This window comes from Roseateles cavernae (assembly GCF_040187885.1).
Taxonomy (GTDB): Bacteria; Pseudomonadota; Gammaproteobacteria; order Burkholderiales; family Burkholderiaceae_C; genus Roseateles_E; species Roseateles_E cavernae.
In genome coordinates this window covers 1-42299 of the sequence record NZ_JBDPLH010000018.1, presented here as the reverse complement: position 1 = coordinate 42299, position 42299 = coordinate 1, and the positions used below count along the sequence as shown (strand labels likewise).

The following is a 42299-nucleotide window of genomic DNA, read 5'->3' as shown; positions in this document are numbered from 1 at the left end:
CCAGCCCTGGGCCTGGCTCATCGTGCACGGCTTCAAGCCCGTCGAAAACCGCACCTGGCCCACCAAGGTGCGCGGCCCCGTCGCCATCCACGCCGGCCAGCAGTTCGACCAGGCCGGCCTGGAGGCCCTGCTCGACTACATGCCCGCGCTGCGCGAGCACCTGCCGCAGCAGTACGAGCTCGGCGGCATCGTTGGCGTGGCCGAGCTGACCGACTGCGTCACCCAGCACCCCAGCCCCTTCTTCACTGGCCCTTACGGCCATGTGATGGAGANGGAGGCCCTGCTCGACTACATGCCCGCGCTGCGCGAGCACCTGCCGCAGCAGTACGAGCTCGGCGGCATCGTTGGCGTGGCCGAGCTGACCGACTGCGTCACCCAGCACCCCAGCCCCTTCTTCACTGGCCCTTACGGCCATGTGATGGAGAAGGCCCGCCCCGTGCCCTTCATCCGCTATCGCGGCGTGCTGGGCTACTTTGACATCCCCGACGAGCTGCTCGCCGGCACGCTGCAAGCCAGCGCGGCCGAGGCTGAAGAGGTCGGGCAGGAAAGGTTGTTCTGATGGATCAATTCGGAATCGGCGCAGCGATGCGTGGTGTTGCAAGCGTCTACTTTCGGAGCGCCCGGCAAACAGGCCGAACCATGGCGATGGTCGAATCCCTCAAGGATGGCGACCGTGTCTGCTTCACCAGCTCGAAGGAAGCCGAACATGTGCGGCGTCTCTGCCTAGAGCGCGGCGTCACGGTGGAGTGCATCGTGCTCGATCCCCGCACGCCTGAGAGGATCTTCGAGCGCGGCACTTCTGAGGGCCGGACAGTGCTTGATCACTCGTGGGTTGAGCAGTACTTCCTGCAGGCCATCGAACGGGCGAACGAGGACATTGCCCGCTTCGAGAGGGAGGCGTCTGGCTTTGGCGCGGCACACCGCGAGACTCGCCGCAAGGCACTGGAGATGGCGAAGTGGGAGCAGTTCTGATGAGCGCGCCAACCCGCATCCAGCTGCGCGGCACCAAAGGCTGGCGCAGGCCCTCCAACACCGTCAAGGTCTGCCGTGGCACACCCTGGGGCAATCCGTTCAACGCCACCCAGAGCATGATCGCCATGCTGCACGGCACTGCCGGCCCAGGTGTCCCGCTGGTGGCCCTGCATGAGCCCCCATCGCTCGGCCGCTGCCTCGATCTGTATGCCGCCTGGCTGCGCGGCCAGCTCGATCGCGATCACCTGTTCCTCGCGCCGCTGCGGGGCAAGCACCTTGCCTGCTGGTGCAAGCCGGGTGAGCTGTGTCATGCCGATGTGCTGCTGCGGCTGGCAAATCATCCCGCCTGAGCCCAGCCATGACCATGCTCACCGCCGCCCAGGTCGCCCAGCAGCTCGGCATCAGCCAGCGGCTGGTTTACGACCTGGCCAAGCGCCGGGAGCTGCCCTCACACAAGTTTGGCGGGGCTGTACGATTCGACCCAGCCGACCTGGAGGGCTATAAAAAATCATGTCGATCCGATGGGACACCCGCAACAAGCGCTGGCGCTACGAGTTCGACCGTGTCATTGAGGGTCGCCGGCACCGAGCTAGCCGATTGCTTCCGAAGGGCTGGAGTCAAGCCCAGGCCGATGCCTTCGACCGCAAAGAGTCGGGCCGCCTCTATGCCCTTGGCACTGGTGTCGAGCAGCAAGACGCCCTGATTGACACGGCCGTCGCCCACTACTTGCGCGACAAGACCGGCCTCAAGAGCTACAAGGGCGCCGCCGAGAATCTCGCTGCCATCGCCTGGGCCTACACCGGCAAGCCGCTCACCGAGCTGCCCGCCGTGGCCGCACTGATCACCAACACCCGCGAGGGCGTGCGCGAGGGCGTGGTGCTCTCGGCCGCCACCGTCCGCGTGCGCCTGGCCTTACTCAAGGCCGCCTGCCGCTGGGCGTGGCGCAAGCACGGCATCTGCGCCAGCGACCCCACCGTGCGCATGCAGCTGCCGCAGGTGCGCAACGAGCGCCACGTCTACGCAGACCGTCACCAGCTGGCCAAGCTGCTGCGCGGGGCTGACCGCCGCGATGTCCGCATGATGATCCTGGCCGCCTGGTACACCGGCATGCGCATGGGCGAGCTGCAGCGCGTCGAGGTGCAATCGGATTGCCTGGTGCTGGCCGACACCAAGAACGGCGAGCGCCGCGTGCTGCCCATCCATCCCAAGCTCAAGCGCCTGGGCGTGCTCGCGCAGCTCCCGCTGGCCAGCAATCGCAGCACGCTTCAGCGCGGCTTTCAGCGCGCCCGCAGTGCGGCCGGTCTGCAGCACATCCGCATCCACGATCTGCGCCACAGCGCAGCCAGCGAGATGATCAATGCCGAGGTCGACCTGTTCACCGTGGGGGCCGTGCTGGGCCACAAAGACCCCCGCAGCACCAAGCGATACGCCCACCTGACCCACGGCACGCTGGCCGCCGCCATGGGCAAGATTGGTCAAAAATCCCCGCACAAGCCTGCCACGAAGGCGGCCTAGAAACGACAAACCCCGCACTAGGCGGGGTCTGTAAGTGCTTGATTTACAAGCGCTTTCTTCTGGAGGAGAGGGGGGGATTCGAACCCCCGAGACGTTTCCGTCCGCCTGATTTCGAGTCAGGTACATTCAACCACTCTGCCACCTCTCCGAATTCTGGTGTCCCAGCAAGTTTTGCTTGCTGCGAGTTGAGCCCGCTAGTATAGCGGACTTTTTTCGGTTTCCAAGACTTTGCTGGCTTTTTAGCCGCGCAAGACCTCGGCACCACCCAGATAGGGGCGCAGCACCTCGGGCACCGTGATGCTGCCGTCGGCGTTCTGATAGTTCTCCAGCACGGCCACCAGGGTGCGGCCGACCGCCAGACCGGAGCCATTGAGTGTGTGCACCAGCTCGTTCTTGCCCTGGGCGTTCTTGAAGCGGGCCTGCATGCGGCGCGCCTGGAAGCCTTCGCAGTTCGAGCAGGAGCTGATCTCGCGGTAGGTGTTCTGCGCCGGCACCCAGACCTCGAGGTCATAGGTCTTGGTCGAACCGAAGCCCATATCGCCGGTGCACAGCGTCAGCACGCGATAGGGCAGGCCCAGCTTCTGCAGGATGGCCTCGGCGTGGCCGACCATCTCCTCCAGCGCCTCGTAGCTCTTGTCCGGATGGGTGATCTGCACCATCTCGACCTTGTCGAACTGATGCTGGCGGATCAGGCCGCGAGTGTCGCGGCCGGCACTGCCCGCCTCCGAGCGGAAGCAGGGGCTGTGGGCGGTCAGCTTGATCGGCAGCGCGGCCTCGTCCAGCACCTGCTCGCGCACGGTATTGGTCAGCGAGATTTCCGAGGTCGAGATCAGGTACTGCTCGGCCGCCTCTTCATCACCGCCACGCAGCACCCAGAACATGTCTTCCTTGAACTTGGGCAGCTGGCCCGTGCCTTCCAGCACTTCACGGTTGACGATATAGGGCGTGTAGCACTCGGTGTAGCCGTGCGCCTCGGTCTGCGTGTCTAGCATGAACTGCGCCAGCGCCCGGTGCAGCTTGGCGACCTTGCCGCGCATGAAGGTGAAGCGCGAGCCGCTGAGCTTGGCCCCTAGCTCGAAGTCCAGGCCCAGGGCCGCGCCCAGGTCCACATGGTCCTTGAGCTCGAAGTCGAAGGCCCGAGGGCTGCCCCAGCGGCGCACTTCCACATTGCCGCTCTCGTCAGCCCCGACCGGCACGCTCTCATGCGGCAGATTGGGCACGCTCATCAGCATGGTGTTGAGTTCCTGCTGGATCGCGTCCAGGCGCTCGGCGCCGGCCTTGAGCTCATCGCCGATACCGCCGACCTCGGCCATCACGGCCGAGGCATCTTCACCCTTGCCCTTGAGCATGCCGATCTGCTTGGACAGGCTGTTGCGACGCGCCTGCAGTTCCTCGGTGCGCATCTGCACGCTGCGGCGCGAGGTCTCCAGCGCCTGATAGCGCTCGACATCGAGAAAGGCTTGCGGGCTCTTGCGGGTGTTCAGGCGCGCGACCACGGCGTCGAGGTCTTTGCGCAGCAGGGTGATGTCCAGCATGGGGTGTCCTTGGTGTTCGTTCGATTCTATGAAAGCAAAACGGCGCCTCGTGCAGGCGCCGCGTCATGCGATAGGCGCCCGCTTCAAGATCGGGAGGAGCTGTGCTCGGCCATCGACTTGTCGCCCAGGCCCAGCGGCAGCGGGAAACGCACATGCTCCTCGACGCCGGGCAGGCTGCGCACCGCGGTGGCGCCGAGCGCACGCAGGCGCGTGATCACCGCCTGCACCAGCACATCGGGGGCCGAGGCGCCGGCCGTCAGGCCCACGCGCGAGCGGCCTTCCAGCCACTCGAGCCGCAGATCCTCGGCCGCATCGACCATATAGCCGGGCGTGCCCAGGCGCTCGGCCAGCTCGCGCAAGCGGTTGCTGTTGGAGCTGGTCGGGCTGCCGACCACGATCACCACATCGACCTGGGGCGCCAGCACCTTGACGGCATCCTGGCGGTTCTGGGTCGCGTAGCAGATGTCCTGCTGCTTGGGCTCGCGCACCTGCGGAAAGTGCCGCTTGACCGCCGCCAGAATCTCGGCGGCGTCATCGACGCTCAAGGTGGTCTGGGTCACGACCGCCAGCTTGGCTGGGTCCTTGACACGCACATGGGCCACGTCGCCGACTTCCTCGACCAGATAGATGCCATCGCTGAGTTGGCCCATCGTGCCCTCGACTTCGGGGTGTCCCTTGTGGCCGATCATGATGAACTCATAGCCCTCGCGATGCAGCTTGGCCACCTCGACATGGACCTTGGTCACCAGCGGACAGGTCGCGTCGAAGACCTGGAAGCCGCGCTGGGCCGCCTCCTGGCGCACCGCCTGGCTCACGCCATGGGCGCTGAACACCAGGGTGGCGCCGGGCGGCACCTCGGCCAGGTCCTCGATGAAGATCGCGCCGCGCGCCTTCAGGTCGTTGACCACATAGGTGTTGTGCACGATCTCATGGCGCACATAGATCGGCGAGCCGAACTTGACGAGCGCGCGCTCGACGATTTCGATGGCCCGGTCGACACCGGCACAGAAGCCGCGCGGTTCGGCCAGGAGCACTTCTTGGGGTTCGATCGAGCTCATCACAGCACTCCGATCACATGGACTTCAAAACTCACCGGCTGGCCGGCCAGCGGGTGGTTGAAATCAAACAGCAGCCAGTCCTCGCCCAGCTCGCGCACCACGCCGCCATAGCCCCCCCGGCCGTCGGGCGTCGGGAACTGCACCACGTCGCCGACGCTGTACTCCTCGTCCGGATCGCCGAGCTCGCGCATCAGGCTGCGCTTGATGCGCTGCAGCAGCTCCGGATTGCGCTCGCCAAAGGCCTCGCCCGGCGCCAGTTCGAACTGAGTGCGCGTGCCCTCGGGCAGGCCGATCAGGCGCGCCTCGATGGCGGGCGCCAGCTCGCCGGTCCCCAGCGACAAGGTGGCGGGCTTGTCGTCAAAGGTATTGATCAGGTCGCCGCCATCGGGCCCCGCCAAACGGTAATGCAGGGTCAGAAAGGATCCGGCTTGGATAAGGTTCATGGCACTTTGTTCGATAGACTCGCCGGATTTTAAGGCCCCGCGCCCCTGCCCTGCCCGCCATGCCGCTCAACCACCTGCCGCCCGACGCGCGCCCGCGCGAAAAGTTGCTCGCTCGCGGCCCCCAGGCGCTGGCCGATGCCGAGCTGCTGGCCCTGCTCTTGCGCACCGGCATCCAGGGCCTGCCGGTGCTGCAGCTGGCGCAGCAGCTGCTCGACGATTTCGGTGGCTTCAGCGGCCTCTTGCATGCCGGCGTGGCCGATCTGGCGCGCGTCAAGGGCCTGGGCCCGGCCAAGCGCGCCGAGATTGCTGCGGTGCTGGAGATCGCACGCCGTTCGCTGCTGCAGGAGCTGGCGCAGCGGCCGGTGTTCGACGCCCCCGAGGCCGTCAAGCAATACCTGAGGCTCAAGCTCGCAGCCCTGGGCCACGAGGTCTTCGCGGTGCTGTTTCTCGATGCCCAGCACCGCCTGATCGCGATGGAGGAAATGTTCCGGGGCAGCCTGACCCAGACCAGCGTCTACCCGCGCGAGGTCGTCAAGCGCGGCCTGGACCTGGGCGCGGCTGCCGTGATCCTGGCCCACAACCACCCCTCCGGCATGGCCGAGCCCTCGCGGGCCGACGAGCTGATGACCCAGGGACTGAAGTCGGCGCTGGCCCTGGTGGACATGCGGGTGCTGGACCATTTCGTGGTGGGCAGCGCCGAGGTGATCTCGATGGCCGAGCGGGGCCTGCTGTGATGAACGGCAAGTCGCTGCGCAGCCTGCAGGATCTCAAAACCCTGCAGCAAGAGCTGGCGCGGGCGCGCCGACTGGCCGAGGAGCGCGCCGAGCGGGCAGCGGCGCAGGCACGGCTGCTGGAGCAGGAACGGCGCATCTTCGAGCTGACGGTCGGCGATGTCATCGCGCTCAAGCCGACACAGCAGCGGGTGCTGCACGAGCGCCAGCCCCCTGCCCCGGAACCGCTGCAGCGCGAGGCCGACGAGCGGCTGGCGCTGCAGCAGGCGCTGTCGGACGATTTCGATGTCGACACCTTGCTGGAGACCGACGAGACCCTGTCCTTTCGCCGCCCCGAGATCAGTGCCGAGGTGGTGCGCAAGCTGCGCCGCGGCCATTGGGCGCTACAGGCGCAGATCGATCTGCATGGCCTGCGCCGCGATCAGGCACGCGAGGCCCTGGGTGGCTTTGTGCACGACAGCGCGCGGCGCGGCCTGCGCTGCGTACGCGTCGTCCACGGCAAGGGCAATGGCTCGCCAGGGCGCGAGCCGGTGCTGAAGGCCAAGGTCAGGCGCTGGCTGGTGCAGAAGCAGGAGGTGCTGGCCTTTGTGCAGGCCCGGGCCAGCGATGGCGGCAGCGGAGCACTGATGGTGCTGCTGCAGCAGGCCGGCTGATCAGATATTACGCATCCAGTCGGCCGTGCCCATGAAGGACTCGGTCAGGCGCTGCTGCAAGCCGGGATCGAGCTCGCACTCGGCCATCGCCTGCGCCATGCAGGCCACCCACTGGTCGCGCTCGGCGATGCCGATCTTGAAAGGCATGTGGCGGGCGCGCAGGCGCGGGTGACCGAAGCGCTCGATGTAGTGGTCGGGGCCACCCAGCCAGCCGCACAGAAACCAGAACAACTTGTCGCGTGCGTTGTCCAGGCCGCCCGGATGCGCGGCGCGCAGCTGCGTATAGCCGGGCTCCAGATCCATCAGGTCGTAGAAGCGGTCGACCAGGCGGCGCACCGCCGCCTCGCCGCCGACCCACGCGAAGGCCGTGGCCGGGGTGTTGTCGGAGTCCATCGCGCCCTCAGCCGAGCAATTTCAGCGCCAGCGCCTTGATGCCCTGGGCCGCCTCGCTGCCCGGGAAATGCTCGAGCAGCAGCTGGCGCTTGAGCACCGCCTGGCGCACCGAGACATCGTTCCTGACCTCGCCCTGCAGCTCGAGCCTGAAGCTCTGGCCGGGGATGGCGGCGACAAAGCGCTGCAGCACCTGCTGCAGCTGGCCGCAAATCATCTTGCCCTCGCCGGCGCGCGAGGCCTGGTTGACGACCAGGCCCACATGGCGGCGGTCCTGCTGGGTGGCCAGCACCTTGATGGTCGCGTAGGCGTCGGTCAGCGAGGTTGGTTCGGGCGTCGCCACCACCAGCACATCGCTGGCCAGCGAAACGGCGAACAGCACCACGTCCGAGATGCCGGCGCCGGTATCCAGAAGCACCCAGTCGAAGCGCGGCTTGACCAGCTCGACGATGTGCAAGAGCTTGTCGCGCACCTCGGGCGTCAGCCGCGAATACTCGACCATGCCCGAGCCGGCCAGCAGCACCGAGAAGCCGCCGGGCGCCGGCAGGATGGCCTGATCCAGCGTGGCCTTGTCGGTGAAGACATCGTGCAGGGTCAGCTTGGGATGCAGGTTCAGCACCACATCCAGATTGGCCAGACCCAGGTCGGCGTCCAGCACCAGCACCTTCTGGCCGCGGGCGGCCAGCGCGGCGGCCAGATTGGCCGTGACGAATGTCTTGCCCACGCCTCCCTTGCCGCTTGTGACGGCCAGCGTGCGGGCACCCGGGCGCAGCCTGGCGCCGGACGGGTTTGCAGCAGGTGTTGTTGTATTCATTCACTATCCTGTTGCGTTACAGCGAACAACATGCCTTTTTCCTCGGCACTGACCAGGGAGTCGGTTTGCGGCTCCAGGCAGGCACGGTTGCGGCCTTCGGCCTTGGCGCGGTAGAGCTGGCGATCGGCCCGCTCTATCCACAGCAGGGACGAGGAGCGCACCCATTGCGGTGCAAAAGCACCGCCCAGGCTGACCGTGACCTGCAGCATCTGGCCCGTTGCCACCTCGACTTTCTGCTCGGCCACGCGTTCGCGCAGCCGCTCGGCCACGGTTGCGCCATAGGTGCTGGGGCAGTTGGGCAGGATGATGGCGAATTCCTCGCCGCCGACCCGTGCCACCGTGTCCATCGGCCGCACCGTCTGCGCGATGCTGCGCGCCACCGCCTGTATCACCATGTCGCCGGCGACATGGCCGTAGCTGTCGTTGACGGCCTTGAAATGATCGATATCCACCATCAGCAGCAACGCCGGCTCGCCCGAGCGCGCGACCCGATCGACCTCGCGCGACAGCGACATCTCGAAGCTGCGGCGATTGACCAGGCCGGTCAGCGCGTCCTTGCTGGAGAGATCGCACAGCGCGTCCAGCAGGCCCTGCAGCCATACGGCGCTGTAGGGCTCGGCCTCGGGCAGCAAGGCACCAGCCTGCTGCAGCAGCTGCAAGGCCAGGTCCAGCTGCAGATCGCGAGCATCGATCAGCGAAGGGGGGTGTAGGCTTGAGTCCAAGAGGCTCCCGAAGGTGTGGCGGCAGTCTAGCAGGCGGGTTATCCCGAAGAGGGGCGGAAATAGTGAGGGGTTCACCCGGCTGTTCACACTATCTTGGGAGCAGGCCACCACAGACACTGGTGGCGGATGCAAAATCAATCCAGCGCGCGCGGTGCGCACAAATCCAATCACAACCATGGCCGCTTCACCCAATAACGCCTCAACCACCGAAGCCATCGACCATGAGTTCAATTTCAGCCGCGCTGACTTTGACCGGGTGCGCCAGCTGATCTACAAACACGCCGGCATCAGCCTGCACGACGGCAAGCATGCGATGGTCTACAGCCGGCTCTCGCGCCGGCTGCGCGATACCGGTCACCGCAGCTTCGCCAGCTATCTGCAATGGCTGGAGGCGGCCACCGGCCCGCAGGCGGATCAGGAATGGCAGGAGTTCGTCAACTGCCTGACCACCAACCTGACCTCCTTCTTCCGCGAGGACCACCACTTCCATGCGCTGGCCGAGGACCTGAAGCCGTTGGCCGGCAAGCCGCTGCGCATCTGGTGCTGCGCCGCCTCGACCGGCGAGGAGCCCTACTCGATCGCGATCAGCTGCAGCGAAGCGCTGGGCAGCAGTGCCTCGGTGCAGATCGTCGCCAGCGATATCGACACCAATGTGCTGAACACCGCGCGGCGCGGTGTCTACAACGCCGACGCGCGCGGCCTGTCGCCGCAGCGCCTGAAGAACTTCTTCATGCGCGGCACCGGCGCCAACGAGGGCCGCATCCGCGTCAAGCCCGAGCTGCAGAAATGGATCGAGTTCCGCAGCCTGAATCTGATGGACCAGCAATGGTCGCTGGGCGACCCTTTCCAGATCGTGTTCTGCCGCAATGTGATGATTTATTTCGACGCGCCCACCCAGCGCAAGGTGCTGGAGCGCATCCACCGGGTCATGAAACCCCATGGCCTGCTGTTCGTCGGCCATTCGGAGAATTTCACCGAATCGCGCGACCTGTTCCGGCTGCGCGGCAAGACGATCTACGAAAAGGTCTGAGCGCGCGCCGCTCAAGAACTCCCCACCCTGGCCGATAAAGAATGATGAGCACGCCCCAGACCCAAGCCGGCAACGCCGGTGTGATCTCCAGCGGTGCAGGCGCGGCGCGCGTGGCGCAACTGAAGGCGCAGACGCGCAAGCAGGGCGAAGCCTCGTTCTTCTTTTACGACGCCCACTTCAAGAACGCGGCCGTCAAGATCTTGCCCGGCGAGTATTTCGTCGACAACGAAGACATCCTGGTGATGACGACGCTGGGCTCCTGTATCGCCGCCTGTCTGTGGGACCGGCATGCGATGGTCGGCGGCATGAATCACTTCATGCTGCCCGAGGGTGCCGGCGACTCGGGCCGCTACGGATCGTTCGCGATGGAACTGCTGATCAACGAGATGATGAAGCGCGGCGCGGCCAAGAGCCGGATGGAAGCCAAGATCTTTGGCGGCGGCGCGGTGATTGCCGGCATGAACACCATCAATGTCGGCGAGCGCAACACCAATTTCGTGATCGACTATCTGAAGACCGAGCGCATCCCCATCGTCTCCAAGGACGTGATGGACGTCTACCCGCGCAAGGTCTGCTTCCTGCCGCACAGCGGCAAGGCCATGGTCAAGCGCCTGGCCCCCACCAATACCGATGCGCTGGTCCAGCAGGACCGCGCCGCCGCCCAGAAGGCTCAGCCGGTGGTCGCCACGGGCGGCTCCGTCGATCTGTTCTGAGCCCGCGACCCCGAGGAGAAGTAAATGGCCAAGACCAAAGTGGTGGTGGTGGATGATTCGGCGCTGGTGCGCTCCATCCTCACCGAAATCATCAATCGCCAGCCCGATATGGAGTGCATCGGCGCCGCCGCCGACCCGCTGGTGGCGCGCGAGATGATCCGCAACCTGAACCCGGACGTCATCACGCTCGATGTCGAGATGCCCAAGATGGACGGGCTCGACTTCCTGCAGCGGCTGATGCGTTTGCGGCCGATGCCGGTCGTGATGGTGTCGACGCTGACCGAGCGCGGCGCGGAGGTCACGATGAAGGCGCTGGAACTGGGGGCGGTGGACTTTGTCGCCAAGCCCAAGATCGGCGTGGCCGACGGCATCCGCCAGCTGGCCGACGACATCACCGACAAGATACGCATCGCGTCCAAGGCCCATATCCGCCGGGCACCGGCCGCAGCCGCGCCCACAGCCGGCGGCGCGCCAGCGGCGCCGGCCAAGCCGGTGACGATGGCCAGCCTGGGCCGCATGTCGACCGAGAAGATCATCTTCATCGGCGCCTCCACCGGTGGCACGGAGGCGACCAAGGACGTGCTGATCAATCTGCCGGCCGACTGCCCGGCCGTCGTGATCACCCAGCACATGCCGCCGGGCTTCACCAAGAGCTATGCGGCGCGGCTGGACGGCTTGTGCCGTATCCGCGTCAAGGAAGCGCAGGACGGCGAGCGCATCCTGCCCGGCCATGGCTATATCGCGCCGGGCGGCTTCCATCTGAGCGTCGAGCGCTCGGGCGCCAACTACATCGCCCGCGTTCAGGACGGCGAGCCGGTGAACCGCCACAAGCCCTCGGTCGAGGTGCTGTTCCACTCGGCGGCGCGTGTGGTCGGGCCGAATGCGCTGGGCGTGATGCTGACCGGCATGGGCGCCGACGGCGCCAAGGCCATGAAGGTCATGAAGGACGCCGGCTCCTACAACTTCGTGCAGGACGAGGCCACCTGCGTGGTCTTCGGCATGCCGCGCGAGGCCATCGCCGCCGGCGCGGCCGACGAGGTGCTGCCGCTGCAGCAGATCGCACCGCGCCTGATCGAGCGCCTGCGCAGCACCTCGGGCATGTCGCTGAACCGGGTTTGACCGGCGCGGCGCTCAGGCGTCGAGAAACAGCGACTGCAGGTCGCTCAAGAAGTCGAAGCCGCGTGCGGTCGGCGTCAGCCGTGCCGGATCGGCCTCGAGCAGGCCCTTGGCACGCGCCTGCTCCAGCGCCTTGGCGATGCTGGACGGCGGCAGGCCGGTGCGCTCCAGGTACTGCGTCAGCGGAACACCCTCGCGCAGGCGCAGCGCATTGAGCATGAACTCGAAGGGTAGCTCGCGGCGGCCGACCTCGTTTTCATTCGACACCGCCTGGCCCTCGGCGGCCTTGGCCATATAGCCGGCCGGCTCGCGCCAGCGCACCTGGCGCAACACCCGGTGCGGGAAGCTCAGCTTGCTGTGCGCGCCGGCGCCTATGCCCAGATAGTCGCCGAACTGCCAGTAGTTCAGGTTGTGGGCGCAGCGGTGCGTCGGCTTGGCATAGGCCGAGACCTCGTAGCGCTCCATGCCCAGCGCGCCGGTGCGCGCGGTGATCAGGTCCAGCATCTCGCTGGCCAGATCGGGGTCGGGCAGCTGCTCGGGCGGCCGCGTCGCGAACACCGTGTTCGGCTCTATCGTCAGGTGGTAGACCGACAGATGGGGCGGCGCATAGGCCAGCGCGGTATCGAGTTCGAGCGCCAGCTCATCCAGGCTCTGGCCCGGCAGCGCATACATCAGATCGATATTGAAGGTCTCGAAGCAGTCGGCCGCCTCGGCGATCGCGGCCTTGGCCTGGTCGGCGTTGTGCACCCGGCCCAAAGCCTTCAGCTTGGCATCGTCAAAGCTCTGCACGCCGATCGACAGCCGCGTCACGCCGGCCTCGCGAAAGCCCTTGAAGCGGTCACGCTCGAAGGTGCCCGGATTGGCCTCCAGCGTGATCTCGCAGCCGGGCTCCAGCGGCAGACGGGCGCGCAGGTCCGAGATCAACTCGGCGATCTGCTCGGGCGCGAACAGGCTGGGCGTGCCGCCGCCGATGAAGATGCTGACGACCGGGCGGCCCCAGATCAGCGGCAGCGCCACCTCGAGATCGGCGCGCAGGGCCGCCAGATACTCGCGTGCGGTCTCGGCCGGCAGCTCCCTGCCGCCCTGCCATTCATGCGAGTTGAAATCGCAGTAGGGGCATTTGCGCAGGCACCAGGGCAGGTGCACATAGAGCGACAGCGGCGGCAAGGCGGCAAGGCTCAGGGTGCCCGGGCGCATCAGCTTGATCACATCGGCCATCGCGTCAGCCCAGGTGCCAGGTCTCGCGCATCTGCGTCGCCAGATCGGCGGCGGCCAGGGCCCGGTGGCTCAGCGCATTCTTCTCCGCCGCGCTGAGCTGCGCGACGCTGCGGCCCAGCGAGGGGATGAAGAGCAGCGGGTCGTAGCCGAAACCGCCCTCGCCGCTCAGCGCCGGCAAGACCTGACCCTGCCAGCGCCCCATCGCGATCAGCGGCTCGGGGTCCTGCGCCGAGCGCACCGCCACCAGCGCGCAGACAAAGCGGGCCGCGCGCTGCTCGACGCCGGCCAGCTGCTCCAGCAGCACGGCGTTGTTCTCGGCATCGCTCTTGGGTCGTCCGAACAGCGTCGCATAGCGGGCCGACAGCACGCCCGGTGCGCCGCCCAGGGCCTCGACCGCCAGGCCCGAATCGTCGGCCAGCGCCGGCAGGCCGCTGAGCTGGGCCGCGTGGCGGGCCTTGGTCAGCGCATTTTCGACAAAGCTGTCGAAGGGCTCCTCGGCCTCGGGGATGCCGAGGCTGCCCTGCGTGACGAGTTCGACGCCCAGCGGGGAGAACAGCGCCTGCAGCTCGGCGAGCTTCTTGGCGTTATTGGACGCCAGCACGATCGTCTTCATGCCGACAGCGCCGCCTTCTGCGCGGCCAGCAGCTCGCGGATGCCCTTCTCGGCCAGGTCGAGCAAGGCATTCATCTCGGCGCGGGTGAAGGCCACGCCCTCGGCCGTGCCCTGCAGCTCGACAAAGCCGCCGGCTCCGGTCATCACGACATTCATATCGGTATCGCAGCTCGAATCCTCGGTGTACTCGAGGTCCAGCAGCGGCCGGCCCTCCAGCATGCCCACCGAGATCGCCGCCACCGCATCCTTGATCGGCGAGGCGCTGATCTTGCCCTGGGCGATCAGCCAGCTGACCGCGTCATGGGCGGCCACATAGGCGCCGGTGATCGCGGCCGTGCGGGTGCCGCCATCGGCCTGGATCACATCGCAGTCCAGCGAGATGGTGCGCTCGCCCAGCTGCTTCAGGTCGAACACGCAGCGCAGCGAGCGGCCGATCAGGCGCTGGATCTCCTGGGTGCGGCCGCTTTGCTTGCCGCGTGCGGCCTCGCGGTCGCCACGGGTATGGGTGGCGCGCGGCAGCATGCCGTACTCGGCCGTGACCCAGCCCTCGCCGGAGCCGCGCTTGTGCGGCGGCACTTTTTCCTCGACCGAGGCGGTGCACAGCACCTTGGTCTCGCCGAACTCGACCAGCACCGAGCCCTCGGCATAGCGGGTGTAGTGGCGCGTCAGGCGCACCGGGCGCAGCGCGTCGGCCGCGCGTCCGGCGGAACGCGGCGCGTCATTGATCTTGCTCATCGAAAATCCTTCAGGTTCTACTTTTGCTTGGAGGCGCTGCGCTGCCGGGCCTGGGCAATGGCCTCGTTGATCTCGCGCACCGATCGGTCGATCTCGGCCTCGTCCAGCTCGCCGTGCTTGCGCTCCTGCGCCTGGATGGCGGCGGCCGCGGCCTGTATCGTCGAGGCGAAGCCCTCGTCGCCGAGGTCCTGGGTGGAGATGGCGCCCTCGGGCTCATCCTCGCCCTCCCACTCGACGGCCAGCGCGGTGACATTGTCGCAGCGCGGCCCGCCATTGCGCAGCGCCTGCTCGACCAGCTCCGGCACCGCATCGGCAATCGGCAGTGCGGCCAGCTGCGTCACCAGCTCCGGGTCGCCCACCGTGCCCCACAGACCGTCGGAGCACAGCAGCAGCCTATCCCCCGGCTCCAGTGCCAGCGGCCCGCTGATGTCCACCATCGGCTTGCCCGGGCTGCCCAGGCAGGTAAACAGCACATTGCGATTGAAGCGCTCGGCCCCGCTCGCGCTGCGGCCCAGCGCCTCCTGCAGCTCGGAATAGGAGTGATCGCGGGTGCGGGCGATCAGATGACCGGCGCGCACCATATAGAGCCGCGAGTCGCCGCAATGCGCCCAGAACACATAGCCGCCCTGCAGCACGCAGGCGACCACGGTGGTGCGCGGCGTGTCGCCCAGATTCTTGTCGGCGCCATAGCGCAGCAGGGTCTGGTGCGCGATCAGCACCGCATCTTCCAGAAAGCGCGCCGGGTCGGCCAGGGTCGGTTTGGCATCGCGCTGGAACATCGCCGCCAGGGTCTGCAAGGTGATCTGCGCGGCCACCTCGCCCTCGGGGTGCCCCCCCATGCCGTCGGCCAGCGCGAACAGCCCGGCCTCCCGGGTGTAGCAGTAGCCCATGCGGTCTTCGTTCTTCTCCCGGCCACCGCGTCGGCTGACCTGGTAGATGCCGAATTTCACGCTTTTGCCCCGGTCTTGAGATTCTCGAGCTGCAGCTTCAGGCGCTCGCTGAAGCTCAGCTTGGTGTAGCGCCGCTCGGTCTCTCGGGCCAGTTCCTTTTGCAGCGCGAACACGCTTTGCGGCCGCGACAAGGGATCCAGCGACATGCACCACTCCGTCACCTCGATCAGGTTGTCGGAATAGACATTGCGCAGACGCGACAGGCTCAGCGCCAGCCGGTCCTTCTCCAGGCGCTGCGGCGCATCGTTGGGCGGATAGCCCTGCATGCCGGCGTAGATGCAGGCACCGATCGCGTAGATATCGGTCCACGGGCCCAAGGAGCCATCGCGGCGGTACATCTCGGGCGCGGCGAAGCCGGGCGTGTACATGGGCCGGATGAAATTGCCTTCCTTGCTCAGCACCTCGCGCGCAGCGCCGAAGTCCAAGAGCACGGCCTTGTTGTCGTTGGTGATGAAGATATTGGCCGGCTTGATGTCCAGGTGCAGCATCTTGTGCTGGTGGACGATGCGCAGGCCGCGCAGGATCTCGTCGTAGAGGCTGCGTATCGTCGACTCGCGAAACACCTTGTCGCGCTTGAGGTCGCGGGCGGTGACGATGAAGTCCTGCAAGGTGTCACCCTGCAGATAGTTCATCACCATGTAGACGGTTTCGTTCTCGCGCAGGAAGTTCAGCACCGAGACCACGCTGGGATGCGAGATCTGCGCCAGCGAACGGCCCTCCTCGAAGAAGCTGCGCAAGCCGAGCCGGTACAGCGGCTGCTTCTCGGGCTTGACGCGCGGCGTCAGCTCTCCGGGCGAGCGCTCGGCCAGGCTGGAAGGCAGGTATTCCTTCAGGGCAACGAGGTGGTGCTCGGGGTCTTCGGCCAGATAGACAACACCGAATCCGCCTGCTGCCAGCTTCTTGATGATCTGGTAGCCCCCTACCACCGTACCCGCAGGCAAGGGCGCCGGTTTCGGCTTTGACATAATCGCGTTTTGATTGCTACACCGATTGCGAGATGCCAGTCTACAGCATGACGGGTTATGCCAGCGCCAGCTCGCAGCCCTCTTCCCATAGTGAAACCGGCACTCAAACCGGCGCGAGCGTGACGGTTGAACTCCGATCGGTCAATGGGCGTTTTCTCGACCTTGGCTTCCGGATGCCCGAGGATTTGCGCGGCCTGGAACCGGCGCTGCGCGAGCTGCTGACCGCCGGCTTGAAGCGCGGCAAGGTCGAGATGCGCATCAACACCCAGCGCGAGGGTGACAACACCTGGCCCCAGCCCCAGCCCGAGCAGCTCAACCGGCTGGCCCGCCTGGAGTCCACCGTGCAGGGCTGGCTGCCCAAGGCCCAGGGACTGTCGGTGCACGAGATCATGCAATGGTGCAAGGGCGGCGGCGTCACCGAAAAACTGGACGAAGCCACCTTGGAGGCCGCACGCCGCTGCGTGTCAGGTCTTGCCGAGGCGCGCGAGCGCGAGGGCGAGAAGCTGGTCGCCATCCTGATGGAGCGCATCGGCCGGCTGCGCGAACTGGCCACCCAGGCCGAGCCGCTGGTGCCGGCCGTCGTGCAGCGCCAGCAGCAGCGCTTTCTGGAGCGCTGGCAGGAAGCCCTGGTCGCGACCGGCGCGGGCCAGAGCATTCCCGAGGATGCGCTGCGCGAGCGCGCCCTCAACGAGGCGGCCGCCTATGCGATCCGCATCGACGTGGCCGAGGAGCTGGCCCGCTTGCGCGCCCACCTGGAAGAGATCGCACGGCTGCTGAAAAAAGGCGGCGAGATCGGCAAGCGGCTTGACTTCCTGATACAGGAGTTACACCGCGAAGCCAATACGCTGGGCTCAAAGTCCGCCGCGCTGGAGCTGACCAATGTCTCGGTCGAGATGAAGGTGGCGATCGAGCAGATGCGCGAGCAGGTCCAAAACATTGAATAAGCAGGCTGATATGGAATACCCCGGCAATCTCTTCGTCGTCGCCGCCCCCAGCGGTGCCGGCAAATCCAGCCTGGTCAAGGCCTTGCTTGAACTCGATGCCAAGCTGGCGGTGTCGGTCTCGCACACCTCGCGCGCGCCGCGCGGTCAGGAGCAGCACGGCCGCGAGTACTGGTTCATCACGCCCGAGGAGTTCCGCGCCAAGGTCGAGCATGGCGACTTCTTCGAGTGGGCCGAGGTGCACGGCAATCTCTACGGCACCTCGCGCGCGGCGATCGAGGCACGCATGGCGGCCGGCGACGATGTGGTGCTGGAGATCGACTTCCAGGGTGCGCTGCAGATCAAGCAGTTGTTCCCCTATGCGGTGCTGGTCTTCATCCTGCCGCCCTCCTGGGAGGAGCTGCAGCAGCGCCTGAATCGCCGCGGCGACACCGAGGCCGCCGTGATCGAGCGGCGCATGGCCAATGCGCGCATCGAGGTCGCGCAGGCGCACCGCTTCGATTTCGTCGTCGTCAATGCGGTGTTTGATACCGCTGTTTTCGACCTGAAAGCGATCGTCCACGCACAAAGGTTAAAATACGCGGCTCAGCGCCGGAATCGCTCCGCCGTCTTCCGCGCTCTTGATCTTCCCTGAACCACCCGTACTGGAAACAAAATGGCCCGCATCACTGTCGAAGACTGTCTGACCAAGATCCCGAACCGCTTCCAGTTGGTGCTTGCCGCAACCTATCGCGCCCGCATGCTGAGCCAGGGCCACACGCCCAAGATCGAGAGCAAGAACAAGCCCGGCGTGACCGCGCTGCGCGAGATCGCCGCCGGCGAAGTGGGCATCGAGATGCTGCGCAAGGTGCCGGTCTAAGCAGCCCTCGCTGCACCCGCAAAAAGGCGCCTCAGGGCGCCTTTTCTTGTTTCTGGGTGGCCACCGCCAGCAATTGCTCAACCACCCGGACCGCCTCCTGCCGCGCCGCCTCGGTCCCCTGCTCAGCGCTCCAGCGCGCCAGCTGATTCATCGCGCCGTTGAGCGCCGCCGCCAGCGCGTCGGACTGCAGCAGGCCGGCCGCCGTATGCGCCTGACGCATCTCGCGCAGCCCCTGCTGCAGCGCTGCATAGCCATGGCGCGCATCCAGCGCTTGCCACTGCGCATCGCCCAGCACCGCCGGTGCATCGATCAGCAGCACCCGGCAGCGCCCCGGCTCACCAACGGCGGCCATCCAGGCCAGCGAGCCCAGGCGCAGGCCCTCGCTGTCGTCGGCCACATCGACCGTTGCCGCCTCGATGGCCTGGGCCAGTTCGCCATGCATCTGCTCACAGACCGCCTGGAACAAATCCTTCTTGTCGCGGAAGTGGTGATAGAGCGCGCCGCGCGTCAGCCCGGTGGCGGCCAGCAGGGTCTCGGTCGAGGTCGCGGCATAGCCCTGGGTCTGGAACAGCGCGCGCGCCTGCGCAATCAGGCGCGCGCGCGAATCCGCCGCCTGCTGGGCCTTTTTTCCCAAGGAGGCGGCCGATGCCGCGGGCTCCGGGGTCGGGGCGGGGGTGGTATTTTTCTTCGGCATCACCGTTGACATACAGACTGTCTGTATTTTAAAGTCAATTCACATACAGACAGTATGCATTTAAAACAGGTGGAAGCCATGCAGATTCTGGATCACTACCCCCTCGTCACGACCAGCCAGCTGCACGGCTGCGCCGAGTTCTATCAGCGCTATTTCGGCTTCGAGACGGTGTTCTCGTCCACCTGGTTCGTGATGGTGCAGCGCCCCGCCGCATCGGGCCATGCCATCACGCTGGCCTTCATGAGCGCCGACCACCCGTCGATGCCGCCCGGGCCCGAGTTGTTCAGCGGTCGGGGCCTGCTGCTGACCCTGCAGGTGGCCGATGCGATGGCGGCCCAGGCCGAGTTGCGCGCGGCCGGCGTCACGATCAGCTACGAGGCGCGGCGCGAACCCTGGGGCCAGATCCGTTTCCAATGCCTGGACCCTGCCGGCCTGGCGCTGGACATCTGCGAGCAGGTCGAGCCTGCCGCCGGTTTCTGGGACCCGTTCATGCAATGAGACGCCGGCTGAAGCCCATATCCGGCCCTGCTGGCCGAGAGCCTGGCGGCCTTGCGTTAAATTCGGGGCATGGGTTTCAGATCATTCGCCGTCGCTCGCCTGCCCGCCGCCCTCACCGGCTTGTCAGGCCTACGCCCCGCACCCGAGCCGACCGAGGCCGAGGCGGCGTCGTTTGACGCGCTGGTGCATCGCCTCGCCTATCTGCCGAAATCGGACATCAAGCGCATCCGCGAGGCCTATAAATTCGCCGACGAGGCCCATCTGGGCCAGTTTCGGGCCAGCGGCGAGCCCTACATCACCCATCCGATCGCGGTGGCCGGCATCTGTGCCGAATGGCGGCTCGATGCCCAGGCCATCATGGCCGCGCTGATGCACGACGCGATGGAGGATTGCGGCATCACCAAGACCGAGCTGATCGAGCGCTTCGAGGCCCCGACCGCCGAGCTGGTCGACGGTCTGACCAAGCTGGACAAGCTGCAGTTCTCGACCAAGGAAGAGTCGCAGGCCGAGAGCTTTCGCAAGATGCTGCTGGCGATGGCGCGCGATGTGCGGGTCATCCTGATCAAGCTGGCCGACCGTCTGCACAATATGCGCACGATGCAGGCGATGGCACCCGACAAGCGTCGCCGCATCGCCCGCGAGACGCTGGACATCTATGCCCCGATCGCCCATCGCCTGGGCCTGAACCAGATCTACCGCGAGCTGCAGGAGCTCTCCTTCAGCTTCATCAACCCCTGGCGCCATGCCGCGCTGTCCAAGGCCATCGGCAAGGCGCGCGGCAATCGACGCGATCTGGTCTCGCGCATCGAGCGCGATGTCGTCAAGTCCTTCGCCGAGGCCGGCATCAAGGTCGAGATCCAGGGCCGCGAGAAGACCCTGTTCTCGATCTACAAGAAGATGAAGGACAAACACCTGAGCTTTGCCCAGGTCAGCGACATCTTCGGCTTCCGCATCGTCGTCGACGAGCTGCCGACCTGTTACCTGAGCCTGGGCGTGCTGCACCAGCTCTACAAGCCCCAGCCCGGCCGCTTCAAGGACTACATCGCGATCCCGAAGCCCAATGGCTACCAGTCGCTGCACACCACGCTGGTGAGTCCGCTGGGTACGCCGGTGGAGTTCCAGGTGCGCACCGAGGCCATGCATCTGGTCGCCGAGAAGGGCGTGGCCGCGCATTGGATGTACAAGAGCCGCAGCGATGCCCAGGCCGCCCAGCAGCTGGGCGCGCACTGGCTGCAGTCGCTGATCGACATCCAGGACGAGACGCGCGACGCCAACGAGTTTCTCGAGCACGTCAAGATCGACCTGTTCCCCGATGCGGTCTATGTCTTCACGCCCAAGTCCAAGATCATGGCCCTGCCCAAGGGCGCGACGCCGGTGGATTTCGCCTATGCGATCCACTCCGATGTCGGTGACCACTGCGTGGCCGCCCAGATCAACGGCGAGCCGGTGCCGCTGCGCACCGAGCTGCGCAGCGGCGATGTGATCGAGATCGTCACCGCCGCCGGTGCCCGCCCCAATCCGGCCTGGCTGAGCTTTGTGCGCACCGGCCGGGCGCGCTCGAAGATCCGCCATTTCCTGAAGAACCTGGAGCAGGACGAATCGCGCGAGCTGGGCGAGAAGATGCTGGCCCAGGCCCTGCGCGCCGAGGGTCTGGCCCTGCCCAGCCTGGATGACGAGGACAACGAGGCCGCCCAGCTCTGGCAGCAGCTGGCCCGCTGGGCCGGCAACCGCCATGTCGACGAGCTGCTGGTCGAGGTCGGCCTGGGCCGCAAGATCGCCACCATCGTCGCCAAGAAACTGGCCCGCATGCTGGCCGAACAGGGCCAGCGGCCGGATGCGGTGATGCTGTCGATGGGCCGCTTTGCCAACGATGATGCGCCGGCCCAGGGTCAGGTCACGCTGGACGGCAGCGAAGGCGCCTCGGTGCGTCTGGCCCCCTGCTGCCGACCGATCCCTGGCGACGAGATCAAGGGCTATCTGGGCCGTGGCGAAGGCCTGATGGTGCACACGGCCGAATGCCAGGTCGGTCGCCGCCTGTTCCAGCGCGATGCCGAGCACTGGATCGCGGTCAACTGGGCCGACGAGCTGACCCGCTCCTTCGAGGCCGGCGTGGCCGTGCTGCTGAACAATGGCAAGGGCGTACTGGCCCAGGTGGCCCAGGCCGTCAGCAGCGCCGAGGCCGACATCACCCACATCTCGATGAGCGACGAATCGCAGGCGCGCGAGACCGCCGAGATGAGCTTGCTGCTGAGCGTGCGTGACCGCCTGCATCTGGCCGATGTGCTGCGCACCCTCAAACGCTCGCCCTCGGTGCTGCGGGCCTGGCGGATCAAGCCCTGATCAGGTGGCGGGCGGAGGGTAGCTGACCTCCAGCACCTCCAGCCGCTCGACGCCGCCTGGCGTCATCAGCTGCACCTCGTCGCCCTCGCGAGCCTTCAGCAGCGCGCGCGCGATCGGCGAGATCCACGACACCTCGCCGGCCAGGCTGTCGCTCTCGTCGATGCCCTTGATCGTGATCGTGCGCTCCTCGCCCTTGGCATTCGCATAGGTCACGGTGGCGCCGAAGAAGATTTGGTCGCTGCCATGGTGGGCGCTGGGATCGGCCACCTCGGCAATGTCCAGGCGCTTGGTCAGAAAGCGCAGGCGCCGGTCGATCTCACGCAAGCGCTTCTTGCCGTAGAGATAGTCACCATTCTCGGAGCGGTCGCCATTTTTGGCCGCCCAGGAGACGATCTCGACGATCTTGGGCCGCTCCACATCGAGCAGCGCCATGAACTCGGCGCGCAGCCGCGCATAGCCGGCCGGCGTCATGTAGTTGCGCGTGCCCTGCGGCAGCGAGGGCAGGGCCAACTCCTCGTCGTCCTCGTCCTGCGTGCTTTCCTTGGTGAATGCCTTGCTCATGGCGTGTATTGTGTCGCCAGTGCAAAAGAACATCAGGAGACGGGATGAGCCAGGGGTCACTGAGCGGCTTGCGTGTGATCGAGTTCGCCGGCATCGGCCCCGGCCCCTTTGCCGGCATGCTGCTGGCCGATATGGGCGCCGAGGTGATTGTGATCGAGCGGCCGGTGGCGCTGCGCACCCTGGGCGCCGGCGAGGCGATGAACCGCGGCAAGCGTTCGATCTGCCTCGACCTGAAAAATCCGCTGGGGCTGCAGGCGGTGCAAGCCCTGGTCAACAGCGCCGATGCGCTGATCGAGGGCTACCGGCCCGGCGTGATGGAGCGCCTGGGCCTGGGCCCGGCGACTTTCGAGCACAGCAACCCGCGCCTGGTCTACGGCCGCGTCACCGGCTGGGGCCAGACCGGTCCGCTGGCCCAGTCCGCCGGGCATGACATCAACTATGTGGCGCTGACCGGTGCGCTGTCGGTCGCGACGCGCGCCGGCGTGCCACCCAGCTTGCCCGCCACCTTGCTGGGCGATATGGCCGGCGGGGCGATGTTCCTGGCCTTCGGCCTGGTCTGCGCGCTGCTGGAGGCCAAGGCCTCGGGTCGCGGCCAGGTGGTCGATGCCGCGATGGTCGATGGCGTCGGCACCTTGACCGCGCTGATTCATTCGCTGCGCGGCAGCGGCCTGTGGAGCGAGCGGCCGGCCGAGAATTTCTTCCTGCACAGCTCGCCCTTCTACGACAGCTTCGAATGCGCCGATGGGCAATACCTGACCCTGGGCGCGATCGAGCCACCGTTCTATCGCGAGCTGCTGCAACGCATGGACTTGGCCGATGTCGACCCCGCGCAGCAGTACGACATACGCCAATGGCCGACGCTGCGCGAGCGTGTTGCCGAGCGCATCAGGAGCAAGACAAGGGACCAATGGGCGACGCTGCTGGAAGGCAGCGATGCCTGCGCGGCACCGGTGCTGAGCCTGGCCGAGGCCGCCGAGCATCCGCACAACCGGGCTCGCGGCAACTTTGCCGACATCAACGGGCAGCTGCAACCGGCCGCATCGCCGCGCTTCTCACGCACGCCGGGCCGCGCGCCGCAGGCCGGCCCCACACCCGGCGCGCATACGCGCGAGCTGCTGCGGGAACTGGGGCTGACGCCCGAACAGATCGAGTTGCTGACACGCTAGCTGGCGCGCTCGGACGTGTCGGTACGCGAATCGATATCAATCGATATCAATCGATGTCGATCTATGCCCTTCTTGATCGTCGTACCGATGCAAGCACCTCGACTTCATCGCGGACAGGATTCCCGATCTCGGAGATCTCCGGTCACACCAATGAAGCAGGCCTCATTCGTCACCATGGTTGAAGGAAACCTCCTCATGCGCCTTTCTTTGAAGACCCCTGCCGGCCTTGTCTGGCTGCTCGTCTGCATCGCCTGCATTGCCGCCGCGGCATTCGCGCCAATCCACGCCCAAGCGACGCCGGCCACACACGCCAGCAAGCGCCAGATCGCCAATAGCGGTCACCTCGCGGTCAACGGTCTCAACTACTACTACGAAATACACGGCAAGGGCGAGCCGCTGCTGCTGTTGCATGGCGGCCTCGGTTCGATCGAGATGTTCGGGCCGGTGCTGCCGATGCTGGCCAAGTCGCGGCGCGTCATCGCGGTGGACTTGCACGGCCATGGCCGTACCGCCCTGGGCGAACGAAAGATCGACCTGCCCGATATGGGCAACGACATGGCGGGCTTGATCAGCGCGCTCGGGCACAAGCAGGTGGATGTGCTCGGTTATTCGCTCGGCGCCGGCGTGGCCTTGCGGCTGGGAGCCCAGCATCCGGCGATGGTGCGCCGCCTCGTCCTGGTGTCGGGCGGCTATGCGCAGGACGGCTTCTATCCCGAGATGCTGCCTATGCAGGCGCAGGTGGGTGCCGCAATGGCCGAGGCGATGAAGGGGACGCCGATGTACCAGTCCTATGCCAAGCTTGCGCCCCGGCCCGAGGACTTTCCGAAACTGCTCGACCAGATGGGCGAGTGGATGCGCAAGCCTTACGACTGGTCCGATGACGTGAAGAAGCTGGCCATGCCGGTGATGCTGGTCTACGGCGACAGCGATATGTTCCGCCCCGAGCACATCGTTCGCTTCTACCAACTGCTCGGCGGCGGGCTCAAGGACGCCGGCTGGGGGCGCGAGCATATGTCCCGCAATCGGCTGGCGATCCTGCCGGACCTGACGCATTACGAGATCTTCTTCGCGCCGGAGATGGCCCGCACCGTGCTGCCCTTCCTCGAAGGCAAGAGCGGATCGAAGTCATGGTCGCAGCAGGTCCAGAAAGCCCGCTGAGCCTGCACAAGCGATAGCCGCTGCCGGGCGCGGCTATTCCCAGCAAAGAAAAACGGCCTAGAGGTTTGAGCCTCTAGGCCGTCGATTTGCTTCTTGTTTATGGTGCGGCTGGCAGGATTCGAACCCACGACCCCTTGGTTCGTAGTTCTGCAGTCGCTTTTAAGTTATTGATTTGATTGGGCTTGTGGCCGTCCGTTCCGCCGACCTCTGCCCTGTCGTGTACTGCTTCGCTCGGGCCACTCCCCCAAACGGCCCCAGGGACATCGGTCCCCCAAAGTCCCCCAGCTCGTCGAATACTGTATAAATACGCAGTATGTTGGTCGATGTAATTTTTCTGCGCCACGATGGCGCAAAGCTAACCCGCGAGGAAATCCTGGCGGCGTCGCCTCGCCGCGCCCTTCTGAGAGCGCACCGGCTTGGCTCAGCCCTCACCGTCCAACTCCTCCCCGTCACCGACGAGCTGATTGCGCCAGGGACGCCGATACCAGCACTGCACGACGCCCAGCTGCAGCGTCTCTCAGGGCAGGACATCGTGCTGGTCGGCCTGGAGTTTGTCGGCATGTATCACGAGCGCCGGCAGGTGCCGCAGGCCTGGTGGTGCAAGGTCTTGCCTGACCACGAGCGACCGACTTGAGCCCGCTGGCGTCAGAACAGTTCGTCCTGCCCGATATCGTCACCCGAGCCCATCATCGACTCCAGTTCCCGATCCATCGCCTGCGCTTGCGCCTGGTCGAACATCTCAACGGGCGGAGGCACGAGCAGGCGCCTGGCAGCCGCCTCGTCGCCATGAAGCCACGAATCCCAGTCGGCGGGCTCGATGTGAGCCTCGCCGCGCTTGTCCTGCTGGTCAGGCGGCAGCGGTTTCTTGGTTGCCGGGTCGAGCACCGGTCGGTGCAGGCGCCTCAGGAGCGGGTGAGAGTCGACGTTGAATGTCAGCATGGCGTAGTTAGGCACAAGCTCGCCAGACTCGGGGTCGACCCACTCCGACCAGATCCCGGCGACCATCCAGGGCAAGCCATCGGCCCGTTGCAAGCGCCACCAGACGCACCGGCCGGTTTCCCAGTTCGGCTCTTGCAGCCAGGTCGCCGGGATCAGGCAGCGCCTGCCCTGCTTCCAGGCATCTCGAAACGCCGGCGAGCTGTGCGTGGTTTCGCTGCGCGAGTTGTTCTTCAGCATGGGTCGCAGCAGCGGCTCGGCGCCAGGCCGGCTGGAGGGCACCTTCTTCATCTCGATGCGAGCCTTCTGACCAGGCCGGATCATGCCCCACTGCCCCATCACGCCCTGCAGCTCACCCTCGGCCCCCGGCCTGATGAACAGGCCCGTATCGAAGGGCTGAACATGGGTGGCTTGGTAGTCCGGCAGCGCCAGGCGCGCCTGGCGGCCGATGTAGCGCTCGACGTCGCCCTTCGGGCTCATGTGGTACAGATTGCACATGGCTCGACTGTACGATCAACCCACACCGAGGACCCGCCATGCCCTACACCCTGCAGCTCCTGAACGCACCCTTCGGGTACGAACGCACGGGTGACTACGAAGTGACCATGCGCGACGTGCTGGAGGCCGAGCTGGGCGGCGCAGATGGCGTTGACGAAGCGCTGCGGCGCGACGGCTGTCCAGCGGCGCCTGGTTCAGCGCTTGACCAGGCCGAAACGCTCGCATGGGATACCGCTTTTGCGCGGCTTGCAGATTGGGATAGCGACGCCCAGGCCGAGTACCTGGAGTCGACCGTGCTGCAGGTGCAGTACGTCTCACCCGAGGACCACGCCCGCTGGGTGGCCGCCTGCTACAACGAACTATTTCGCCTCGGCGCCCTGCCCTCGAATACACAGAACATCGCGGCCTTCGCGCGCGAGATGTTCATGCGCCGCGGCTATCTCGACCCCGTGGAGGTGGCGCGTGCCGAGTGGCTATCCTGGCCGCTGGATGAAGCCGGCAACCCATTGGAAGGCGCCCTGTTCCGCTCCACTCCGAAGCGGCTGGATTCTTGACGACTTCACACCCGCCCGGTCGGCCAGCTGACCCGCCGGCCGTGGCGCATGGCCTCGATGATCTCGACCTGGTGCTGGTCGACCAGCAGCCGGGCGACATCGCGCCAGTCAGTCGTGCTCAGGGGCCTACATCGCTGCGCAGGGCGCCCTCGATGTAGGCCACGCCCGCGCCGAGCAGCTTGACATGGGCCACGGCGCCGTAGGGCAGGCGCAGCTCATAGCCGCCGGATTGGTCATATCCGCGCAGCAGCAGGGTCGAGGGTTCGGCGTGCCAGTGCATGGCTCAGCGGCTCAGCGCGTCGCGCTTGGCTCGTAGCTCTTCAAGGTGTCGCGGGCCTTCTTCAACCAGGCTCGCGCTCTCTCGGAGTAGCTCAAGGACTCCTGCGAGTCTTGGGTCAGGACCACAGGCTGAGGCAGGGGCTGCGGCGGCAATGGCGTCGATACTGTGCTGCACGCCGACAAGGTCAGTGCGAGCGGCCAGCACACGAGGCTGGTTCTGCGCAGCGGTGACGCTGTAGCGGTCCATCTTGATGATGGTGGAGACGGCATTGTCATGCTCAACCTTTCGGGTGGCTTCGGACTGGTCCAGGGCGCGCTGCGTCACCTCGGCCAGCACCCAGCGGTAGTGGACGAAGGCGCCGGCCGCGAACGCCAGCGCGAGGCTGGCCAGCGCCACGAGGATGCGGGCGATCATTGGGCGGCCAGGCACTTCTCGTGCCGTGTGCGTTGACGCGTCCAGACTCCCTTGCATCCCTGGGGGCCCCAGTTGGCCGACAGCGAGCAATCGCGGCCAGCTTGTTTGCGCCACTGCAGCAGCGCATCGCAAGCCTGCCGGTACTCACCGGCCAGCAGGTGCTTGCGCATCGATGACTTGCGCCAGTTGCCGATCCCGAAGTTGCCGGTGAAGTCCATGTAGACATCGAACTCGGCCTGGTGCAGATCGACGTGGGGGATGGAGGCGCTGAAGCGCATCTCCTCCTCGCTGTTGAGGTTGCGGGCCAACTCCTCGGCGCGCTTGCGCGTGATGGGTGGGTCGGTCATGCGCACCGGCGTGCCATCCTCATAGCGCGTGGATCCGTGGCCGACGGTCGGCACGTCGCCCTGGGTCGGGATGACAGGCGATGCGGTCCAGCCCTCGTGCGCCTGCCAGGACGCAAAGCCCGCAGCGCTGAGCGTGAGCAGCCAGACCGAGATGCGGGCCTTACTCACTCTGTCACCTCGAAGTCTTCTTGCAAGGCCTCGCGGACGCGCTCGCGCCGGATGTCGCGCCGCCACTTCCAAAGCACATACAGCAACTGCACGAAGATGAAGAGCAGGCCGATGAACGCGGCCCACCAGTTCACATCCTTTTCAGTGAAGAACAGCAGGATGGCCCCGACGCTGGGGATTGCTTGAATGGACTGCGGCACTTCGGTTCGGTGGTCTGGCATCGTGGGATCTCTCTGGTTGCCGGGTTAGAAGTCGGTCTCCACGCTGAGGTGCAGCGCGGCGCTGCCGCCCTTACCGGGCGGGCGGGGAATGAGCGCCAGGCGCAGCGCAAGGCCTGAGGCGATGGGCTGGCGCAGGCTGGCAGTGAGCAGGGGCGAGACAGCGCCGCCGGCGTAGCCGTCGACCAGGCCGGCGGTGAGCGCATAGCGGCGGTCGGCGGTCTGCCAGGTGTGGGCGGCATAGACGCTGCTGCGGCCCAGGCTGTTGCGCAGCAGACCGAGGGTGGCGCCGCCGGGGGCGCGCAGGTAGAGGCCCATCGTGGCGGCCTGGTAGCCGCCGCGCTGGTGCAGGCTCAGAACATGGGCGCCGAGCTGCGAGGCAGGCTCCGCCCTCGCGCTGGCCGAGGTGGCGAGCGCGATGCACAGGATGAGGTGGTTCATGGGCTGGGGAGTTGGGGCCAGTCGATGGCCGTGGGGAAACCAGGCTGGCTGGGCACGTCGGCCAGGGCCTGCATGTAGGCTGCCCAATCGGCCGGCACGGGCTGGCCGAGGCGGTAGGCGCGCAGCGTGATGGGGGCGGTGGCGTCGAGCCGGCGGTCGCGCTCGGCGCGGGCGTCGCGGGCCAGCGCGGCTGTGCTGGGGGTGGACACATAGCGGCGGCGCTCGGCGTCCCAGGCCCAGGTGAGCCACTCAGTCTCTGGGGGCTGCGGGGGCTGCCAGTCCACAACGACAGCGACGACGGCGTTGCCAAAGTCGTCAGGCCTCAACTCGACGCGCTGGTTATCAGGGTCCAGAGCGCCCGGCACGCTGGCCAGGCCGGGCGGCGTGTTGGCGGCCAGGTGCTGCTCAGGGCCGGTGAACCGCATGCCGCTGATGACACCCGTATGGGGGTCGAAGAAGCTATAGATGATCATGCCAGCCGCCCCCCGATGTGCAGGATGGCGTCGCGGGCCTGCAGGTCGCCGCTCGTCCATTGCTGCAGCTGTGCTGCCGCGAAGATCGCAGCGTTGATGCGATAGCCAGCAGGCACCGTGATCCGAACCACAGAGCCCTTGCTCGCTTCGACCTTCTGCCCGCTCGTGCTCAGTGGGCCGATCACGGCTGGACTTTGATCGCCATGGTTCGAGACCGCCACATCGCTGGCGTCTCGCAACTGCACGCTGAGCCCACCGCGCAGGCCAGGGGCAGTGCCCATCGGCCCTGGAGAGTTTTCATTCACCGTCAGCGAGAGGCTGACGGACGCAAAAACCTCAAGCTCGACGGGGCGACCATACGTGTTGATGAAAGTCAGCGCGCAAGGCGCGCCGCCGAAGTCGGCGCTGGTCGTCGTTGTGGTCTGGTAGTAGAAGGTCGATGCCGCCGTGGCCGTCAGCGGTGCATTGACAGCCCCCGGAACCAGGTTGTCAGTGATGACCTCGCTCGCTCCGAGCAGCTCGCGCAAGCGCACGTCCTGCGCCAGCTGGCCCACAGTGCTACTGCCGGCGCTATACCTGAACCACACGCCGATGCGGCAGTACGCCACATCGGCCGGGATCGGACGCGCGGTGCCAGCACCGAAGTCAGCGCCGCGCACATGCCAGCCGCCCGGCGGCACGAGTCCGCCGAAGGTGTAGCCAGAGTAAGTTCCGCCCCATCCCGTACCGCCCACATCGCTACCGTCGGCGCGGTACATCCGCACCACCAGGTACATATTGCGATCGTTGCCAGAGCCGACTGAAAGGTTGGCTGTCAGCGCGTAGCGACGCAGTGCGCTGATCGGAATCGTCTCAGCGGTGAACGCCAAACGGTCTAAGCTGCTGCCCGCAGGCAGGCTCAGCGCATGCGTGCCGATGACACCAGATCCGGTGACGCCAGCAGCAAACACCAAGCCGCTGTCGAGCCCCCAGGCACTCGGGTCATTGCAGGCCGGGTTTGCATTGAGTGCCGGCCCGCCACCGGCCAGCGTGTTGCCCGAGCCGATCAGCAGCTCAACACCGATGGTGATGGTGTAGCTGACAGCGAGGCCCAAGTTGCCGCTGCTGTCGAAATCAGCAGCCCAGATGGTGACGGTGCCCAGCGGGGGCCAGGGCCAGACGACGCCACTGCGGTCGCTGCTGCCAGGCACGGTGGTGCCGGTGGCGAAACTGGCGCCGTATCGATAGATGGTGCCGGCCCAGTCGACCTCAGTGCTGGGCGTGCGAGACACGCGCAGCGCACCGGGCACAACGACGGCGGTGAGCCCAGCCACGAGCGCCGGCGCCGCCGTCTTACCCACGATCACATGCACCCTCGGCACCGTCCAGGCGCCTGCAACGAGCTTGTTGCGGCAGCGCCCGATGACGGCATAAGCGGCGCCGTCCTGCACCGCATCGATGTACAGCTGCGTATCGCCACCCGGCGCGGTGTAGGTCTGCCACAGGGCCGGGTCGGTGCCGGGCCGGCCGCAGCGGATCTCGATCGCGCCGCCGTTGATGACCGCCTCATCGTCAACGGCGGTCCACTTGACGCACAGGCGCGAGATGATGGTGCCGTCAGCCTGGCGCAGCAGGTGGGCGGTGCCGCTCTCGGGCGGGAGCAGGGCCAGCGCGGGCACCACGAAGGGGTTGGGCTGCGCGTTGTTGATGAGCGCGTCTTCGCGGCGGAACTGGGCGTCGGGGTCAAAGATGCTGGCGGCGGTGGCTTTGAGGCTGAGCCACACGAGGCCTTTGCTGAAGTCCAGCTCGGTGCCCTGCACCTCGAAGGCCTCGCCGGTGGCGCCGATCTCGGGGATGTTGAGCGCCACGGTGTCGAACACATCGCTGGGCAGCGCCAGCAGGTTGCAGGGCAGCCGGTAGGTGCGGGCGGCGCGGCTGTCGCGCAGGCCCACGCCGGCCACATGGGCGGCGTGGTCGGCGTCAGTCACGGCCAGATAGGCGTCCTCGCGCGGGTGCTCCTGCCCATCGGCCTCGATGTAGGCGGCCGGCGCGATGCGCGGCAGCGGCGCGGCGATGTATTTCTTGGCTGCGTCGGCGATGGTGGGGGTGATGACGTTGACGAGCGAGGTCACCGGCGCGTCCTTGACCATGCTGATGCTGCCCTTGTCGCTCAGCCAGTCGGCGGTGATCGTGGCCACGGGCGCGCTGTAGGCGCCGGCCTTGACGCGCAGGCGCCCGCCCGTCCACGCATACGCGCCAGCCATGCTCTCGCAGATCTCGGCCAGGGTGTCGAGCGGGTTCAGGGAGGTGTCGCAGACGATGCCGGCCGTAAACATGGGGCGCACGGTGGTGACGGTGTCGCCGGACTGGTTGACGCTCTCGAAAGCGTGCGTCACATCGCTGGCATTGGCGGCGGTGGTGAAGGTGTCGCCGTGCAAGTCGTCAGGGCCGCAGCCGCCGCCGTTGGCGTAGAGCGACCAGTCACGGCTGACCAGGCCGGGGTTCTCGGTCCAGCGGATGGCATCCACCGTCTGGCTCAGCGTGGCCAGGCCGACGCGCACCGTGACATCGATGCTCTGCCCCGCGTTGACCGGGTAGAGCAGATGGCAGCCGACGCGCGTGGTGCCGGCCTGCGTGAGGGTGCGGCTGAGCGTGCGGCGCGCCCGGCTCAGGCCGGTGGGCGCGGTGATGAAAACACCCGTGGCCGTCGACTGCAGCACCGCGCCGGCCTCGTCGCGCTCGGTGATCACGAGGTTGGGCACCGAGGGCGCGGCGCCCGCCATCTGCCGCGCGTGCAGGCCTGCCAGCCAGAGCTGGCCGGCGGCGGCGGCGGGCCGGCTGCCGGCGGTGGCGAAGCTGATCTCGGCGTAGGCCGGCGCGCCCACCGCCGCGCCGACGATGCGCACATCGGCATAGGCCTGCCCGTCCTCCGCGCCCACGCCGACCACGCTCATCGCCAGCCCGCCGCTGCCGGTGACACTCATGCCCAGGCCGGTGCCCAGAGAGCCGCCCACGGCGGCGCCGATGTAGTCGGGGTTGGGCGCGCGGTTCAGCCGCGGATCCAGCACGCGCGCGCCGCGAAACACCGCGCTGATCTGCGGGATGCCGTTGGGGAACGCGTCCTGGCTGTAGACCATGTCCACGCGCAGGCAGGCCACGCCGGCAAAGCGGTGATCGCCCGGCGAGATCAGGCCGGGGAACTCCACCGCCAGGCTGGCGCTGAGGTCTTGCTCGGGCGAGCCGTTCCAGAAGGTGACGCGGGCCTTGTGCCGGTTCGCCGTCAACTGGTACACAAAGCGGCGCAGAAATCCGCTGTGGCTCGCGTTGCTAACTACCGCCCCAGACACACCAGGAGTGACGATCACATCGCCGTCCGGCGTCTCTGCCACCATCTGCACGCTGCCGCTGCGCGGTGTATCGCTCAGCGTGACGCTGGTGCTGCCGGCCGGAATGGTGGCGGGGGCGGTGTCATAGGTCTGGCCGTTCCAAGGCGAGGTTTCGACCAGGCCGCCGGCGCCGAGCGTGACGGGCACATCGCCGAAGTAGACCTGCTCCACACCGTCGATCTCGTGGCCGGCCAGCGCGATGACGAGGCAATACTGCTCTTTCTTGGGGCCGTAGGTGGCTTTGAACAGGATGCCATCGGCATTGCGCACGCGGCCATAACAGCGGCTGCGGGCACGGTCCACCGTGGCCATCATGACCAGGCGGTCTTGCAGCGCGGCATTGGCGTCGCGGCGCATGCGGCGGCGGGCCCGACTCTCTTGGTACTTGCTGATGCCGTAGCTGATCGTGGTGAGCAGAAAGGCGCCCAGCTTGATGGCGCCGCCATACAGCAGCGCGGCGCCGACAAGGACCGGCGGCATTACACGCACCTCCAGGCCGCGACGATGGCCGAGGCCGGCACACGCTGCAGTCCGGCCTCGCCGGGCCCAGGGCCCAGCCACAGCGCGCCGCCGCAGAGCAGCAGGGTCTCGCGCCCCTCAAGCACCGCGAGGCCCACATCGCCCACCTGCGCCAGCGCGGGCAGGATCTCGGCGCCGAAGCGGCTGGCGCCGATGGCGCGCATGCCGCCCAGGCGCTTGATGACGCGGGCCGCGCCGGCCTCGGTCTTGTAGCTGCCGCGCACATCGGCGGCGGGGTCGTGGCCGGTCTGCGCCAGCACGCCGTCGCAGGTGAAAAGCGCGCAGTCGTTGGCGCCCCAAGCGAAGGCGGCGCGCTCGCGCTCGGCGATCAGCGCGGCCAGGCGGCTCTGCCAGTCGCGGTAGCGGGTGGGGGTGGGCGTGGTTGTCATTGCTTGAAGAACTCGCGGCTGGGCCAGATGTCTTCTTTCTGGCTCTGGTCGATCAGGTACTCGAGCGCACGGTCGCCGGGGTACAGGCGGCGCTGGTCGGCGTCGGTGTAGCGCAGGGGCTTGGGGCGGCCGTAGGTGATGGCGCGGTGTTCGGCGGTGACGCTGATGCCGGCGGTGTCGGGACCGAACTCCACCGGCATCTGGTCGAGCTGGCCGGCCCAGAGCTGCTGCACGCGCACGATGGCTTGCGTCTCGGGGTCCAGCAGCGCCAGCGAGAGCTTGACGCGCTTGCCCTTGATGGGCGTCTGCAGGGCGAGCGCCAGGTAGGCGTTGGGCACGGCGGGCAGCGAGAAGCCCATGGCCTCCACCTCGCCGGCCTGCTCGCGCAACGGCTCCACCTGCAGTTGCTCAACGCCGATGTAGGTCTGCCCGCCGTGCTCGATGTCCACCGCCGCGTTGCTGAAGTACAGCGCTGTGTCCAGCTGCATCTCCACCAGCAGCACCGCGCCGCGCTTGCCACCCTGCGCCTGCAGAGCCAGGGCGAGCTCGGCCTTCACGCGAACACCTCCACCAGCTCGACCGTCATGCCGGCAGCCTTGCCGGGGCTCATGCTGATGCTGGAGCTGGGGGCCGGGATGATGGCGAGGAAGGTGGGCCGATCCCACACGACGGCGGTGCCGGCCGCGAGCGCGGCGCGCACGCGGTGCACCAGCGGCACGGTGAGCACGCCGGCCACCGGCGCGCAGTCCTGAAACACCATGAACACCTGGCCGGCGATCTTGAAGAGGTCGCCGGCCTTGAGGGTGCCGGCGGTGGCGATCTGCAGGGCCTGGGCGCCGCGCGCCACCGAGGCGTGCAGCGTGGGCGCGCCGCGCATGGTGCCGCGCGGCGCGGGCTGCTTGAAGTGGCGCATGCGCACGCGGTCGATGCCGCCGCTGATGCGCCCGAAGTAGGCCTGCGGCTCGCCGGCCTCGGCCAGCCGGCGATCAGGCAGCGTAAGCATCCACACAAAGCGCTCGGCAGGAAACTCGGTGGTGTCAGCAAAGCCGCTGATCGGCGAGCGGCTCTGCACGCCGGCCTTGATGGAGCGCCACTCCATGCGCTGGGGCGTGAGCGTGTCGGGGTAGTCGTAGACAGCCATGGGGTGGGTTGCGATCAGCCGAAGGCGAAGCGCGAGCCGGGGCGCTGCGTGGCCTGGGCCACGCGGGCGGTGACTTGCTCGGTGATGGTGGGGATCAGCTGCGCCACTTCGGCGCGGGTGACGCCGGCCTGGATGGGGATGCTGATGTTGAAGTTGTTGACGGTGCTGCTGCCCGCTGCTGCGGCCCGCGTGGGGCGCAGCAGCTGCTGGGTGCGGTTGGCATCGACGATGCGGCTGGGGCCGGTGAACTCCAGCTCGGGGCCGCGCTCGCCGACCAGGCGCAGGCCGCCCGCGTGGTCGCCACCGCTGGCGAAGCCGGGGATGCCGAAGAACTGCAGGCCCTTGAGCGCGAGGCCACCGATATCGCCGGTCTTGCCGAAGTCACCGAACAAGTACTTGTTGAGCTGCAGCGCGGCGGCCTGGGCGGCCATGTCGAGCAGGGTGTCAGCCCAGAGGTCGAGGATGCCGTCATAGTCACCCTTCAACGCAGCCTTGAGCGTGGTGCCCAGGCTGTCTTGAATGTTGCGGGCAGACTGCTTGGCGAACTCGTCCATCTCGCTGAGCTTGTCTTTGACTTCGTCGCTGATGCCGGCGATGCCTTTGACGATCTTGTTCAGCTCCTCAGGGGTGAAGGCCTCCTGCCCCTTCTCCTGCGCCGTCCTGATGCGCTGCTCAAGGCGGTCGGTCTGGGCGCGCTTGAGATCGTCGCCGGTGCGGCCCGAGAAGTTGTCGATGGCATCGTCGAGCGACTTCTGCACATCGGCCTGGCGCTTGAGCTCGTCGGTCAGCGCCTTCTGCAACTCGGTCTCGTCCTTCAGCAGCTGGGCCTTCTGGGCCATGCCCAGCACCAGCTCGCGCACTTGCGGGATCTCGCCCGTAGCGCCCAGCTCGCGCAGGAAATTCAGCGCCTGCTGCTGCTCGGTCAGCTCGACAGCCTGGGCCAGCTCACGCTGCTGCTGTTCGACGTAGCGGGCCAGCGCCTGGGAGGCTTCGTCGATGGTCTGTTTGGGCGTCTTCTTGTCCTTGGTGCCTTCGGCTTCGATGTTGGGCTTGGCAAGCTCAGGGTTAATGAAGCCACGCCCACCGCCGGCAGCACCATCGGTCAGCCGCAGGAACGCCTGGCGGGCCTGCTCAGCGCGGGAGAAGGCCGCCTCATACTCGGCTTGGCGCTTGGCGATGTCGGCTTTGTAGGCATCTGGCGAGATGATTGCCTTGAGCCCATTCAACTCGGCGGCTTTCACATTGGCTGCCGCAATGGCAGCCGCCCCCTGCAGCTCGCGCACGCGAGCCAGTTCTTCCTTGACTGCGCTCAGCCCGAGCACGCCCTTGATGCCGTTGTCTCCGAACTTATCGAACAGCCCGTTGATGGATGGCACCACCACATTGGTGACTGTCTTGGCCAGCGTGCTCAGATTGGCCTGCAGCGCGAAGATGTTCTTATTGAACTTCTCGGCTGCCTCGGCCTGCTCGGTGGTGACCTTGGCATTGAGCTTGCCTTGCTCGGCCAGGTCTTTCAGGAACGGGGCCGCCTCGGCAACGCTCTTGCCGAAGAGTGTTTGCACCATGCGCGCCTTCTCGCCCTCGTTGGCGTAGCCCGATAGCGCGACGGCCGCGACGCGCAGAGCCTCAGCGGGATCGAGCTTGCGCAGCTCGGCCGCGCTGAGACCGATGCGCCTCAGCGCATCAGCCTGCGCGCTGCCGGGCTCGGCATCACCCAGCACCTTGTTGAACTTGAGCAGGATGCTGCTGGCCGTCTCCAGCGTGCCGCCGGTTCGCTTGGCAACGTCCTCCAGCGCGCTAATGTTCTCGATGCTTGCGCCCGTGGCGTCAGCGACATCGTTGAGCGAATCAATGGCGTCGACGTTTCCCTGGATAAGGCCGACTACGCTGTAGCCTGCAAAGAGGCCCGCGATGCTGCCGGCAACACCGGTCACCGCAGCTCCAGCCCTCGCCCACGCGGCGCGGGTCTTCTCGGCATCGCGCTCAGCGATGCGCACGGCCTTGTTGAAGCCCTGCTCCAGCTTCCCGAGCCGGGCTTCGAGGTCAATGCTTAGAACGGCAATTGGCATGGCTTACTCGGATGGGGTCGGGTCTTGCGGGGGCCGGTGGCCCCGAATCACTTCGAGGCGACACAGCAAGCCCTCTACATCCGCCACCCCCAGAGCGCCGCACCAGAGGGGCAGGCCCGACCAGTCGAGCCCTCCCATGCCGTTGGCGAGGAGGTTGTAGATGCGGATGGCCATGTTGTCGTCGCGCGAGGCTTGCGGGCCTGTCTCGCCCTCGAACTGGACGCCGGCTTGCGCGTCCAGCAGGGCAGTTAGTTTTTTGCTGCGGCCTCGCGGGCTTCGTTGTGGGCGTTGATCGCGGCCACCAGGTGGTTGAAGGCGGCGAGGATCCAGTCGCTGCGATCGAGCGAGAAGGCTGCCCACAGCGCGCTGGCAAAGGGCAGCGGGTCGCTGCTGCCGTTGGCGGGGCCTAGCAGCTCGGCAGCGCTGAACCCCTCCCAGCCCACGGCATAGTCAGAGACCAGGTCGTGCATGAGAGAGGCGTACGCCTGGTCGGGCCGGCGGGTGAAGCGGTGGGTTTCACCCTCCAGCGGGCGCAGCAGGAGGACGCGAAGCTGCGGCTTGCCGTCGCCAGCAGGCCGCAGCTCGCACCAACTCTCGCGCTGCGCGCGCTGCTGGGCAAGGAGCTTGGCGACTTCGGCGCTCATGCGAAGGAGGCCGGCAGCTTGGGGATGAAGCCCTTGGCGCTGATGGTCATGGCGCCGGTGCCGACCGCACCCTTCTGCACATCTTCGCCGGGCAGGTCGGGCTCGCCGTAGGCGATGCGCAGCGCGCCGTCGTTGAGCGTGATGCGCACCAGCAGCTTGCCGCCCGACTGTGCCGCCGCCTCGGCCTGCAGCATGGCAGCGCTGGGCGTGGTCTTGGCCAGGACATTGAGCGCCAGGGTCTGCGCGGCCAGCAGACCGTTCTCTTCCTGCTTGATCACGTCGATCAGCGTGGTGGTGTCCAGCTTCTCGGCCGCGCCGCCGCCGATGGCGTAGCTGGTGGCCTCGGCCAGCGTCACCCAGGTGGCGGCGGGCACGAATTCGCAGGTGCCCGAGAAGTCGCTGAAATTGGTGGTGTTGATGCCCTGCAAAACAAAGGTATCAGCGGTGACGGACGCGACGCGAACGGCCTGGTTTTCCAGCTGCACCATGCCATCCAGCGAGCGCAGGTAGCCCACGGTGCCGGCGGGAATGGCGTGCCCCACGCAGGTGGCCACGCCGGGCGAGGTCTTGCTGATGCCGGTGATGGTTTTGGGCTCGCCGAAGGTGGCGGCCAGCTCGGTGCGGACGTTGCGGCCCTTGATGATCTCGCTCATGTGTTGACCTCTTGATGTGGTGACGGACGAAGAAAACCAGCCCGCTCAGGCGCAAGGCCTGGCGGGCTGGGATGGGAGCTGGGGAGTGGCGGTGGCCTAAATCTCTAGCGTGAGCACGCAGACGCGCTCCAGCAGCTCGGGGTCGATGCCATCGGGCTGCTTGGACTCGGGCCAGTAGCTGGCGGCCTCCAGGGCCAGCAGGCACTGCTCGCTGACGGCCACCGCCACGCTGCGGCGGTCGGCCCAGGCCTCGACATCGAAGCGCTCAATCTGCCCGTGGCGCGAGCCGTCGAGGCCTCGGATGTACTCGATGCCATCGCCCTTGACGACAACAAAGGGCTGCGGCGCCTCGGCCGGCGCGAAGTCGATATGCACGCTCTGGCCGACCAGGGCGGTGAGGCCCGGGAAGGCGAGCAGCGCGGCGCGGAGGTCTTGGTGGCTGGTGCTCATTGGTTGGCCTGTCTGTCTACGATGCGTTGCACGGCGGGGCCCAGCACGCGCTCGATGCGGCGCAGCGCTTCGCCGAGCTTGGCGGCACCCGCCTCCAGGAAGCGCAGCGCCGGCAGCGGGCCTACGGCGCGCAGCGCGCGGCGCCCGCGCACGAAGCGCAGCAGCCCGCCGATGCGGCTGCGGTCGCCTTGCTTGCGGGCCACCTTGCGGCCCTCGGTGGCGGCGCTGGCCGCCCTGCCCTTGCGGCCGTAGTTCTGCCAGCGCCAGTAGAAGGGGTCGTCCGGGTTGCTGGCGCCGGCCTTGCCTGCCTCGCTCTTGAAGCTGAGGATCTGACCTTTGCTCAGCGGCTTGACGTTGACGAACACGCCCACATTGCCCTCGGCCTTGGCCTGCTTGCTGGTGCGCACCCGGATGGCCTCGCGCAGCGTGCCCGCCTTGCGGCGCTTGTCTGGCTTGCGCAGTACAGGCGCCTGCGATCGGGCAGCGTTGCGCACGATGCGGGCCCCGGCGGCCAGCGCGTTGCGCAGTGCTCGAATGCGCAGCTTGGCGGGCAAGGCCTTGAGCTGGACTTTCAGATCGTCCAGCCCGCGCCAGGCGAGATCGAACTCACCGGCCATCACGCACCCCGCTGATCGCCGAGATCTCCAGCCAGTCGGTGCCGCCGTCCACAGGCACGGGGTCGCCCTGGATGTCATAGGGCTGGCCCTTCCACAGCAGCCGCTTGCGGGCGGTGATGCTGGCGCGGTAGCGCACGATGACGACGATCTCCAGCGTCTCTTGCACCGCGCCGGCCTGCAGCCGCTCGGCGGCGCGCACCGGGAAGACGGCGGCGAAAATCGGCGCGCCCTCATTGACCCAGGCGCCATCGGCCTCGCCCAAGCCGTCCTCGCCCGCTGCGCGGGCTTGGATCTGCACCTGGTGCTTGAGCTGGCCGGCGGAGTAGATGCGGTTGGTGGTGGCCATCGGTCAGACCCAGAGTTTCTCGGCGTCGAGCAGGCTGGCGAGCAGCGGGTTGGCCGCCAGGGAGGCGCTGGCGGTGGCCTCGGGGTTCTTGCGCCATGCGGAGACATGCGCCTTGATGTAGCGGTCCACCTGGGCCGGCACCACCACCGGCTGGCCCTCTTCGGGCACGGGCGGCCCGGCGGTGATGTCGACCCGCACGCGCGGACCCAGCGCCACAGCGCCGAGCGCGGGCCAGCTGCCCGCCGCGAGCGAGGGCGCGACGCAGGTGCCCACGTTGCCAATGCCGCCCGGAGCATAGACATACGCGGCGGCGTCGAGCGTGGCCCAGGCGCTGCCGGTCCAGTAGCTGATCGCGCAGGCGCTGGCGCCGTGCACACGGATGGCATCGGTCACAGCCGGCCAGTCCGCAAGCTCCTCGCGCCACACGGTGCGGCGGTAGGTGCGGCCGGTCATGTGCTCGGCCGACTCACGCGCCGCGCTGATCAGGCCGGCGATGTCGGTGTCCCAAGCGGTGATGTCGGCATCGATGCTGGCGGCCAGCTTGGCCGCAGCGACGGTGACAGGCTCAGCGCCGGGGTGGGATAGGCGGGTGGGCATGGGTGTGTACCGGCAAGGGCTTGGATTCAGGGACTACTGAGCGGTCAGCTCGGGCAGCGTGTTGCAGCTGAAGTGGCACTTGGGGCACTCCTGCCCGAAGTCGCTCGGCCCCATGAGGCCGTGGCCGTTCGGGCACATGCCGCTGCGGATCAGGTAGTCGCTGCGGATGTGCGCCTCAATGTCGGCCTCGCGGCCGGCTGGCACGGCGAGATTGCTGGGGTCAAGTCGTTCGATCATGGTCGGCTCGCGGAGGGGATGGAATTCAGGAGGCGGCCAACCATCAAGGATCGCTTGACGGTTGGCCCAGTGGTTAAGCGGCGCTTAAGACCTCAGATCTGCCCGTCGCGCAGGCCGCGCCTGAACACGGCCACGTTCGCGGCGATGAACACCGGCGTGGAAAGCGCCCGCTTGGCGAGCTGGGCGCGGCGGGTACTCTGGTTGAGGAGTTCTGTCGCGAACTTGCGGCGCTTGGCGTGGGCAACTTCGGTGGCGGCAGTGATGTCGTCGCCTTCCTTGAACCCGTCGCGAACGATCTGCACAGCAAGCTGGTCAAGGTAAGCGACGACCTTCGGGTCTTGCATCAGTTCGGCTGCGGTCTTGTCCATGTCGTCTGCTCCGTTGCGTTTGTCAGTGCAATTATTGTCTGCCATTAAATACGGCTTTGCAAGCACTATTTGTCTGCCGTAAACTCGCGGCATGAAAGAAACGAAACGCCCCCCTGGCCGCCCACCAGCGCCACCCGAGACAGCCCTCACCGAGCGCCACACGCTGCGCATGACCGGTGCGCTCAAGGCCAAGATCAAGCAGCACGGCGACGACTGGGCGCGCGCCGTGCTGACGAAGGCCAAGCCTCCGAAGGGCGACGAGTAAGGCATCGGGGTCGCGGAGGGGATGGGAATTAGCGCGGCAGGTTCGCCCGCAGGAACGTCTCAAACGGCGCTGCCGCGAGGTTGTGGCCGCTGGCGTTGATGTGAAGATTGCCCGCTGCCGAGCCCGTTTTGAGCGTGACTTGGCCGTCCGCGTCGGCCGCGCCTGAGAGCGGGCCGTATGCGTTGATGACCGGCGAAGTGCTCAGGACGGCAGCCATGTAGGCGTTGAGCGAAGTGGCACCGGCCGCGTTGAGGTCTTTGTAGCCCGTGGTGATGTCCGGCGCCACCGCCAGCATCGGCACGCCTGACCAACCCACGAAGGTGGCGTTGACCGCCGCGCAAGCAGCCTTGATGGCCTGAGTATTGCGGTACATGAGCCGAGCATTACCCGTGTCCGTGAAGTTGGGGGCGACGATGCCATTGGGCGTGAAGACAGCGCACACCACCAGCTCCGGCGCAAGCAAGGGCAGGAGCTGCTCGGCGCGGGCGCGAAATTCCGTGGTCGTGGTGCTGGCGGCTGCCAGGTTGCAAATCTCGACCGGGCTGGTCAGCGTGGACACGCGCTCCCGCGCCATGTACTGCCAGCCGTAGCCTTCAATGTCGGAGTCCACGGCCTCTTGCAGCGAGTCACCGAAGTGCGTCGACGTGAGCCCCTGACCCACGCGAGGCGCGTACTCAACGATGATCGGCATGGTGTCGTCGGCGTAGGCCGTGGAGCCCAGCACACCCGGCGTCGTGGCGCCAAGCTGCGCTTCAGAGCGGCACTTCATGACCCGGCCACCGACGTTGGCGGGGTTCTCCCAACCGCTGCGGCTCCTGGCCACGGACAGGGCCGGGCGGTTTGCGTTGCTGGCCCCTGGGATTTCCACCAGGATTCGGACAAGTGGCAGCGTGCCGCCATCGATGCGGTCGATAGTGCTGATGTCGATCCAGGGGGACCAAGTGAGACCGGGCGCGTCGGCTGACACACCGGCCGCCACGTCAAACGCTGCTGACGTGACCTGAGTGCCGCCAGAGATGTTGGTGCTGGAGCCGCCAAGAGCGGCATTCAGGCCTGGCAGCGTGTTCGAGGTGCCGACGTTCACCTTGACGTTGGTCAGGATGGCGGCAACCGGGTTCAGGATGCCGATGCGGATCCTGTCGGTGTGCGCCTCCAGCGTCCGGTAATAGATGCTCGTGTGGTTGGCGCCGGCAGTGGCGAGGCTGATCATCTTGCCCTGCCAGCAGGACTTCAGGGTCTGGCCGCGCCGAATCCCAGCCCCTGACACCGGGCCCACATCTTTCCGAGCGCCAGAAGCGTCGTATGCATCGCCCCGCCCGATCAGCATGTCAGCGAAGTCGTCGCTGCAGGTCTTGGTGTCGCCCGCCTTCCAGGGCTTGCCGTTCTCGCCGGGGACGTTGCGCAGCAGCACGACGGTTGTGGTCATGGTCGAATCTCCAGAAAGGTGGGCATAGGCCGGGCGCGCTCCATGCGCCCGGCGTCGTCAGCTCAGTACGGGCCAGCTCAGTTGGCAGTCGGGCTCAGGCCGCTGTAGCGGGCACCCCAGAGGATGTAGGTCACCGTGCCGGTGGCGTTCGCCATGGAGGCCACATCGACGCGGAAGCAGTCGAAGTTGCCGTCGGCGTCCAGCGTGTCCGCGTTCACTTCGAGGATGTACTGGAGCCGCTTGCCGTTGGTCGTGTCCGAGGTGAAAGTGTTGTTGACCACGGCGGTTTCGACCTTTGCCTGGCTGGCGGCAACGTCGATGTTTGCCAGCATGCGGTTGAAGGCCAGGGCCTTCTCGCCCGTGCCAGCCACGGCGGTCGCTTGCTTGAGCGTGACGGCACCGCCAGTGACGGTGGCGCCGTTCGTGATGTCGATGATGACGGTGGCCTTCTGGTAGCCCTTCATCGAGACGTAGGCGGCATCGCCGGCCGCGCCG

General features: G+C 67.0%; 54 protein-coding genes, 1 tRNA gene and 1 pseudogene. 20 read left to right on the top strand and 36 right to left on the bottom strand.

The genetic code is table 11. The features are described from left to right. Window positions 1–22: 22 nt before the first annotated feature. From ABGI63_RS25935 to ABGI63_RS25015, 5 genes and pseudogenes are all read left to right on the top strand, one after another. Window positions 23–559, top strand: coding sequence for an ASCH domain-containing protein (locus tag ABGI63_RS25935; protein WP_490424231.1), 537 nt, complete (start codon window positions 23–25; stop codon window positions 557–559). After that, a complete protein-coding gene (locus ABGI63_RS25025) occupies window positions 559–972 on the top strand; it encodes a hypothetical protein (RefSeq protein WP_349745275.1) in 414 nt (137 codons plus the stop codon). The genes ABGI63_RS25935 and ABGI63_RS25025 overlap by 1 nt, the downstream gene beginning before the upstream one ends. Then, window positions 972–1322 (top strand): DUF4326 domain-containing protein, encoded by a 351-nt coding sequence (locus tag ABGI63_RS25020; RefSeq protein WP_349745274.1) that lies wholly within the window; start codon window positions 972–974, stop codon window positions 1320–1322. The genes ABGI63_RS25025 and ABGI63_RS25020 overlap by 1 nt, the downstream gene beginning before the upstream one ends. Window positions 1323–1330: 8 nt before the next feature. Further along, window positions 1331–1468, top strand: a pseudogene (locus tag ABGI63_RS25925) (helix-turn-helix domain-containing protein); the annotation flags it as partial. Between the two features lie 14 nt (window positions 1469–1482). Beyond that, on the top strand, window positions 1483–2487 hold the full coding sequence (locus ABGI63_RS25015) for a tyrosine-type recombinase/integrase (RefSeq protein ID WP_349745273.1): 1005 nt from the start codon (window positions 1483–1485) through the stop codon (window positions 2485–2487). 60 nt (window positions 2488–2547) lie between these two features. Here the strand turns inward: ABGI63_RS25015 and ABGI63_RS25010 are convergent. The 4 genes from ABGI63_RS25010 to ABGI63_RS24995 form a co-directional block, all read right to left on the bottom strand. Continuing rightward, window positions 2548–2635 (bottom strand) — tRNA-Ser (locus ABGI63_RS25010). Between the two features lie 91 nt (window positions 2636–2726). Continuing rightward, a complete protein-coding gene (serS, locus tag ABGI63_RS25005; protein ID WP_349745272.1) occupies window positions 2727–4022 on the bottom strand; it encodes a serine--tRNA ligase in 1296 nt (431 codons plus the stop codon). Between the two features lie 83 nt (window positions 4023–4105). Next, window positions 4106–5080 (bottom strand): 4-hydroxy-3-methylbut-2-enyl diphosphate reductase, encoded by a 975-nt coding sequence (gene ispH, locus ABGI63_RS25000; RefSeq protein WP_349745271.1) that lies wholly within the window; start codon window positions 5078–5080, stop codon window positions 4106–4108. Further along, complete coding sequence (locus ABGI63_RS24995) at window positions 5080–5523, bottom strand: FKBP-type peptidyl-prolyl cis-trans isomerase (RefSeq protein ID WP_349745270.1); 444 nt, start codon at window positions 5521–5523, stop codon at window positions 5080–5082. The genes ispH and ABGI63_RS24995 overlap by 1 nt, the downstream gene beginning before the upstream one ends. A gap of 59 nt (window positions 5524–5582) precedes the next feature. On the opposite strand from ABGI63_RS24995, the gene radC reads away from it, so the two are divergent. Both radC and ABGI63_RS24985 read left to right on the top strand, forming a co-directional pair. Further along, entirely contained in the window at window positions 5583–6257 is a 675-nt protein-coding gene (radC, locus tag ABGI63_RS24990) for a RadC family protein (RefSeq protein ID WP_349745269.1), read from the top strand. After that, entirely contained in the window at window positions 6257–6907 is a 651-nt protein-coding gene (locus ABGI63_RS24985; RefSeq protein WP_349745268.1) for a Smr/MutS family protein, read from the top strand. Before radC ends, ABGI63_RS24985 begins: the two co-directional genes overlap by 1 nt. On the opposite strand, the gene ABGI63_RS24980 is transcribed toward ABGI63_RS24985, so the two are convergent. From ABGI63_RS24980 to ABGI63_RS24970, 3 genes are read right to left on the bottom strand one after another with little or no spacing between them, the layout of a single operon-like run. Then, window positions 6908–7300: a group II truncated hemoglobin gene (locus ABGI63_RS24980; protein WP_349745267.1), complete on the bottom strand. Its 393-nt coding sequence runs from the start codon at window positions 7298–7300 to the stop codon at window positions 6908–6910. It abuts the gene before it with no gap. 7 nt (window positions 7301–7307) lie between these two features. Beyond that, window positions 7308–8111, bottom strand: a complete 804-nt coding sequence (locus ABGI63_RS24975) for a MinD/ParA family protein (RefSeq protein WP_349745266.1) — start codon at window positions 8109–8111, stop codon at window positions 7308–7310. Then, the gene (locus ABGI63_RS24970; protein WP_349745265.1) at window positions 8108–8833 is read right to left on the bottom strand and encodes a GGDEF domain-containing protein; all 726 of its coding nucleotides are present in this window, start codon (window positions 8831–8833) and stop codon (window positions 8108–8110) included. Before ABGI63_RS24970 ends, ABGI63_RS24975 begins: the two co-directional genes overlap by 4 nt. A 175-nt stretch (window positions 8834–9008) precedes the next feature. Here ABGI63_RS24970 and ABGI63_RS24965 point away from each other — a divergent pair, with 175 nt between their 5' ends. Genes ABGI63_RS24965 through ABGI63_RS24955 form a run of 3 tightly spaced genes read left to right on the top strand, consistent with a single transcriptional unit; the run spans window position 9009 to window position 11695 of the window. Then, complete coding sequence (locus ABGI63_RS24965; protein WP_349745264.1) at window positions 9009–9863, top strand: CheR family methyltransferase; 855 nt, start codon at window positions 9009–9011, stop codon at window positions 9861–9863. 44 nt (window positions 9864–9907) lie between these two features. Continuing rightward, window positions 9908–10576 carry a chemoreceptor glutamine deamidase CheD gene (cheD, locus tag ABGI63_RS24960; protein WP_349745276.1) on the top strand — a complete coding sequence of 223 codons (669 nt, stop codon included), beginning with the start codon at window positions 9908–9910 and terminating at the stop codon, window positions 10574–10576. Between the two features lie 24 nt (window positions 10577–10600). Next, on the top strand, window positions 10601–11695 hold the full coding sequence (locus ABGI63_RS24955) for a protein-glutamate methylesterase/protein-glutamine glutaminase (protein WP_266007523.1): 1095 nt from the start codon (window positions 10601–10603) through the stop codon (window positions 11693–11695). A 12-nt stretch (window positions 11696–11707) separates the two neighbouring features. Here ABGI63_RS24955 and hemW read toward each other — a convergent pair whose 3' ends face one another. Genes hemW through ABGI63_RS24930 form a run of 5 tightly spaced genes read right to left on the bottom strand, consistent with a single transcriptional unit; the run spans window position 11708 to window position 16172 of the window. After that, complete coding sequence (gene hemW / locus ABGI63_RS24950; RefSeq protein ID WP_349745263.1) at window positions 11708–12910, bottom strand: radical SAM family heme chaperone HemW; 1203 nt, start codon at window positions 12908–12910, stop codon at window positions 11708–11710. Between the two features lie 4 nt (window positions 12911–12914). Next, window positions 12915–13523 (bottom strand): RdgB/HAM1 family non-canonical purine NTP pyrophosphatase, encoded by a 609-nt coding sequence (gene rdgB / locus ABGI63_RS24945; protein ID WP_349745262.1) that lies wholly within the window; start codon window positions 13521–13523, stop codon window positions 12915–12917. Then, complete coding sequence (gene rph / locus ABGI63_RS24940; RefSeq protein ID WP_349745261.1) at window positions 13520–14257, bottom strand: ribonuclease PH; 738 nt, start codon at window positions 14255–14257, stop codon at window positions 13520–13522. The genes rdgB and rph overlap by 4 nt, the downstream gene beginning before the upstream one ends. A gap of 17 nt (window positions 14258–14274) precedes the next feature. Continuing rightward, the gene (locus ABGI63_RS24935) at window positions 14275–15207 is read right to left on the bottom strand and encodes a PP2C family protein-serine/threonine phosphatase (RefSeq protein ID WP_349745260.1); all 933 of its coding nucleotides are present in this window, start codon (window positions 15205–15207) and stop codon (window positions 14275–14277) included. Beyond that, complete coding sequence (locus ABGI63_RS24930) at window positions 15204–16172, bottom strand: serine/threonine protein kinase (protein WP_137942250.1); 969 nt, start codon at window positions 16170–16172, stop codon at window positions 15204–15206. Before ABGI63_RS24930 ends, ABGI63_RS24935 begins: the two co-directional genes overlap by 4 nt. A gap of 32 nt (window positions 16173–16204) precedes the next feature. Between ABGI63_RS24930 and ABGI63_RS24925 the strand changes: the two genes are divergently transcribed. From ABGI63_RS24925 to rpoZ, 3 genes are read left to right on the top strand one after another with little or no spacing between them, the layout of a single operon-like run. Further along, the gene (locus ABGI63_RS24925) at window positions 16205–17116 is read left to right on the top strand and encodes a YicC/YloC family endoribonuclease (RefSeq protein WP_262967961.1); all 912 of its coding nucleotides are present in this window, start codon (window positions 16205–16207) and stop codon (window positions 17114–17116) included. Between the two features lie 10 nt (window positions 17117–17126). Next, complete coding sequence (gene gmk, locus ABGI63_RS24920) at window positions 17127–17747, top strand: guanylate kinase (protein ID WP_349745259.1); 621 nt, start codon at window positions 17127–17129, stop codon at window positions 17745–17747. Between the two features lie 21 nt (window positions 17748–17768). Next, entirely contained in the window at window positions 17769–17972 is a 204-nt protein-coding gene (gene rpoZ, locus ABGI63_RS24915; protein WP_124452325.1) for a DNA-directed RNA polymerase subunit omega, read from the top strand. Between the two features lie 31 nt (window positions 17973–18003). Here the strand turns inward: rpoZ and ABGI63_RS24910 are convergent, their stop codons facing one another. Beyond that, entirely contained in the window at window positions 18004–18666 is a 663-nt protein-coding gene (locus ABGI63_RS24910; RefSeq protein ID WP_349745258.1) for a TetR/AcrR family transcriptional regulator, read from the bottom strand. 78 nt (window positions 18667–18744) lie between these two features. Between ABGI63_RS24910 and ABGI63_RS24905 the strand changes: the two genes are divergently transcribed. Continuing rightward, complete coding sequence (locus tag ABGI63_RS24905) at window positions 18745–19164, top strand: VOC family protein (protein WP_349745257.1); 420 nt, start codon at window positions 18745–18747, stop codon at window positions 19162–19164. 69 nt (window positions 19165–19233) lie between these two features. Beyond that, window positions 19234–21504, top strand: coding sequence for a RelA/SpoT family protein (locus ABGI63_RS24900; RefSeq protein WP_269840410.1), 2271 nt, complete (start codon window positions 19234–19236; stop codon window positions 21502–21504). On the opposite strand, the gene greB is transcribed toward ABGI63_RS24900, so the two are convergent. After that, a complete protein-coding gene (gene greB / locus ABGI63_RS24895; RefSeq protein ID WP_349745256.1) occupies window positions 21505–22065 on the bottom strand; it encodes a transcription elongation factor GreB in 561 nt (186 codons plus the stop codon). It lies immediately after the preceding gene. 44 nt (window positions 22066–22109) lie between these two features. On the opposite strand from greB, the gene ABGI63_RS24890 reads away from it, so the two are divergent. From ABGI63_RS24890 to ABGI63_RS24880, 3 genes are all read left to right on the top strand, one after another. After that, window positions 22110–23231 (top strand): CaiB/BaiF CoA transferase family protein, encoded by a 1122-nt coding sequence (locus ABGI63_RS24890; RefSeq protein WP_349745255.1) that lies wholly within the window; start codon window positions 22110–22112, stop codon window positions 23229–23231. A 195-nt stretch (window positions 23232–23426) separates the two neighbouring features. Further along, complete coding sequence (locus tag ABGI63_RS24885; RefSeq protein WP_349745254.1) at window positions 23427–24389, top strand: alpha/beta fold hydrolase; 963 nt, start codon at window positions 23427–23429, stop codon at window positions 24387–24389. 313 nt (window positions 24390–24702) lie between these two features. Beyond that, complete coding sequence (locus tag ABGI63_RS24880; protein WP_349745253.1) at window positions 24703–25023, top strand: hypothetical protein; 321 nt, start codon at window positions 24703–24705, stop codon at window positions 25021–25023. 11 nt (window positions 25024–25034) lie between these two features. Here ABGI63_RS24880 and ABGI63_RS24875 read toward each other — a convergent pair whose 3' ends face one another. Continuing rightward, window positions 25035–25823 (bottom strand): SOS response-associated peptidase, encoded by a 789-nt coding sequence (locus ABGI63_RS24875; protein ID WP_349745252.1) that lies wholly within the window; start codon window positions 25821–25823, stop codon window positions 25035–25037. Between the two features lie 38 nt (window positions 25824–25861). On the opposite strand from ABGI63_RS24875, the gene ABGI63_RS24870 reads away from it, so the two are divergent. After that, the gene (locus tag ABGI63_RS24870; RefSeq protein ID WP_349745251.1) at window positions 25862–26377 is read left to right on the top strand and encodes a hypothetical protein; all 516 of its coding nucleotides are present in this window, start codon (window positions 25862–25864) and stop codon (window positions 26375–26377) included. A gap of 118 nt (window positions 26378–26495) precedes the next feature. Here the strand turns inward: ABGI63_RS24870 and ABGI63_RS24865 are convergent, their stop codons facing one another. The 19 genes from ABGI63_RS24865 to ABGI63_RS24775 all read right to left on the bottom strand — a co-directional run bounded on the left by ABGI63_RS24865 (window position 26496) and on the right by ABGI63_RS24775 (window position 40113). Next, complete coding sequence (locus ABGI63_RS24865) at window positions 26496–26657, bottom strand: hypothetical protein (RefSeq protein ID WP_349745250.1); 162 nt, start codon at window positions 26655–26657, stop codon at window positions 26496–26498. 3 nt (window positions 26658–26660) lie between these two features. Continuing rightward, entirely contained in the window at window positions 26661–27071 is a 411-nt protein-coding gene (locus tag ABGI63_RS24860) for a hypothetical protein (protein WP_349745249.1), read from the bottom strand. Next, complete coding sequence (locus ABGI63_RS24855) at window positions 27068–27586, bottom strand: glycoside hydrolase family protein (RefSeq protein WP_349745248.1); 519 nt, start codon at window positions 27584–27586, stop codon at window positions 27068–27070. The genes ABGI63_RS24860 and ABGI63_RS24855 overlap by 4 nt, the downstream gene beginning before the upstream one ends. After that, window positions 27583–27807: a hypothetical protein gene (locus ABGI63_RS24850; protein ID WP_349745247.1), complete on the bottom strand. Its 225-nt coding sequence runs from the start codon at window positions 27805–27807 to the stop codon at window positions 27583–27585. Before ABGI63_RS24850 ends, ABGI63_RS24855 begins: the two co-directional genes overlap by 4 nt. Before the next feature lie 24 nt (window positions 27808–27831). Beyond that, the gene (locus ABGI63_RS24845) at window positions 27832–28245 is read right to left on the bottom strand and encodes a hypothetical protein (RefSeq protein ID WP_349745246.1); all 414 of its coding nucleotides are present in this window, start codon (window positions 28243–28245) and stop codon (window positions 27832–27834) included. Then, window positions 28242–28718 (bottom strand): phage tail assembly chaperone, encoded by a 477-nt coding sequence (locus tag ABGI63_RS24840; protein WP_349745245.1) that lies wholly within the window; start codon window positions 28716–28718, stop codon window positions 28242–28244. Before ABGI63_RS24840 ends, ABGI63_RS24845 begins: the two co-directional genes overlap by 4 nt. Next, complete coding sequence (locus ABGI63_RS24835) at window positions 28715–32440, bottom strand: phage tail protein (RefSeq protein ID WP_349745244.1); 3726 nt, start codon at window positions 32438–32440, stop codon at window positions 28715–28717. Before ABGI63_RS24835 ends, ABGI63_RS24840 begins: the two co-directional genes overlap by 4 nt. A 122-nt stretch (window positions 32441–32562) precedes the next feature. Next, a complete protein-coding gene (locus tag ABGI63_RS24830; protein ID WP_349745243.1) occupies window positions 32563–32991 on the bottom strand; it encodes a DUF6950 family protein in 429 nt (142 codons plus the stop codon). Further along, window positions 32988–33548, bottom strand: coding sequence for a hypothetical protein (locus ABGI63_RS24825; RefSeq protein WP_349745242.1), 561 nt, complete (start codon window positions 33546–33548; stop codon window positions 32988–32990). Before ABGI63_RS24825 ends, ABGI63_RS24830 begins: the two co-directional genes overlap by 4 nt. Beyond that, window positions 33545–34132, bottom strand: coding sequence for a major capsid protein (locus ABGI63_RS24820; RefSeq protein ID WP_349745241.1), 588 nt, complete (start codon window positions 34130–34132; stop codon window positions 33545–33547). Before ABGI63_RS24820 ends, ABGI63_RS24825 begins: the two co-directional genes overlap by 4 nt. Window positions 34133–34146: 14 nt before the next feature. Next, window positions 34147–36201 carry a hypothetical protein gene (locus tag ABGI63_RS24815; RefSeq protein ID WP_349745240.1) on the bottom strand — a complete coding sequence of 685 codons (2055 nt, stop codon included), beginning with the start codon at window positions 36199–36201 and terminating at the stop codon, window positions 34147–34149. A gap of 248 nt (window positions 36202–36449) precedes the next feature. Then, a complete protein-coding gene (locus tag ABGI63_RS24810; RefSeq protein WP_349745239.1) occupies window positions 36450–36845 on the bottom strand; it encodes a hypothetical protein in 396 nt (131 codons plus the stop codon). Next, the gene (locus ABGI63_RS24805; protein ID WP_349745238.1) at window positions 36842–37498 is read right to left on the bottom strand and encodes a phage tail tube protein; all 657 of its coding nucleotides are present in this window, start codon (window positions 37496–37498) and stop codon (window positions 36842–36844) included. The genes ABGI63_RS24810 and ABGI63_RS24805 overlap by 4 nt, the downstream gene beginning before the upstream one ends. A 96-nt stretch (window positions 37499–37594) precedes the next feature. Next, the gene (gene gp17, locus ABGI63_RS24800) at window positions 37595–37948 is read right to left on the bottom strand and encodes a tail completion protein gp17 (protein ID WP_349745237.1); all 354 of its coding nucleotides are present in this window, start codon (window positions 37946–37948) and stop codon (window positions 37595–37597) included. Then, a complete protein-coding gene (locus tag ABGI63_RS24795; RefSeq protein ID WP_349745236.1) occupies window positions 37945–38565 on the bottom strand; it encodes an HK97-gp10 family putative phage morphogenesis protein in 621 nt (206 codons plus the stop codon). The genes gp17 and ABGI63_RS24795 overlap by 4 nt, the downstream gene beginning before the upstream one ends. Next, a complete protein-coding gene (locus ABGI63_RS24790) occupies window positions 38555–38911 on the bottom strand; it encodes a phage head closure protein (RefSeq protein ID WP_349745235.1) in 357 nt (118 codons plus the stop codon). The genes ABGI63_RS24795 and ABGI63_RS24790 overlap by 11 nt, the downstream gene beginning before the upstream one ends. Before the next feature lie 3 nt (window positions 38912–38914). Beyond that, the gene (locus tag ABGI63_RS24785; protein WP_349745234.1) at window positions 38915–39508 is read right to left on the bottom strand and encodes a head-tail connector protein; all 594 of its coding nucleotides are present in this window, start codon (window positions 39506–39508) and stop codon (window positions 38915–38917) included. 33 nt (window positions 39509–39541) lie between these two features. Further along, window positions 39542–39745: a hypothetical protein gene (locus tag ABGI63_RS24780; protein ID WP_349745233.1), complete on the bottom strand. Its 204-nt coding sequence runs from the start codon at window positions 39743–39745 to the stop codon at window positions 39542–39544. Window positions 39746–39837: 92 nt separating this feature from the next. Continuing rightward, window positions 39838–40113 (bottom strand): hypothetical protein, encoded by a 276-nt coding sequence (locus ABGI63_RS24775; RefSeq protein ID WP_349745232.1) that lies wholly within the window; start codon window positions 40111–40113, stop codon window positions 39838–39840. Between the two features lie 91 nt (window positions 40114–40204). Between ABGI63_RS24775 and ABGI63_RS24770 the strand changes: the two genes are divergently transcribed. Next, a complete protein-coding gene (locus tag ABGI63_RS24770) occupies window positions 40205–40378 on the top strand; it encodes a hypothetical protein (RefSeq protein ID WP_349745231.1) in 174 nt (57 codons plus the stop codon). Window positions 40379–40406: 28 nt separating this feature from the next. Here ABGI63_RS24770 and ABGI63_RS24765 read toward each other — a convergent pair whose 3' ends face one another. Beyond that, on the bottom strand, window positions 40407–41804 hold the full coding sequence (locus ABGI63_RS24765) for an SGNH/GDSL hydrolase family protein (protein WP_349745230.1): 1398 nt from the start codon (window positions 41802–41804) through the stop codon (window positions 40407–40409). 77 nt (window positions 41805–41881) lie between these two features. Then, a partial coding sequence (locus ABGI63_RS24760; protein WP_349745229.1) for a hypothetical protein occupies window positions 41882–42299 on the bottom strand: 418 nt, incomplete at its 5' end.

Excerpts from the sequence above, each read along its gene's own strand:
- ABGI63_RS24875 (WP_349745252.1), bottom strand. The coding sequence starts at position 25,823 with ATGTGCAATCTGTACCACATGAGCCCGAAGGGCGACGTCGAGCGCTAC.
- ABGI63_RS24770 (WP_349745231.1), top strand. The coding sequence starts at position 40,205 with ATGAAAGAAACGAAACGCCCCCCTGGCCGCCCACCAGCGCCACCCGAG.
- ABGI63_RS24885 (WP_349745254.1), top strand. The coding sequence starts at position 23,427 with ATGCGCCTTTCTTTGAAGACCCCTGCCGGCCTTGTCTGGCTGCTCGTC.
- ABGI63_RS24870 (WP_349745251.1), top strand. The coding sequence starts at position 25,862 with ATGCCCTACACCCTGCAGCTCCTGAACGCACCCTTCGGGTACGAACGC.
- ABGI63_RS24900 (WP_269840410.1), top strand. The coding sequence starts at position 19,234 with ATGGGTTTCAGATCATTCGCCGTCGCTCGCCTGCCCGCCGCCCTCACC.
- ABGI63_RS24780 (WP_349745233.1), bottom strand. The coding sequence starts at position 39,745 with ATGATCGAACGACTTGACCCCAGCAATCTCGCCGTGCCAGCCGGCCGC.
- ABGI63_RS25020 (WP_349745274.1), top strand. The coding sequence starts at position 972 with ATGAGCGCGCCAACCCGCATCCAGCTGCGCGGCACCAAAGGCTGGCGC.
- ABGI63_RS24845 (WP_349745246.1), bottom strand. The coding sequence starts at position 28,245 with ATGAACCACCTCATCCTGTGCATCGCGCTCGCCACCTCGGCCAGCGCG.
- ispH (WP_349745271.1), bottom strand. The coding sequence starts at position 5,080 with ATGAGCTCGATCGAACCCCAAGAAGTGCTCCTGGCCGAACCGCGCGGC.
- ABGI63_RS24835 (WP_349745244.1), bottom strand. The coding sequence starts at position 32,440 with ATGCGCCGCGACGCCAATGCCGCGCTGCAAGACCGCCTGGTCATGATG.
- ABGI63_RS24880 (WP_349745253.1), top strand. The coding sequence starts at position 24,703 with ATGTTGGTCGATGTAATTTTTCTGCGCCACGATGGCGCAAAGCTAACC.
- ABGI63_RS24955 (WP_266007523.1), top strand. The coding sequence starts at position 10,601 with ATGGCCAAGACCAAAGTGGTGGTGGTGGATGATTCGGCGCTGGTGCGC.
- rdgB (WP_349745262.1), bottom strand. The coding sequence starts at position 13,523 with ATGAAGACGATCGTGCTGGCGTCCAATAACGCCAAGAAGCTCGCCGAG.
- ABGI63_RS24985 (WP_349745268.1), top strand. The coding sequence starts at position 6,257 with ATGAACGGCAAGTCGCTGCGCAGCCTGCAGGATCTCAAAACCCTGCAG.
- ABGI63_RS24765 (WP_349745230.1), bottom strand. The coding sequence starts at position 41,804 with ATGACCACAACCGTCGTGCTGCTGCGCAACGTCCCCGGCGAGAACGGC.
- radC (WP_349745269.1), top strand. The coding sequence starts at position 5,583 with ATGCCGCTCAACCACCTGCCGCCCGACGCGCGCCCGCGCGAAAAGTTG.
- rph (WP_349745261.1), bottom strand. The coding sequence starts at position 14,257 with ATGAGCAAGATCAATGACGCGCCGCGTTCCGCCGGACGCGCGGCCGAC.
- ABGI63_RS24975 (WP_349745266.1), bottom strand. The coding sequence starts at position 8,111 with ATGAATACAACAACACCTGCTGCAAACCCGTCCGGCGCCAGGCTGCGC.
- gp17 (WP_349745237.1), bottom strand. The coding sequence starts at position 37,948 with ATGAGCACCAGCCACCAAGACCTCCGCGCCGCGCTGCTCGCCTTCCCG.
- ABGI63_RS24830 (WP_349745243.1), bottom strand. The coding sequence starts at position 32,991 with ATGACAACCACGCCCACCCCCACCCGCTACCGCGACTGGCAGAGCCGC.
- ABGI63_RS24785 (WP_349745234.1), bottom strand. The coding sequence starts at position 39,508 with ATGCCCACCCGCCTATCCCACCCCGGCGCTGAGCCTGTCACCGTCGCT.
- ABGI63_RS24965 (WP_349745264.1), top strand. The coding sequence starts at position 9,009 with ATGGCCGCTTCACCCAATAACGCCTCAACCACCGAAGCCATCGACCAT.
- ABGI63_RS25015 (WP_349745273.1), top strand. The coding sequence starts at position 1,483 with ATGTCGATCCGATGGGACACCCGCAACAAGCGCTGGCGCTACGAGTTC.
- ABGI63_RS24980 (WP_349745267.1), bottom strand. The coding sequence starts at position 7,300 with ATGGACTCCGACAACACCCCGGCCACGGCCTTCGCGTGGGTCGGCGGC.
- gmk (WP_349745259.1), top strand. The coding sequence starts at position 17,127 with ATGGAATACCCCGGCAATCTCTTCGTCGTCGCCGCCCCCAGCGGTGCC.
- rpoZ (WP_124452325.1), top strand. The coding sequence starts at position 17,769 with ATGGCCCGCATCACTGTCGAAGACTGTCTGACCAAGATCCCGAACCGC.
- ABGI63_RS24815 (WP_349745240.1), bottom strand. The coding sequence starts at position 36,201 with ATGCCAATTGCCGTTCTAAGCATTGACCTCGAAGCCCGGCTCGGGAAG.
- cheD (WP_349745276.1), top strand. The coding sequence starts at position 9,908 with ATGAGCACGCCCCAGACCCAAGCCGGCAACGCCGGTGTGATCTCCAGC.
- ABGI63_RS24850 (WP_349745247.1), bottom strand. The coding sequence starts at position 27,807 with ATGCCAGACCACCGAACCGAAGTGCCGCAGTCCATTCAAGCAATCCCC.
- ABGI63_RS24795 (WP_349745236.1), bottom strand. The coding sequence starts at position 38,565 with ATGGCCGGTGAGTTCGATCTCGCCTGGCGCGGGCTGGACGATCTGAAA.
- ABGI63_RS24910 (WP_349745258.1), bottom strand. The coding sequence starts at position 18,666 with ATGCCGAAGAAAAATACCACCCCCGCCCCGACCCCGGAGCCCGCGGCA.
- ABGI63_RS24840 (WP_349745245.1), bottom strand. The coding sequence starts at position 28,718 with ATGATCATCTATAGCTTCTTCGACCCCCATACGGGTGTCATCAGCGGC.
- ABGI63_RS24805 (WP_349745238.1), bottom strand. The coding sequence starts at position 37,498 with ATGAGCGAGATCATCAAGGGCCGCAACGTCCGCACCGAGCTGGCCGCC.
- ABGI63_RS24925 (WP_262967961.1), top strand. The coding sequence starts at position 16,205 with ATGCCAGTCTACAGCATGACGGGTTATGCCAGCGCCAGCTCGCAGCCC.
- ABGI63_RS24930 (WP_137942250.1), bottom strand. The coding sequence starts at position 16,172 with ATGTCAAAGCCGAAACCGGCGCCCTTGCCTGCGGGTACGGTGGTAGGG.
- ABGI63_RS24860 (WP_349745249.1), bottom strand. The coding sequence starts at position 27,071 with ATGATCGCCCGCATCCTCGTGGCGCTGGCCAGCCTCGCGCTGGCGTTC.
- ABGI63_RS24890 (WP_349745255.1), top strand. The coding sequence starts at position 22,110 with ATGAGCCAGGGGTCACTGAGCGGCTTGCGTGTGATCGAGTTCGCCGGC.
- ABGI63_RS24865 (WP_349745250.1), bottom strand. The coding sequence starts at position 26,657 with ATGCACTGGCACGCCGAACCCTCGACCCTGCTGCTGCGCGGATATGAC.
- ABGI63_RS24790 (WP_349745235.1), bottom strand. The coding sequence starts at position 38,911 with ATGGCCACCACCAACCGCATCTACTCCGCCGGCCAGCTCAAGCACCAG.
- ABGI63_RS24820 (WP_349745241.1), bottom strand. The coding sequence starts at position 34,132 with ATGGCTGTCTACGACTACCCCGACACGCTCACGCCCCAGCGCATGGAG.
- ABGI63_RS24905 (WP_349745257.1), top strand. The coding sequence starts at position 18,745 with ATGCAGATTCTGGATCACTACCCCCTCGTCACGACCAGCCAGCTGCAC.
- ABGI63_RS24775 (WP_349745232.1), bottom strand. The coding sequence starts at position 40,113 with ATGGACAAGACCGCAGCCGAACTGATGCAAGACCCGAAGGTCGTCGCT.
- hemW (WP_349745263.1), bottom strand. The coding sequence starts at position 12,910 with ATGGCCGATGTGATCAAGCTGATGCGCCCGGGCACCCTGAGCCTTGCC.
- ABGI63_RS24995 (WP_349745270.1), bottom strand. The coding sequence starts at position 5,523 with ATGAACCTTATCCAAGCCGGATCCTTTCTGACCCTGCATTACCGTTTG.
- ABGI63_RS25025 (WP_349745275.1), top strand. The coding sequence starts at position 559 with ATGGATCAATTCGGAATCGGCGCAGCGATGCGTGGTGTTGCAAGCGTC.
- greB (WP_349745256.1), bottom strand. The coding sequence starts at position 22,065 with ATGAGCAAGGCATTCACCAAGGAAAGCACGCAGGACGAGGACGACGAG.
- ABGI63_RS24810 (WP_349745239.1), bottom strand. The coding sequence starts at position 36,845 with ATGAGCGCCGAAGTCGCCAAGCTCCTTGCCCAGCAGCGCGCGCAGCGC.
- serS (WP_349745272.1), bottom strand. The coding sequence starts at position 4,022 with ATGCTGGACATCACCCTGCTGCGCAAAGACCTCGACGCCGTGGTCGCG.